Annotated in this window: 51 protein-coding genes and 2 pseudogenes; 28 read left to right on the top strand and 25 right to left on the bottom strand. The window is 72.1% G+C overall.

The annotated features are described in order from the left end of the window. Nucleotides 1-196: 196 nt before the first annotated feature. A complete protein-coding gene (locus tag AB0H83_RS33190; protein ID WP_360101959.1) occupies nt 197-775 on the bottom strand; it encodes a CBS domain-containing protein in 579 nt (192 codons plus the stop codon). Nucleotides 776-1,372: 597 nt separating this feature from the next. Between AB0H83_RS33190 and AB0H83_RS33185 the strand changes: the two genes are divergently transcribed. Further along, the gene (locus AB0H83_RS33185; RefSeq protein ID WP_360101957.1) at nt 1,373-1,846 is read left to right on the top strand and encodes a hypothetical protein; all 474 of its coding nucleotides are present in this window, start codon (nt 1,373-1,375) and stop codon (nt 1,844-1,846) included. A gap of 116 nt (nt 1,847-1,962) precedes the next feature. Here the strand turns inward: AB0H83_RS33185 and AB0H83_RS33180 are convergent. The 4 genes and pseudogenes from AB0H83_RS33180 to AB0H83_RS33165 form a co-directional block, all read right to left on the bottom strand. After that, nucleotides 1,963-2,259 (bottom strand): annotated as a pseudogene (locus AB0H83_RS33180) (DsrE/DsrF/DrsH-like family protein); the annotation flags it as partial. A 76-nt stretch (nt 2,260-2,335) separates the two neighbouring features. Beyond that, nucleotides 2,336-3,319, bottom strand: a pseudogene (locus AB0H83_RS33175) (FAD/NAD(P)-binding oxidoreductase); the annotation flags it as partial. Nucleotides 3,320-3,514: 195 nt separating this feature from the next. Beyond that, nucleotides 3,515-4,999, bottom strand: a complete 1,485-nt coding sequence (locus tag AB0H83_RS33170; RefSeq protein ID WP_360101955.1) for a wax ester/triacylglycerol synthase family O-acyltransferase — start codon at nt 4,997-4,999, stop codon at nt 3,515-3,517. Between the two features lie 219 nt (nt 5,000-5,218). Continuing rightward, nucleotides 5,219-6,154 (bottom strand): MBL fold metallo-hydrolase, encoded by a 936-nt coding sequence (locus AB0H83_RS33165; RefSeq protein ID WP_360101953.1) that lies wholly within the window; start codon nt 6,152-6,154, stop codon nt 5,219-5,221. Nucleotides 6,155-6,318: 164 nt separating this feature from the next. On the opposite strand from AB0H83_RS33165, the gene AB0H83_RS33160 reads away from it, so the two are divergent. Next, nucleotides 6,319-6,615 carry an antibiotic biosynthesis monooxygenase gene (locus tag AB0H83_RS33160; protein ID WP_360101951.1) on the top strand — a complete coding sequence of 99 codons (297 nt, stop codon included), beginning with the start codon at nt 6,319-6,321 and terminating at the stop codon, nt 6,613-6,615. Between the two features lie 55 nt (nt 6,616-6,670). Beyond that, entirely contained in the window at nt 6,671-7,615 is a 945-nt protein-coding gene (locus AB0H83_RS33155) for an alpha/beta hydrolase (RefSeq protein WP_360101949.1), read from the top strand. Between the two features lie 6 nt (nt 7,616-7,621). On the opposite strand, the gene AB0H83_RS33150 is transcribed toward AB0H83_RS33155, so the two are convergent. Further along, entirely contained in the window at nt 7,622-8,239 is a 618-nt protein-coding gene (locus AB0H83_RS33150; RefSeq protein WP_360101947.1) for a TetR family transcriptional regulator, read from the bottom strand. 162 nt (nt 8,240-8,401) lie between these two features. Between AB0H83_RS33150 and AB0H83_RS33145 the strand changes: the two genes are divergently transcribed. From AB0H83_RS33145 to AB0H83_RS33125, 5 genes are read left to right on the top strand one after another with little or no spacing between them, the layout of a single operon-like run. After that, nucleotides 8,402-8,953, top strand: a complete 552-nt coding sequence (locus tag AB0H83_RS33145; protein WP_360101945.1) for a sigma-70 family RNA polymerase sigma factor — start codon at nt 8,402-8,404, stop codon at nt 8,951-8,953. Further along, nucleotides 8,950-9,753, top strand: coding sequence for a hypothetical protein (locus AB0H83_RS33140; protein ID WP_360101943.1), 804 nt, complete (start codon nt 8,950-8,952; stop codon nt 9,751-9,753). The genes AB0H83_RS33145 and AB0H83_RS33140 overlap by 4 nt, the downstream gene beginning before the upstream one ends. Nucleotides 9,754-9,782: 29 nt before the next feature. After that, complete coding sequence (locus tag AB0H83_RS33135; RefSeq protein WP_360101941.1) at nt 9,783-10,583, top strand: ATP-binding cassette domain-containing protein; 801 nt, start codon at nt 9,783-9,785, stop codon at nt 10,581-10,583. Further along, the gene (locus AB0H83_RS33130) at nt 10,580-11,893 is read left to right on the top strand and encodes a hypothetical protein (RefSeq protein ID WP_360101939.1); all 1,314 of its coding nucleotides are present in this window, start codon (nt 10,580-10,582) and stop codon (nt 11,891-11,893) included. The genes AB0H83_RS33135 and AB0H83_RS33130 overlap by 4 nt, the downstream gene beginning before the upstream one ends. Continuing rightward, nucleotides 11,890-12,492 (top strand): hypothetical protein, encoded by a 603-nt coding sequence (locus AB0H83_RS33125; RefSeq protein ID WP_360101937.1) that lies wholly within the window; start codon nt 11,890-11,892, stop codon nt 12,490-12,492. Before AB0H83_RS33130 ends, AB0H83_RS33125 begins: the two co-directional genes overlap by 4 nt. 56 nt (nt 12,493-12,548) lie before the next feature. Here the strand turns inward: AB0H83_RS33125 and AB0H83_RS33120 are convergent, their stop codons facing one another. From AB0H83_RS33120 to AB0H83_RS33100, 5 genes are all read right to left on the bottom strand, one after another. Next, nucleotides 12,549-13,340 carry an SMI1/KNR4 family protein gene (locus AB0H83_RS33120; RefSeq protein ID WP_360101935.1) on the bottom strand — a complete coding sequence of 264 codons (792 nt, stop codon included), beginning with the start codon at nt 13,338-13,340 and terminating at the stop codon, nt 12,549-12,551. A gap of 105 nt (nt 13,341-13,445) precedes the next feature. Next, nucleotides 13,446-18,362, bottom strand: coding sequence for a DNA repair ATPase (locus tag AB0H83_RS33115; RefSeq protein ID WP_360101933.1), 4,917 nt, complete (start codon nt 18,360-18,362; stop codon nt 13,446-13,448). Nucleotides 18,363-18,364: 2 nt separating this feature from the next. After that, complete coding sequence (locus AB0H83_RS33110; protein ID WP_360101931.1) at nt 18,365-20,428, bottom strand: flotillin family protein; 2,064 nt, start codon at nt 20,426-20,428, stop codon at nt 18,365-18,367. Between the two features lie 122 nt (nt 20,429-20,550). Beyond that, a complete protein-coding gene (locus AB0H83_RS33105) occupies nt 20,551-21,141 on the bottom strand; it encodes a hypothetical protein (protein ID WP_360101929.1) in 591 nt (196 codons plus the stop codon). A 289-nt stretch (nt 21,142-21,430) separates the two neighbouring features. Then, on the bottom strand, nt 21,431-22,747 hold the full coding sequence (locus AB0H83_RS33100; protein ID WP_360101927.1) for an acyl-CoA thioesterase/bile acid-CoA:amino acid N-acyltransferase family protein: 1,317 nt from the start codon (nt 22,745-22,747) through the stop codon (nt 21,431-21,433). A gap of 510 nt (nt 22,748-23,257) precedes the next feature. On the opposite strand from AB0H83_RS33100, the gene nhaA (AB0H83_RS33095) reads away from it, so the two are divergent. Then, complete coding sequence (nhaA, locus tag AB0H83_RS33095; protein WP_360101925.1) at nt 23,258-24,556, top strand: Na+/H+ antiporter NhaA; 1,299 nt, start codon at nt 23,258-23,260, stop codon at nt 24,554-24,556. 145 nt (nt 24,557-24,701) lie between these two features. On the opposite strand, the gene nhaA (AB0H83_RS33090) is transcribed toward nhaA (AB0H83_RS33095), so the two are convergent. Beyond that, on the bottom strand, nt 24,702-26,006 hold the full coding sequence (nhaA, locus tag AB0H83_RS33090) for a Na+/H+ antiporter NhaA (RefSeq protein WP_360101923.1): 1,305 nt from the start codon (nt 26,004-26,006) through the stop codon (nt 24,702-24,704). 214 nt (nt 26,007-26,220) lie between these two features. Between nhaA (AB0H83_RS33090) and AB0H83_RS33085 the strand changes: the two genes are divergently transcribed. The 8 genes from AB0H83_RS33085 (at nt 26,221) to AB0H83_RS33050 (ending at nt 36,567) form a co-directional block, all read left to right on the top strand. Then, a complete protein-coding gene (locus AB0H83_RS33085) occupies nt 26,221-27,435 on the top strand; it encodes a cation:proton antiporter (protein ID WP_360101921.1) in 1,215 nt (404 codons plus the stop codon). Between the two features lie 443 nt (nt 27,436-27,878). Continuing rightward, nucleotides 27,879-29,060, top strand: coding sequence for a CapA family protein (locus AB0H83_RS33080; protein WP_360101919.1), 1,182 nt, complete (start codon nt 27,879-27,881; stop codon nt 29,058-29,060). 217 nt (nt 29,061-29,277) lie between these two features. Next, complete coding sequence (locus AB0H83_RS33075; RefSeq protein ID WP_360101917.1) at nt 29,278-29,880, top strand: V-type ATP synthase subunit D; 603 nt, start codon at nt 29,278-29,280, stop codon at nt 29,878-29,880. 91 nt (nt 29,881-29,971) lie between these two features. Then, on the top strand, nt 29,972-30,616 hold the full coding sequence (locus AB0H83_RS33070) for a hypothetical protein (RefSeq protein WP_360101915.1): 645 nt from the start codon (nt 29,972-29,974) through the stop codon (nt 30,614-30,616). 20 nt (nt 30,617-30,636) lie between these two features. Beyond that, nucleotides 30,637-34,242 carry a hydantoinase B/oxoprolinase family protein gene (locus tag AB0H83_RS33065; RefSeq protein ID WP_360101913.1) on the top strand — a complete coding sequence of 1,202 codons (3,606 nt, stop codon included), beginning with the start codon at nt 30,637-30,639 and terminating at the stop codon, nt 34,240-34,242. 183 nt (nt 34,243-34,425) lie between these two features. Next, on the top strand, nt 34,426-34,710 hold the full coding sequence (locus tag AB0H83_RS33060) for an SHOCT domain-containing protein (RefSeq protein WP_360101911.1): 285 nt from the start codon (nt 34,426-34,428) through the stop codon (nt 34,708-34,710). A 144-nt stretch (nt 34,711-34,854) separates the two neighbouring features. Next, nucleotides 34,855-35,724, top strand: coding sequence for a universal stress protein (locus tag AB0H83_RS33055; RefSeq protein ID WP_360101909.1), 870 nt, complete (start codon nt 34,855-34,857; stop codon nt 35,722-35,724). A gap of 201 nt (nt 35,725-35,925) precedes the next feature. Next, complete coding sequence (locus tag AB0H83_RS33050; protein ID WP_360101907.1) at nt 35,926-36,567, top strand: dsRBD fold-containing protein; 642 nt, start codon at nt 35,926-35,928, stop codon at nt 36,565-36,567. Between the two features lie 54 nt (nt 36,568-36,621). On the opposite strand, the gene AB0H83_RS33045 is transcribed toward AB0H83_RS33050, so the two are convergent. Beyond that, nucleotides 36,622-37,224 carry a TetR/AcrR family transcriptional regulator gene (locus AB0H83_RS33045; RefSeq protein WP_360101905.1) on the bottom strand — a complete coding sequence of 201 codons (603 nt, stop codon included), beginning with the start codon at nt 37,222-37,224 and terminating at the stop codon, nt 36,622-36,624. Between the two features lie 92 nt (nt 37,225-37,316). On the opposite strand from AB0H83_RS33045, the gene AB0H83_RS33040 reads away from it, so the two are divergent. Continuing rightward, nucleotides 37,317-37,613 carry a hypothetical protein gene (locus AB0H83_RS33040; RefSeq protein ID WP_360101903.1) on the top strand — a complete coding sequence of 99 codons (297 nt, stop codon included), beginning with the start codon at nt 37,317-37,319 and terminating at the stop codon, nt 37,611-37,613. Between the two features lie 56 nt (nt 37,614-37,669). Here AB0H83_RS33040 and AB0H83_RS33035 read toward each other — a convergent pair whose 3' ends face one another. Then, nucleotides 37,670-38,083 (bottom strand): helix-turn-helix domain-containing protein, encoded by a 414-nt coding sequence (locus AB0H83_RS33035; protein WP_360101901.1) that lies wholly within the window; start codon nt 38,081-38,083, stop codon nt 37,670-37,672. A gap of 48 nt (nt 38,084-38,131) precedes the next feature. Between AB0H83_RS33035 and AB0H83_RS33030 the strand changes: the two genes are divergently transcribed. After that, nucleotides 38,132-39,025, top strand: a complete 894-nt coding sequence (locus AB0H83_RS33030) for an NAD(P)H-binding protein (RefSeq protein ID WP_360101899.1) — start codon at nt 38,132-38,134, stop codon at nt 39,023-39,025. Between the two features lie 45 nt (nt 39,026-39,070). Here AB0H83_RS33030 and AB0H83_RS33025 read toward each other — a convergent pair whose 3' ends face one another. From AB0H83_RS33025 to AB0H83_RS33000, 6 genes are all read right to left on the bottom strand, one after another. Next, nucleotides 39,071-40,723, bottom strand: a complete 1,653-nt coding sequence (locus AB0H83_RS33025) for a DUF885 domain-containing protein (RefSeq protein WP_360101897.1) — start codon at nt 40,721-40,723, stop codon at nt 39,071-39,073. A gap of 40 nt (nt 40,724-40,763) precedes the next feature. Next, complete coding sequence (locus tag AB0H83_RS33020; RefSeq protein ID WP_360101895.1) at nt 40,764-41,522, bottom strand: hypothetical protein; 759 nt, start codon at nt 41,520-41,522, stop codon at nt 40,764-40,766. Nucleotides 41,523-41,600: 78 nt separating this feature from the next. Beyond that, nucleotides 41,601-41,975: a YbaB/EbfC family nucleoid-associated protein gene (locus tag AB0H83_RS33015; protein WP_360102019.1), complete on the bottom strand. Its 375-nt coding sequence runs from the start codon at nt 41,973-41,975 to the stop codon at nt 41,601-41,603. Between the two features lie 336 nt (nt 41,976-42,311). Continuing rightward, complete coding sequence (locus AB0H83_RS33010) at nt 42,312-42,656, bottom strand: hypothetical protein (protein ID WP_360101893.1); 345 nt, start codon at nt 42,654-42,656, stop codon at nt 42,312-42,314. A gap of 29 nt (nt 42,657-42,685) precedes the next feature. Then, complete coding sequence (locus AB0H83_RS33005; RefSeq protein WP_360101891.1) at nt 42,686-43,537, bottom strand: septum formation family protein; 852 nt, start codon at nt 43,535-43,537, stop codon at nt 42,686-42,688. A gap of 67 nt (nt 43,538-43,604) precedes the next feature. Continuing rightward, a complete protein-coding gene (locus AB0H83_RS33000; RefSeq protein ID WP_360101889.1) occupies nt 43,605-44,177 on the bottom strand; it encodes a TetR/AcrR family transcriptional regulator in 573 nt (190 codons plus the stop codon). 76 nt (nt 44,178-44,253) lie between these two features. Between AB0H83_RS33000 and AB0H83_RS32995 the strand changes: the two genes are divergently transcribed. Together AB0H83_RS32995 and AB0H83_RS32990 are read left to right on the top strand one after the other, a co-directional pair. After that, nucleotides 44,254-45,108 carry a hypothetical protein gene (locus tag AB0H83_RS32995; protein WP_360101887.1) on the top strand — a complete coding sequence of 285 codons (855 nt, stop codon included), beginning with the start codon at nt 44,254-44,256 and terminating at the stop codon, nt 45,106-45,108. Between the two features lie 97 nt (nt 45,109-45,205). Further along, on the top strand, nt 45,206-45,478 hold the full coding sequence (locus AB0H83_RS32990; RefSeq protein ID WP_360102017.1) for a cellulose binding domain-containing protein: 273 nt from the start codon (nt 45,206-45,208) through the stop codon (nt 45,476-45,478). 55 nt (nt 45,479-45,533) lie between these two features. Here the strand turns inward: AB0H83_RS32990 and AB0H83_RS32985 are convergent, their stop codons facing one another. Continuing rightward, nucleotides 45,534-46,712 carry a TetR/AcrR family transcriptional regulator gene (locus AB0H83_RS32985; RefSeq protein WP_360101885.1) on the bottom strand — a complete coding sequence of 393 codons (1,179 nt, stop codon included), beginning with the start codon at nt 46,710-46,712 and terminating at the stop codon, nt 45,534-45,536. A 302-nt stretch (nt 46,713-47,014) separates the two neighbouring features. Here AB0H83_RS32985 and AB0H83_RS32980 point away from each other — a divergent pair, with 302 nt between their 5' ends. Further along, nucleotides 47,015-48,211: an oxygenase MpaB family protein gene (locus tag AB0H83_RS32980; protein WP_360101883.1), complete on the top strand. Its 1,197-nt coding sequence runs from the start codon at nt 47,015-47,017 to the stop codon at nt 48,209-48,211. Nucleotides 48,212-48,328: 117 nt separating this feature from the next. Here the strand turns inward: AB0H83_RS32980 and AB0H83_RS32975 are convergent, their stop codons facing one another. Continuing rightward, nucleotides 48,329-48,604, bottom strand: a complete 276-nt coding sequence (locus tag AB0H83_RS32975; RefSeq protein WP_360101881.1) for an ankyrin repeat domain-containing protein — start codon at nt 48,602-48,604, stop codon at nt 48,329-48,331. Between the two features lie 74 nt (nt 48,605-48,678). Here AB0H83_RS32975 and AB0H83_RS32970 point away from each other — a divergent pair, with 74 nt between their 5' ends. Both AB0H83_RS32970 and AB0H83_RS32965 read left to right on the top strand, forming a co-directional pair. Then, nucleotides 48,679-48,864, top strand: coding sequence for a hypothetical protein (locus AB0H83_RS32970; RefSeq protein WP_360101879.1), 186 nt, complete (start codon nt 48,679-48,681; stop codon nt 48,862-48,864). A gap of 70 nt (nt 48,865-48,934) precedes the next feature. Continuing rightward, nucleotides 48,935-49,678, top strand: coding sequence for an SGNH/GDSL hydrolase family protein (locus tag AB0H83_RS32965; RefSeq protein WP_360101877.1), 744 nt, complete (start codon nt 48,935-48,937; stop codon nt 49,676-49,678). A gap of 117 nt (nt 49,679-49,795) precedes the next feature. Here the strand turns inward: AB0H83_RS32965 and AB0H83_RS32960 are convergent, their stop codons facing one another. Beyond that, on the bottom strand, nt 49,796-50,419 hold the full coding sequence (locus AB0H83_RS32960; RefSeq protein ID WP_360102015.1) for a DUF305 domain-containing protein: 624 nt from the start codon (nt 50,417-50,419) through the stop codon (nt 49,796-49,798). Nucleotides 50,420-50,538: 119 nt separating this feature from the next. Further along, nucleotides 50,539-50,862 (bottom strand): hypothetical protein, encoded by a 324-nt coding sequence (locus AB0H83_RS32955; protein ID WP_360102013.1) that lies wholly within the window; start codon nt 50,860-50,862, stop codon nt 50,539-50,541. A gap of 192 nt (nt 50,863-51,054) precedes the next feature. Between AB0H83_RS32955 and AB0H83_RS32950 the strand changes: the two genes are divergently transcribed. Beyond that, complete coding sequence (locus AB0H83_RS32950; RefSeq protein WP_360101875.1) at nt 51,055-53,256, top strand: copper-translocating P-type ATPase; 2,202 nt, start codon at nt 51,055-51,057, stop codon at nt 53,254-53,256. Nucleotides 53,257-53,299: 43 nt separating this feature from the next. Here AB0H83_RS32950 and AB0H83_RS32945 read toward each other — a convergent pair whose 3' ends face one another. Further along, complete coding sequence (locus AB0H83_RS32945; protein WP_360101873.1) at nt 53,300-54,280, bottom strand: NlpC/P60 family protein; 981 nt, start codon at nt 54,278-54,280, stop codon at nt 53,300-53,302. 301 nt (nt 54,281-54,581) lie between these two features. On the opposite strand from AB0H83_RS32945, the gene AB0H83_RS32940 reads away from it, so the two are divergent. The 3 genes from AB0H83_RS32940 (at nt 54,582) to AB0H83_RS32930 (ending at nt 56,402) form a co-directional block, all read left to right on the top strand. Beyond that, a complete protein-coding gene (locus AB0H83_RS32940) occupies nt 54,582-54,941 on the top strand; it encodes a hypothetical protein (protein ID WP_360101871.1) in 360 nt (119 codons plus the stop codon). Nucleotides 54,942-55,097: 156 nt separating this feature from the next. Beyond that, nucleotides 55,098-55,466 (top strand): BlaI/MecI/CopY family transcriptional regulator, encoded by a 369-nt coding sequence (locus AB0H83_RS32935; RefSeq protein WP_360101869.1) that lies wholly within the window; start codon nt 55,098-55,100, stop codon nt 55,464-55,466. After that, complete coding sequence (locus AB0H83_RS32930; RefSeq protein ID WP_360101867.1) at nt 55,467-56,402, top strand: M56 family metallopeptidase; 936 nt, start codon at nt 55,467-55,469, stop codon at nt 56,400-56,402. The last annotated feature ends 262 nt before the right edge of the window (nt 56,403-56,664 follow it).

Below are 56,664 nucleotides of genomic sequence, written 5' to 3'. Positions count from 1 at the left end.
CGCCGCGTCCGCTGCCGCGCTCCGCGCCGGGTTCGCCCACGCCGCGACCCACCACCTCCCGCTCGTCGCGGTCGAGGTCGACGAACGCCGGCGGGACGACGACTTCCGGTTCGACGACCGGTTCCTCGAGACACGCTCCGCCTACCGGCCGGCACCGCTGGAGGCGCTGGCCGTCCAGGTGGAGTCGCTCATCGCCCTAGGGTGTGGTGGCACGAACCGAGGTGACACCGGCGGCGGTTCGCACCAGCGCCTCCACGACCACCCGCTCCGTGTCGTCGTCGAACCCGCCGTCGACGGTTGCGACCGCGCTGTCGACGGTCACCCGCCACCGGCGTTGCCCGTTCGCGTACACGTCCAGCCGGTGCTGGGCCTCACGTTGTGCGGCGGCATCGGTCGGCAGCAGCGTCCGCAGCACGTCGCAGCGGCTGACGACACCCACGACGTGGTGATCTTCCACGACCGGGATGGTGTGCGCATCCTGCCTGACCATGACGGCCGCCAGGTCGCTGACGTCCGCGTCCGGCCACGCCGACACCGGCAAGCCTGACATCACATCGCGTACCCGGCGCAGTGCCGCGCCCGGCGCCGTGTCGCTGCCGGCTGCCGCCTGCCGCAGGAGGTCCCGCTCGGTGACCAGCCCGACGAGCACGTCGCGGTCATCGACGACAGGGGCCGCGGTGATCGACTGCCGTTCGAGCAGTTCGACCGCCGCCGCGACCGGCGCATCGGCGCGCACTGTGTGTGCCGGGGTACTCATGATGTCCTTGGCGTGCATTGCCCCTCCTCAGTCGAGCCCTGTCGTGCCGGGCAGCGGGATGACCGGCAGACGTCATGACATGCCGCGCGGGCGAGCTCCGCGGCACGCTGCCGCGTCGGGGTGGTGGCCTGGTCGAGGTGCCGCACGATCGCGGCCGCCAACGCCGCGTCGCGCCGCTCCGTGCGCCCCGTCCGCGACGTCCTGTCCGCGGGACCCGTGATCGGGCCGGGGTGAGGGCGTCGCAGCAGCCGGCCCTTCAGGGCTCACCCGTGCCGCCATGACCGCCACTCGTTTTCGCCTCGCTCGTACGGTCCCGGCATCGACTGTTCGCCGGCGACGCGCAATTGCGCAGGGCCGAAGGTCCCAGCTCGACCCGCGGACGCACCCGACATCGGCGACGCGCACGCTGCCGGGCCGGTCGCTCCTCCAGGTGGAGCGTGGCAGGCTTGCCGTGCACGCCGACGTTGGCGATCCGCCCGCCGGGGCGCACCAGCGTCGTGCACAGTTCGAACGTCGCCGCAGTACCGGAACGGGTCAACCGGCCCTGGCACCGGCAGACCGCCGGAGCGACGCTCAATACACCCCGTCACAACCATGAGTGAGAGGAGTGCCGCCATGGCCTCCGCCCAAGGGGACCGCCGGCCAGGCGTCGCCGCGCGACGGTTCGGCTACGCCGTATCGGTGTCCGTCAACCTCGTCATCATGTACGTGCTCAACGTCAGCCCAGGATGGCAGGCCGCTTCGATCCTCACCGGCACGACCACGCAGGTGCTCGGCATGGTGAACCTGTCCCTGCTGGCCGGGGTCGTCGTCAACGTCGTGTACGTCGTGGCGGACGGCCCGCTGGTGAGGCGGCTCGGCGACCTGGCCACGACGGCGATCAGCATGGTCGCGCTCGTGCGGGTCTGGCAGGTGTTCCCGTTCGACTTCGCCGGCTCGGCGGTCGACTGGGGCATCGTCACGCGAAGCGTGCTGGTCGCGGCGCTGGCCGGCACCGGCATCGCTGTGCTCGTGCACGTCGTGGCATTGACGTTACTCATGATCGAACGACTCGCTCATGTGGGCACAGATCGTCACGCGCTGCGGTGACTGACCGCGACCCTCGCCCCTGGCATCCGCCCCGCGGCGGGCGCGACGAGCCGGTGGATCCGGGCGCGCCTCCACCGGCTGCCCCGCAGATACGCGCAGAACTTCCGAGGACCTGCTTAGATGAAGAGCAGCTGGGCGCCGTCGGTCTTTTCGATGAAGTCGGCTGCGTTGATGATGCCCTCGACCGCGCCGTACAGGTCGTCCTGTGTCACGCGCATCATGTCGGCGGACATCCGGCAGGCCCACAGGTGTCCGCCGGAGGCGACGATCTGGTCGAGGAACTCGGGGATCTCGGGCACGCCGACATCGCCGATCTGCTTGCGCATCATGTGCGTGGCGACAGCGGTCATCCCGGGAACGCCACCGAGGCCCTGCGGGATGTGTGTGGCGGTGTTGCCCAGCGGAGTGAACTTGGCGGTGAGGAAACCTTCGGCGTCCACGTGGATGTCACGGCCGGCGATGGTGGTGTGGGGCATGATGTCCTCGCTTTCACACGGTGGGCTGGTGCTTGCCGGCCATCGACAGGTGCACCGGCAACGGGACGGGGCGGCCGGGCAGCAGCATGTTCCAGTACATCCAGCGGAACGCGAGCTTGCCCCAGTGGTTGGCCGCGGTCTCGTGCAGGAGCCGGAACGGGCCGACGGCCGGCAACGGGTACCGTCCCGGTAGCGGTTCGGTGTCGTAGTTGAAGTCGATGAGCAGGGCCTTGCCGCCCCCCGACTCGACGAAGCAGTTGGCGTGCCCGTCGAAGCGGCCGGTCATTGGCGCGCCGTTGACGTGTTGCACGAAGTTGCCGGCGAACACCTCGACCGAGAAGTGCGCCACCGACCCGGCTTTCGAGGTCGGGGCGTCGTTGGCGTCGCCGATCGCGAAGATGTTCGTGTGCGTCTTGGCCAGCAGGGTGTGCCTGTCGACCGGCACCAGGTTGAGCTCGTTGCCCAGGCCCGAGCGGGCGACGTACTCGGCGCCCATGTTCAGGGGCACGGTGACGAGCAGGTCGAACGGTATCTCGCGCTCGTCGTAGGAGATGAGCGTGGTGCCCTCGACCCGCTCGAGCAGGAAGTCCGGCTCCACAACGATGTTACGGTCGTCCAGCATCGATCCGAGCCGGGCCGACGCGATCGGTTTGGTGAACGCACCCGACAGCGGCGTGGCATAGACGAGCTCGACCCGTCTCCGGATGCCGCGGCGGCGGAGGTACTCGTCGACCAGGAAGGTGAACTCCAGCGGCGCGACCGGGCATTTGATCGGCATGTCGGTGACGTGCACGACGAGCCGGCCGCCGTCAAAGGCGTCGAGGGCGTCGGCGAGGGCGAGCGCGCCGTCGAAGGTGTAGAAGTCGAAGATCCGTCTGCGCCATTGGCCGCCGTCGAGCATTCCCGGCGTCTGGTCCGGGCGCGGGGTGACACCGGTGGCGATGACGAGGAAGTCGTACGGCAGGCGCCGCCCGTCGGTGAGCAGCACGGTGTTGTCCTTGGCGATCACCTGGCACCCAGTACGAGCAGCCGCTGCATCGCGTCCACCTCCCGCGAGATCGCCGATACCCCCCACGGTATTTGCCACGTGGTCAGCTCCGTAGGGCACGAAGGCCCGGTCAGAACGGGACGATCGGTCCGGGCGGAGCGCAGTGCCCCGGGTTTCGGCAGGCCGGCCGCGCGGCCGCGTTGTTCATGGGCTTCGGCGCGCCGCCGCGGGTGACGTGGCGCGTTTGCCGGCGCGGCCACGTCGGGGTGTTGCGACGGTCTTCGGCGACCGTGCTGTGGCGTCCGCCGCTCGGGCGGCCTCGACCAGCTTGGCGATCTCATCGCCGAGCGCGTCGATGATCAGGTCGGCGTCCGGGCCGGTGTCATAGTCCGTGGTGACGCCGAAGGACATCTGCCCGTGGTACGTCAGGGCAGCTACGCCGGTGCGCAGGCGGACGGCGATCGGCACGTAGGGCAGGATCTCGACGATCTGCCGGCCCAGGACGTACAGGGGACGGCGCGGGCCCGGCACGTTCGTGGTCACCGCAACGATGTGACGCTGCGGCAGCCGGGCAGCCAGGCGGATGCCGTATGCGAGCGGCGGGAAGGGCTCGTGCTTGGCCAGTTCGGTCATCGCCTCGCCGGCTTCCGCCTCTTTGCTCTCCTTCAGCGCGCTGAGCCGCCGGTGCACCTCGCGCAGGCGGCCGACCGGATCGGTGTGCTCGACGGGAAGTAACGGCAGCAGCACAGAGATGCGGTTGTCCACGACGCCCTCGTCCCCGGGGGTGCGCATCGACACCGGCACCAGCGTCCGGACCGCGTCGGGGTCGGGTGTCGCGCCGTCGTTGAGCAGGTGCGTCCGGAAGGCGCCGGTGACGGCGGCCAGAACGACGTCGTTCACCGTGACCTGGAAGGTCTTGGCGACGTGGACCACATCCTGCAGTGCGGCCCGGCCCACGGCGTACCGGCGCTGCTGACCGATCGGGCCGGCCAGTGGGGACCTGGACACCGGCATCAGGACGCCGGTCAGCTCGATCAGTCCCCGGGCGGTGTCGGCGACGTGCCGCACGAGCGCCTGGGGGGCGTGCAGCGCGTGCATGAGGGAGCGGATCTGCTGCAGCGGGTTGCCGACGAGGTCGGCCACTGCGTCGGCGGTGAGCCGCAGGGTGCTCGGCTCGGGCGTGTGGCACCGCGTGTCGGGCACCGCGTCACGTGGTACCGGCGACTCGTCGAACACGATGCGGTACAGCGCATTGCCGGAGACGCCGTCCGCCATGCAGTGGTGCACCTTCGTCAGTACCGCCCAACGGTTGCCGGCCAGTCCTTCGATCACCCAGCATTCCCAGAGCGGGCGATCGCGGTCGAGGCGCTGCGCCATGAGCCGCGCGACGAGCCGGCACAACGCGGCGTCGTCGCCTGGGGCCGGCAGACCTGTGCGCCGGATGTGGTACGTCAGGTCGAAGGCGGGGTCCTCCACCCATACCGGCGGACCGACGTCCAGCGGCAGCTGGCGGACTTTCTGCCGGTACCGCGCGATGAGTGGTAACCGCCCTCGCACGGATTCGACGAACTCGCTCTGACTGGGCGGCGGGCCCTCGACAACCGCGATCGACGCGATCGCCAGCGAAGCATGCCGATCGGCGTCCTCGAAGTCGAGAAACGCGGAGTCCAGGGGACTCAGATGCTCCATCGGGTCCTCCAAGGCGACGGGTCCACCACAACCATCGCCCCGAAGCGGCCTGTCAGCCAGGGCCGAACGCCCCGTTGGCCCCGGCTCACCGCGTCGCTGCGGCAGGGTGGGCAAAGCCGGCGCAGTCGGCAGCCACCGGTGCCGTCGCATGCCATCCTCGTGGCCACCGCGTCGACGTCGCTCGCAACAGCAACAGCGCCGCCGTGCATCCGCTGCGCCCTACCCGCCGCCGGTCGGCAGACCGTGCCAGGGGTCCTCGCGCCGCCACACCGTCGGCAAGTGCAGCTGCACCCCGTCCGCCGCGGCGAGCCCGTCGAGGACCCGCATGCTGACGTCGAGGTCGTCGCCGAGGTACGGCAGGGCTCGCAGCGGCCGGTCGAGGGGGCGGAAGAAGTCGTCCCAGTGGGTCAGCACGACCCGCCGGGCGCCCACGGCACGCACCGTCTCGTCCCAGTAGGCCCGGATGTACGCCTCGGGCCGCACGCCGAGCTGGCCGACACCGAGGTACACGACGTCGGCCCGGCAGCCCCGCAGCAGTCCGGGGACGAAGCCGGCGCTGCCCTGCACGAGCGCGGTCCGGCCGCCGGCGTGCCGGAGCAGGATGGACCACGCTTCGCCGCACCGGTAGGCGCCCACCCGCACCGGCGGCACCACCGGCTCGGTGATCGTGCCCGGGAACCGGTCCGGCGGGCAGTGCTCGGAGACCAGGTGGGTCACCGTGAACGCGCCGTACGTGTCGGGCCGGCCTGGCGTCACCACCCGGATCCGGTCCGCGGCCAGGCCGTGACCCCGTCCGACGTTCGCCGTCGACTCCCCTCCGACCAGCAGGGCACCGGCACGGTCGGCGACCAGCGCGGCGTCGAGCGCGTGGTCGAAGTGCGTGTGCACCGGCAGGACGGCCGCCAGCCGGTCCACCCCGGCGCGGGCGAGGGCCGCATCGACCAACGCTGCCGAAGGCCGGACTCTGCCGAACAGGAGCCGGCGCAGCGGGTACCGGCTGAAGAACCCATCCGTCATCACCGCCGTCGACCCGTCATCGATCAGCAGCGTGGAAACGCCGAGGAACGTCACGCTCAGCCCGGACCCGGCCGCGGGCGGCACGTCGAAGCGGTCCCGATACCGGTCGATGTCTGGGCGTCCGAGCTTCCACCGCATGCGCCGACGCTACCGCCCGCCGGGCTGCCGAGCCTACGGCGATGACCGGCCACGCGAGGATCAGGCAAGTGCAGGCGAGCATCGTTCTAACATTTCCCGAGGTCGTGATGCTTTGCTTGGTGGGCAGACGTACCGCGTCGGCACGCCAACAAGGAGGAATCACCATGCACGGCTTCCACGCCACGATGACCGCCCACCCCGGCAAGGGCGACGAACTGGTCGAACTGCTGCTGGCCGCGCCGTCGCTGCCGCACGAGGACTGCGTGGTCTTCCTGGTCACCCGCTCGGCGAGCAACAGCGACGTGGTCTCGGTCACCGAGGGCTGGACCAGCCGCGAGGCCCACGCCGAGTTCTTCGCGACGCAGGCCGCGCAGACGTTGGTCGCGCGGTTGCAGCCGCTGCTGGCGGGCGAGTCGCAGTACAGCGACCAGGTCCCCGTCGGCGGCAAGGCCACCTTCTGATCCTCCGACAACCTCTCCCCCGGACTCAGCCCTCAGGACGATTGGACCCCGCATCATGATCACCACCGACCCCGAGCTCGCCGCCCTCCTCGCCGGCATCCCGCTCGTCACGGCGCTCGACGCCGAGTCGCTCACCCAGATCCGCCCGTACTCCTCCGGCCCGCTGGAGCCGCTGCTGGACAACCGCGCCGTCGACCGCCGCGAGGTCACCGTCCCGGCCCAGGACGGCACCGAGATCCCGCTGACGATCCTCAGCCCGAAGGGCCTGACCGCCCCGGCGCCCTGCGTCTACTGGATCCACGGCGGCGGGATGGTCATGGGCGACCGCTTCGCACAGCTCGACATCCCACTGGAGTGGCTGGACCGCTTCGGCGCGGTCGTGGTCACGGTCGACTACCGCCTGGCCCCGGAGTTCACCGGCACGACGCTGGTCGACGACTGCTACACGGCCCTGCACTGGACCGCCACGAACGCCGCCGAGCTGGGCATCGACCCGGCCCGCATCGTGGTGGCCGGCACCAGCGCCGGCGGCGGCCTGGCCGCGGGCGTCACGCTGATGTCCCGTGACCGCGGCACCCCGTCGATCGCCGCCCAGGTCCTCATCTGCCCGATGCTCGACCACCGCAACACGACCGTCTCCAGCCACCAGTTCGCCGGCACCCCGGGCGTCTGGACCCGCGAAACGAACGAGTTCGCCTGGCGCTCACTGCTGCCCGACGCCACCGACGTGTCGCAGTACGTGTCCCCGTCCCTCGCCACCGACCTGTCCGGCCTGCCACCCACGTACATCGACGCCGGCACCGCCGAGGTCTTCCGCGACGAGGACGTCGCCTACGCCACCGCGATCTGGGCCTGCGGCGGCCAGGCCGAGCTGCACGTGTGGGCGGGCGGTTTCCACGGCTTCGACGCCCTCTTCCCCCACGCCAAGATCTCCGCCGCGGCCCGCCGGACCCGCACCGACTGGCTCGCCCGCGTCCTGCAGTCAACGGCGACGAGCTGAAGGCGCTCAGCTGAGCCGGTTGCCGTCCTCAGGCGCAGGATGATACCGGCTCCAGCCCTGATCGAGGATCCGGAATCCCGCGTCGAGCATCGGATCGGTGTCGCTCGTCACGAGCAGCTGGATCTGGAGTGCGAAGCGGGCGTAGACGCGGATCTCGTCGCTCGGCTGCGGCAGGCCGAACTCCTCGGTGATGGCCGCGGCGAGTGCGTCCTCGTGGCGGAGCCACATCCGGGAGGCGTAGTCCTGGAGCGTGGGGGTCGCCTCCATGAGCGACATGATGCGGCGGCGGACCTCCCCGTCCTCGCCGGACCACATGGCGACGAACTCGGCGCGGTAGTGGGCCTTCAGCGCTTCCGAGATCGACAGGCCGTCCGGTCGTTCGCGCACGGCGGCGACGAGCCGCTCGCGCTGCGCGTCCTCCTCGGCGAAGAGCAGTGCCTCCTTCTGGGGGAAGTGCGCGAAGACGGTGGTCGGGGAGACGTCCGCCCGGTCGGCGATCTCGCGCACGCTCACCGCGTCGAAGCCGCGCTCGAGGAACAGCTCCTGCGCCGCTTGCAGGATCAAGGCCCGGGTCGCGGCCTTCTTCCGCTCCCGCCGCCCGGCCTGGTTCCGCTCCGCTCCCATGCCCGACAGCGTACAGCTCATGATTGGCTTGACACCAAAAGTGGTCTCGATACACCTTCCCGCCGGCTCCCGCGCCCCCGAACGACCCGCACCGCACGAGCGCAGTGACGCATGTCACTCTGAATTGAAATCCGCCGGACGATCCGCGTCGTCTCTCTGGGTGTGAGACGAAGTCTGGATGCGGTCGACGAGGAGGAACTCGTCCGCCGCATCGCCACCGGTGACCGGCTGGCGTTCGACGAGCTGTACCGGCGGACGTCGCCGTGGCTGGCCGTGCGGCTGGCCCGCCGCTGCGCCGACCCGGACGTGGTCGTCGACGTGCTGCAGGAGACCTACCTGGCGGTGTGGCGGGCGGCGGGCAGCTTCGCCGGGTCGGCCACGAACGGCAGCGCGGTCGGCTGGTTGTGGACGATCGCGGCCAACCGCCTCGTCGACGCGTTCCGGCGGCGGGCCCGGCAGGCACAGGTGCCGGCCGTGCCGCTGGCGCCGGCGGTGGCGCCGGCCGCGGAGGACGAGGTCCTGGCCGGCCGGGTCGGCCAGGACCTGGAGCAGGCGCTGCTCGTCCTGCCGGTGGAGCTGCGGCAGGTCCTGCGGGCGATGGTGCTCGACGGGCTGACCGTCCGGGAGACCTCGCTGCTGTTGGGGGTGCCGGAAGGCACGGTGAAGACCCACGCCCGGCGGGCCCGGCTGATGCTGCGGGAGGCACTGTCTTGACCACGCACCCGACACTCGACGCGATCGCCCGGTACGCCGGCGACGGGCCCGGCCTCGACGACGCCGCCGTGTGGTCGATCGAGGTGCACCTCGAGAACTGCGCCGACTGCCGGGCCCGGCTGGCCGGCAGCACGACCGACGCCACCCGGACGCTGCTGGACCGGGTCGCCGCCGAGCTCGACCGCGGCGTGGCGGCGGGGCCCGCCCCGGCCCGGCTGCGGCGGCCGTGGTCGGTGCTGCACCAGCGCTGGCTGGTGTGGGCGCTGCTGCCGTGGCTGACGATGACGGCCGGCGTGCTGGGCTGCGCGATGCTGCTGCAGGAGGTCAACCCGCAGTGGCCGTCGCTGGTGCTGCTGCTGGCACCACTGGCACCGCTGCCGGGGGTCGCGGTCGCCTGGAGCCGGCGCGCCGACCCGGCCTGGGAGCTCATCGCGGGCACGCCCTCAGCCGGACTGACGATGCTGCTGCGGCGGACCGCGGCCGCGCTGGCCGTCGTCGTGCCGCTGCTCGCCCTCATCGGCATCCGCACCGGCGACTCCCTGGCGCTGCTGCTCCTGCCCTGTTTCGCCTGCACCGCCGCCACCGTCGCCATCGGCGGCCTGGTCGGGGTGGTCCGCGCCGCCGCCGGGATCGGCGTGGTGTGGGCCGCCGCCGTGGTACTGCCGAGCGTCGGCACCGGGCACATGTCCGTCGTCCTCCGGCCGGGCAGCGTCCCGGTCTGGGCCCTCGCCGCCGTGGCGCTGGCCGCGTTCACCGTCACCCAAGCCGACAACTACCGACGGCTGTCCAGCCGTTCCTGAAGACTTTCGAGAAAGCGGAGGACCATGACATGCGTTCGGTGAGCGCGGCCGAGACCGCCCCGACCATCTCGCCGTGGGCCGTCCAGGCCGAAGGACTGCGGGTCCGCGTCGGCCGGCACCTGGCCGTCGACGGGCTCGACCTCTCCCTCGGTACCGGCGTGCACGGGCTGCTCGGCCCGAACGGGGCCGGCAAGACCACGTTGATGCGCGCCCTGGCCACGGTCGTCAAACCGGCCGACGGGCGGCTGCAGCTGCTCGGGCAGCCGGTCGACGGCCGCGGCAACCTGCGGCTGGTCCGCCGCGGCCTCGGGTACCTGCCGCAGCAGTTCGGTTTCTACCCCCGGTTCACCGTACGCGAGTTCGTGGAGTACCTGGCCTGGCTCAAGGAGATGCCCGGGCCGGCCATCCCCGACGCGGTGCAGCGGGCGATCGACCGGGTCGGTCTCACCGAGAAGGCCGATGCCCGGATGAAGACCCTGTCCGGCGGCATGCTGCGCCGGGCCGGCATCGCCCAGGCGATCGTGAACAGCCCGGAGGTCGTGCTGCTCGACGAGCCCACCGTCGGCCTCGACCCCGAGCAGCGGCTGGACTTCCGGACCCTGCTACGGGAACTGGGCGTCGACAGCTGCGTCCTGGTCTCCACACATCTGGTGGAGGATGTGGTGGCCGCGTGTACCGACGTCATCCTGATCAACCGCGGGAAGCTGGTGTACCAGGGCACCCCCGACGGTCTCGTCGCCGAGGGCGGGCCGGACGACGCCGGGGACAGCCCGGCCGAGCGGGGCTACTCCGCACTGCTGCGCCGGCACCGGGCCGAGGAGGTCCGGTGACCCGCGTGCTGCGCACCGAGCTACGCCGCTCCTCCGCCGGCGCGTTGTTCCTGGTCCTTCTCGTCGCCGGCGTCGGCCTGCTGTACTCGGCCCCGGACGTGTGGGCGTACGGGTGGATGCCGGTGGCCATGGCCGAGCGGCAGTACCTGATCCTGCTGTGGCCACTGGCCCTCGCGGCCGGCGCCTGGCAGTCCCGCCGCGAGCAGCGGTCAAACGTGGCGGAGCTGTTCGCCAGCACCAGCCGGCCGCTCCCCCAGCGGGTGGCGCCGACCCTGGCCGTCATGGCGGTCGCCGCGGCGAGCGGCTACCTGGTGGTGGCCGCGACGACGGTGCCGTGGATCGCCCATTCGGCCCGGTACCTTCCGACCGCCGTCTTCGCCGTCGTGGCCGTGGGGGCGCTGTCGCTGGTCGCGGCCGCCTGGCTGGGCATGGCGATCGGCCGGTTGGTGCCGTCGCCGGCGACCGCCCCGGTGGTGGCGGTGGCGGGCATCGCGGTGCTGCTCATCCTCACCCCGCCGGTGCTGGGTGGCCGGACGTGGCTGGCCGCCATGCTCTCACCCACGCGCGGCATCGGGCTCTTCAGTGACTTCCGCACCGTGTCCGGCCGGGTCAGCGCCGCGCAGGCGCTCTGGCTGGCCGGCGTCGCGGTGACCGGCACGGTGCTGCTCGCCGCCGGCAAGCGGCTCACCCGGGTCGCGGCGTTGATCCCGCTGCTGCTGGGTGCGGGCGCCGCCCTCGCGGTCATCCCGCAGGGCAGCGCCTACGTCGACTCACCGATCGACCGGGTCGCGCAGCAACTGGTCTGTGCCGAGGGCAGCCCCCGGGTCTGTGTGAGCCGGGCGCACGCCGGGCTGCTGGACGTGGTGACCCCACGGGCCCGGGAGGCCCTCCGCCTGCTGGCCAGGCTGCCGGATCCGCCCACCTCCGCCGTCGAGGACGTCAACACGTTCCTCGATGAGCACGTGCAGCCGTACCGGGCCGACACCGTCATGTTCCGCATCGAGATCGGCGGCGACGGCCGGCTGCTCAACCCCGACTCCTTCGCGATGCGCATGCTGTACGCGGGCGGCATGAGTGAGGCCCCCTGCCCGGACGGCCTCGACCCGGCCGTGAGCATCGCCGTGGCGCACTGGCTGATGGGTGAGGAACCACCGGCCGCGGCGGCCGAGCCGGACGCGGACATCCACAGCGTGTGGGCGGGCCTGCACGCCCTGCCTGAACAGGCGGCGATCGACCGGGTCGCGGCGGTGCGCAAGGCCGCCCTGGCCTGCGGGGACCTCGCCGAGGCGCTGGCCGGGGGCACCGCATGAGGTGGCTGACGCTCTACCTGCGCTCCCGCCAGGCACCGCTGGCGCTGATCCTGGCCGCCGGCTGCGTCGCACTGCTGTGGGCGCTGTGGTCGGCCTTCTCCGACGACCGGGACGTGGACGTGCCGATGGTGATCCTGACCGTACTGCTGACCGTCGCCACGTTGACCGCCACCCTCGGCGGCCCGGACGACGCGCTGGAACGCACCGGCTCGCTGCCGTGGCTCCCCCGGCGGGCCGCGCACGTGCTGGTCGCCTTCGCTGTCGTCGTCCTGCTGGTCCTGGTCACGCAGGCGACCGGGGCCCGCTTCGGCCCGGCCTGGCTGGTGGTCCGGGACGCGGCCGGCCTCTCCGGGCTGACCGCCCTCGGCGCCGCGACGGTCGGCGTGGCCCGGTCCTGGTTCCCGCCGATCGCCTGGACGCTGGCCAGCATCACCGTCGCCCTGCCCGACAAGACCTGGGCGGACGTCGCCACCTGGCAGGTACAGCCGCCGGGCAACCGGCCGGCCGCGATCACCGCGGGTGTGCTCGCGGCCGGCGGGCTTCTCGTGTACGCGGTGCTGGGCCCGACCCGGCGCGCTCCGGCCGAGGCCGCCCAGTGACCCGGGTTTCGCTCAGCGGTGGTGGTGGTGCCCCGGGTGATCGGCGGCCACGCGGTTCAGGCTTCCAGGCGATGGCCGATGCGGTCGAGGGCCTCCTTGCCCCAGTGCGGGCTGACCTGCATCGCCAGGCCGCTGGACGCCCGCACGGTGGTGACGAGGTCGACGAGCAGGTCGTCGCTGGCCGCCCACAGGTAACACTGGCCGGTGGTGCCCCACGCGTCCTTCTCCAGCAGGACCCGCTGGTCGTCGGCGCTGCCGGCGAACCGGTGCCGCTGGCCGTCGCTGTCCGCCGGCCGCTGCTCCAACTGCGAGCCGAGGCCCGCCCAGGTCGCCGGGTCGAAGCTCGCGACCGGGGCCCGGAGCGTCCTGGCGCCACACATCGCCTGGTGGTCCCAGATCCGGCTGTACACCAGATCCGAGAACGAAGCCGTGAGCCTCGTCCACTCGTCGGTGGGTTCCAGATCGTCGAACGAGATCATCACCGGCGGGTCGTCGCTGCCGTCGAGCAGGACCGCCCAATAGCAGACTCCCTGGTTCTCGATCATGAACGGCAGCAGCTGCCGCTCGGCGACCGGATCCCAGTCGCGTTCCTGGTCGGGCTCGCCGCCGGGCCAGTAGCGCTCCGGCCGGCCCAGCTCGTGGGCCGCGTACACGCGGTCCTCGTTGCTGAACCTGCGCAGCGTCTCGTGTCCGGCGGCGAGTGAATACCATTCCCGCACCGACGCGGGCAACGGGAAGCCGCGCACAGCGGCGAACCGGTCGATCGCCGCGACGGCATCGGGTGAAGTCTCCGCGGTCCGCCCGGCCAGGGCCAGCGAACGCGCGTGGTACTGCGGCTGGGACGTCATATGTGCAGCGCTCCTGATCAGCTTGTACGGTGACGCAACGCGATCTTGAATCGCGTGGGCGATCGTACCGGGGCGGTTCAAGCCCCCCGACCTTGCCGGCGACGATCAGCGCGAGGCTGCGGCACGGTCGATCGCCGACTCCACGCCGCCGATCCGGTCGGCCAGGACGCCGACGGCCGCCACCGCCCGGGTCAACGAATCGTCTTCGCTCCCGCCCAGCGCCAGCCGGCGCACGTAGCCGGCCTTCACCTCGGCCCAGCGAAGGACCTGAGCCTCGCTCTGCCGGCCGCGCAGTTCGGCGAGCTTCAGCAGGTTCGCCTCGGCGCCGTCGGTCAGCGTCTGCGCCTCGCCGGCGTAGTGGTCGTCGATCGCCGCCTCCAGTTCGGCGTCGTTCATGACGGGCACGATCCGCTCGGCGAGCTTGTTCATGTTGCGGTAGGAGCCCTGCAGCCGGAACGGCGGCTCGGTGCGTGAGGAGTCCGCCTGCGCGGCCGAGGCCATGTAGGCGCGGTTGACGGTCAGCACCACCTGCTGGACGTGGAGCAGCTTGCGCAGTACCGCCAGGATCTGGTCGAGCTCGATCTGCCCGTACGGGTGCCCGAGCTGATCGGTGCGCACCCGTTCGTCGCCGCGGGCCAGCCGCACCAGCAGCTCGACGTCGCCCGGGGCGCGGGTCGACAGCGGGGCCAGCACGGGGTTGGCGGTGAGTGCGTTCTCGATGTAGCTCAGCGCGAACAGTTCGTCCTGGCCGGACAGGACGTCGCCGAGGTTCCACACGTCGGCGCGGTTGGCGAGCATGTCCGGCACCTGGAAGCGCTGCCCGGACTCGGTGTACGGGTTGCCGGCCATGCACATCGCGAAGCGTTTGCCCCGCAGGTCGTAGGTGCGGGTGCGGCCGTTCCACACCCCTTCCATGCGGCGCTGCCCGTCGCAGAGCGAGATGAACTTCTGCAGCAGCTCCGGCGAGGTGTGCTGGATGTCGTCGAGGTACAGCAGCACGTTGTTGCCCATCTGCAGCGCGAAGGAGATCTTCTCGACCTCCTGCCGGGCCGTCGCATTGGGCGCCTCCGCGGGGTCGACCGAGGTGACGTCGTGGCCGAGCGCCGGGCCGTTGACCTTGACGAACACGAGGCCGAGGCGGTTGGCGACGTACTCCATGAGGGTCGTCTTGCCGTACCCGGGTGGCGAGATGAGCAGCAGCAGGCCCATCTGGTCGCTGCGCTTGCCGTCGCCGGACGCGCCCAGCTGGCGGGCGAGGTTGTCGCCGATCAGCGGCAGGTAGACCTGGTCGAGCAGCCGGTTGCGGACGAATCCGCTCATCACCTTCGGCGCGTATTCCGTCAGCCGCAGCCGCTCCCGTTCGGCGGTCACCAGTTCGGCACGGCGCCGCTGGTACGCCCGGAACGCGGGCATCCGTTCGGTGCGCAGCGCCCGGGTCCGCGACAGCAGGTCGTCGAGGCGCACGGCCAGGGTCCGGGCCTCGATCCGCGGGTGCGTGCCGAGCAGCCCCGGCACCTCGCCGGTCAGCGACGCGGAGGAGTCGTAGCGCGGCAGCCGTGACCCGCACACCTGCACGGCCACGGCCTCGGGCAGGTCGGCGGCGTCGAACGACGTCCCCGCGGCGAATGACGTCAGCCACGCCTCGACCAGCTGGTGCCGGGCCGCGAGGGTGGCCGGGTCGTCGCCGAGCGCTCGCAGATCATCCTCGAAGTCCCGTCGCGCCCCCGCCAGCGCGGCACGGAACGCGGCGACGATGCTCCGCGCGGCGGCACTGGTGACGAACCCGGCGGGCGCGCTGCCCAGCTCCTCGAACAGGTACTCCCCGGCGAGTGCGGCGTCACCGGCGGACAGGGGCAGGCCGTGCGCGGCGTGGAACCGCGCGATCGACGCGGTCAGCTCGCCGCACAGGTCGTCGATCGCGGCCGGCCGGCCGAACAGCGCGCGGGCGCGGGCGAGCGAAGCGGCCCGCCGTACCAGGGCAGCGTCCTCAGACCACGACAGCTGCGCCGCGGCCCGCGCCGCCGGTGGATACCGCAGCAGCCCGGCGCCGGTGTGCAGCCGCAGCAGCAGCTCGAGGATCAGGGCAGCGTCGTGGTCGTGCACGCCGCGCTCGTACCCCTCGTCGAAACGCTGCTCCGCGGCACGGCGGACGAGCTCGAGCAAGCCGCCGCCGGTCGCCGCGGCGCGGTGCAGCGCCTGCGGGTCGGCGCCGGCGAGCAGGGCGGAGGCCAGGTGCTCGGCGCGGTACACCTCGGGCGACTCCGACGGCAGCGGCTGCTCCCAGAACGGCCTGGCCGCCTCGATGATCTCGTCGTGGACCGGGTCCCGGTAGTCGGTCGCGGTGATGGCGAAGCTCAACCGGTCGCCGTGCGGGACGAGCGTGAGCTGCACGGGCTGGGTGTTGACCGCGAACCGGTGCCGTCCGAGCCTGATCGCGTCGCCGCCGTCGGTGAACAGGTCGAGCCGGTCGCGCAGGGCCCGGCCGGCCTCCATGCGGGCCGCCTTGATGCGGCCTTCGAGCTCCTCGGCGCGCACGTGGTCGTCCAGGGCCCGCAGGGCGCCGGTGATGTCGTGCAGCTTCGTCGCCATCGGGTCGGCGGCGAAGTACGTGTTGACCGCTTCGAGGGTACCGAGGGTCGCGGCCTGACGGCTCACACTGCCCAGAATGCGTTCGGCCGAGTCGACCAGCCGGTCGGCCCGCCGGGACCGCTCGTCCAGCAGCGCCTGCTTGCGCGCCGTGAACGCCTCGTACACCTCGGCCCGCTGCGATCCCAGCTGGGCGAGGAAGTCGTCGAACGCACCGAACCTCGACTCCAGCTGCTCGAGTCGCAGCAGCAACCGGCCGAGCTGTTCGTCGCAGCGGTGCGGGCTGTCGGCGACGGCGAGCGCACCGGTGATCGCCTGACCGAGCAGGCTGAACTCGGCCGCGAACTCGCCGCGGCCCTCCCGGTCCTGTAGCTCACGTCTGCGGCTGTCGAGGGTGGCCCGGGCCCGGTTCACGCCGCCGAGCACCGCACCGACGCGTTCGAGGATGCCGATCCGCACCGTGGTGTCCGCGATGTTCAGCGAGCCGACCACCTCGGTGATCACCTGCAGGCCGTCGGCCTGCTCGGCGAGGCGCCGCGCCACCGGCGCCGCCGCCGCGACCGTCGCGATGGCCGCCGCGTCGCCGGCGAGCCGCTCGATCTCGGTGTGGTAGCCGTCCAGCGCGTCCTCGCGCCGCAGGTAATCGACGGCCCGGTGGGCTGCGGCGTCGAGCTCGGTGGTGAGCTGCCCGGTCAGCTCGTCGACGTGAGCGGTGTCGACGTAGCGCAGCTCGCGCAGCGTCACCAGGCGCCCCTGGGCGTGGTGCAGCTCGGTGAGCCGGCGCACCCAGGCGTCGGCGTCGGCCGGGGCCTCGCCACGTGAGCGGCGCACCAGCGACCCGACGCTGTCCGCGGCCACCCGCAGTGCCGCGGCGGCGCGCCCGGTGAGGTCGCGGACCTTCTCGTGTTCCTCGAGGACCGTGGCGGCGGTCGCCCGGACCTCGCTCAACCGTCCGAGCAGGTCGCCGGCCTCCGGCTCGCTGAGCCAGTGGTGCTCGTCGGCGATGCGCACACACGCGGCGATGATCGCCTCGAACCCGGCGCCGGTCGGGGTCATCTCCTCGACCATGCGGGCCACCGACAGGCAGTCCGACACCCCACGCACGAGGTCGGCGTTGCCGATGCGCTCCAGCGTCCCGCTGCCGGCGGGCTGCGTCGCGGCGTACGCGTCGGCGCTGTACGGCGTGTGCCAGACCTGCATCGTGTGGACCCGCGCCGGCACGTCGGACAACGCGCGGAACACCACGAGGGTGCCGTCGTCGAACAGCGAATAGCCGTGGCACGACATGGGGGTGGCGACCGTTTTGCGGATCACGTTGTACGGCAGCAGCAGCGAGCGCCCCTCCTGCCGGGCGTGGAAGACGAACAGCACGTCCTCCCCGTTCGCCGACCGGATCACCCGCTCGAACTCCAGGCCCGACACCTCGGTGTCGAACGTCTTCGTCACGCCGGTGTCCAGGTGGTAGCCGCCCGGGAAGATGATCCCGTGGTCCTCCGGCAGGCGCTGGCACGCCTGGCCGATGCCGTCGAGGCGGACGACGCCCCGGGTTCGCGTGTTGAACACCAGGTACCGGGTGACCGTCTCCTTGTACGGCAGGATCCGCAGCAGGATCAGCACGCCGACGCGGGCGTAGGCGATGTCGGCGTCGGCGAGGCTCTGCAGCGGCTCGTCGACCGGCTCGGCGTAGATCCCCTCACCGGTCTCGGTGTTGTTCTCGACCTTGACGGTGAGGTTGCCGCCGACCGTCTCGACGAACACCTCGTCCTCAATGGAGATGTGCGGGTGCCGGCCGAGGACGTGCTGGTCCCGGGTGGTCGGCACCCACTCGAAGTCGTGGGCGGCGGGGAACGTGTGGTCGCGCTCGCCCCGGTTGTCCAGGTAGGTGACCGTGCCGTCGGCGGCGACCCGCCAGCGCAGCACCCGCAGGTCGTCCACCCGCGGCCCGGTCTGGAACACCGCGAGGAGCCGGCCGTCGAACCGGCGCAGCTGCATCAGCCGGGTCTGCTTGTAGTAGCGGTACAGCTCGCTGAAGTCGCGCTGGAACTGCGGATCGCGCAGCAGGCCGGGCAGCTCGTCGCGGGCCGGCTCGTCGAACCGGAACCCGTCACCGTCACGGGCGAAGCCGTGCAGGGCGAACACGTCCTCGACGGTGGTCTCCGGTTTGAGGCCGACGAACACGTTGTACCCGAACAGCATCAGCCCGCCGACCGGCACGATGTCGCGGGGCACGCAGTGGTTGCCGGTGCGGATCCGCTCGGTGCCCAGCAGTCGCAGCTCGACGCTGCCGAACACCTCGACCCGGCGGTCGTTGAGCGTCTCCGCCCGCCGGGCCAGCTCCGCCGCCTGCCCGGCCAGCCGGGCGCGGAGCACCTCGTAGGTGCCCGCGTCCAGGCCGGGCTGCGGCACCGCCGCCGGCGTGCTCGTCTGCAGTGCCACGGTCAACGCTTCCCCGCCGCCAGGGACGCCATCGGCGCGTCGGCGACACCGAGGTCCCGCGCGGCGGTGAGGAGCTCCGTGAGCTTCGCCGAGTCGGACCCGCCGGCCTTGATCTGCTGCAGCAGGAACGCCGAGAGCGTCAGGTTGCCCACGTCGGCCGTGCTCATCGAACCCAGCAGCCGCGCCAGGTCATGGCCGAGGCTGGCCCCGCCGTTGAGGTACGGCTCGGCGATGGCGCCCGCGACGTCGGAGTGCTGCACGAAACGGTCAATGCTCTTGCCCATCGTGATGGAGCCCAGCAGCCGGTCGAAGAACATGCTTTCGCCGCCGACGATGTCGATGTCGGCCTTCTCCAGCCCGGTCGCGAGCACCCGCGCCTGCGACTCGGCGACCTGCCGAGACGCGTCGATGCCGGCGAGCCGGATCTCCTTCTCCATCTCCAGCCGCAGCCGGTACTCCTCGTGCTGACGGGTCGCGTCGTCCAGGCGCGCCATGGCCGCGGCCTTGTCGGTGAGGCCCTCCGCCTCACCCTTGAGCTTCTCGCGGATCGCCTCGGCCGCCACCAGGGCCAGCTCACGCTCCACGGCCGCGTTCGCCCGGCCCACCTCCGCGGCGGCAAGGGCCTTGTCGCGCTCGACCGCGACCTCGGCCCGGCCGACCTTCTCGATGGCCTCCGCGCTGCGCTCCCGCACCTGCACATCGGCCAGCCCCGCGGCGGCGGACTCCGCCTGCACACCCTCGGCGAGCCGGATCTTCGCCCGGGCGTCGAGCTCGGCGGTCTGCTGGCGCGCCTCGGCCAGCACCAGCTCCTCGCGGGCCTTGAACTTCGCCGACGCCTCCGCCGCCTCGGCGGCCTTGATGTCCTTGACGAGACCCTCCTGCGCCTCCGCCTCGGCCTGGATGATGACCGCCTGGCGGGTGCGCTCGGCCTCCTCGACCACCCGCAGCCGCTTGATCTGCTCCTCCTGCTCGGCGACGGTCTTCTCCACCGCGATCCGCTCGCGGACGACCTCGGCGATGCCGCGCTTCTCGACCTCGACCTCCTTGTCCTTCGCGATCGTGGACAGCTCCGTCTCCCGCTGCCGGGCGATGACCTCCAGCATGCGGTCCTTCTCGATCCGTTCGGTCTCGATGGCGATGACCCGCTCCCGATTCTTCTCCGCCACGGCGATCTCACGGGCCTGGTTCTCCCGCTGGATCCCGAGCTGCTCGTCGGTGCGCAGGTCCGCGCCGCGGGCCTTGAGCCGCTCCTCCGCCTGAACCTTCACGACCTCGGCGTCCTCGCGGGCACGCAGCGTCGCCACCTCCCGGGCCTGGCGGATTTCCGCCTCGGCCTGCCGCCGCTCCAACTCCAGGATCGCCTCACGCGCGTCCACGTCCTGCCGCTTGATCTCCTTCTGCTCACTGCGCTGGAACTCGTTGGTCCGCACATGCTCGATCGCCGTGAGCTCGGTGATCTTCCGGATGCCCTGGGCGTCCAGGATGTTCGCCGGGTCCAACCGGCTCATCGGGGTCTGCTCCAGGAAGTCGATGGCGGCGTCCTCGAGGCTGTAACCGTTGAGGTCGGTGCCGATGACCCGGATGATCTGGTCGCGGAACTCGTCGCGCTTGGTGTAGAGGTCCACGAAGTCCAGCTGCTTGCCGACCGTCTTGAGCGCCTCGGAGAACTTCGCGTTGAACAGTTCCTGCAGCGTCGACTGATCGCTCGCCCGGGTCGTGCCGATCGCCTGGGCGACCTTGACGACGTCCTCGGCCGTCTTGTTGACCCGCACGAAGAACGTGATGCGGATGTCGGCGCGGATGTTGTCGCGGCAGATCAGACCCTCGTGCCCGGAGCGCTCGATCTCGATGGTCTTCACCGAGATGTCCATGACCTCGGCCTTGTGCAGCACCGGCAGCACCACGGCACCGGTGAAGGTGACGTCGACCCGCCGCACCTTGGAAATGATCAGAGCCTTTCCTTGGTCGATCTTGCGGAACAGCCGGGCGACCATCAACACGACGCCGAGCAGGACGAGCACGATCACGGCGACGAAGACGGCAAGCCCCGTGGTGATGACGTCCATCGATGACTCCTTTGCATGCGGCAGCACAGACGGGCGGTGGGAAAGCTTTCACGGCAACGCCGAGCGGCACCGAGCAGCGCGAAGCGCCTCGGACAGCGGTGAACGGCGTGGATGGATCGCGATCAGGCGAGGGTGCGCGGGTCTTCCACGACCCAGAAGAACTCGCCGGTATCGTCATAGCCGTAGATGTACGCGGGGCTGCCGGCGCGCAGCCGGTCGTCACCGGCCTGGCGCACCTGGACGAGCGCCGAGGAACCGTCCTCAGCCGTCACCTCGGCCTGGCCGAACGTCGCGGTGACCGACCCGGTGCGGATGACGCAGGGCCGGCCGACGAAATCGGCGCGGGACGGGGCCGGCGCCGCGGTGAACCACCGGCTCAGCACGCGCACGGCCAACCGGGTCACGAGCCAGGCAACGCCGAGCGCCGCGATCAGGACGGCGGCCGGGGCGTAGGCGCCGCGCACCAGCGCGCCGGCGCTGAGACTGGTGAACCATGCGACCGCAACCAGCAGTGAGACAGCGACGGTGATCGGCACACCACCGAGCCCGACCGCGCTCAGCACGCCGCCATCACCGGAATCGCCGCCGCCGCCGGACGACTCGACGTCCAGCGCGCCGACCATCACCACCACCCAGTAGCCGACAACGGCGAGCAGCAGCACACTGAACATGACGGTCGGAAACGCCAGCGCGGCATCCACGAATGCCGTCATGGAGCCGCGCCGTCAGTTGCGTCCGTGCGGATGGCCGCGAGGGCTGTCGTCGCTCGGCGCTGGACGGACGCGGCCGCCTGGGAGGATGCCCCGGCAACGAGCACGGCGCAGGCCCGGTCGGGGACGGTCAGAAGCTGTGCGTGGGTCACAGGAACATCCACGATCGTGGGCCTCTCTGGTCGACGGCAATCACCATTGCCGACCAGACTTCCCGGCGCACCAGAACTCATCTTACGGTGATCTCCGCGGCTGCGGAAGACCCATCGACCGCGTTGAACGGACGGCCCGTTCAGGCGGCGGCGAGAAAGGCGAGGACTTTCGGCCAACCGTCGCTGCGCGCGGCGGCGTCGGCGGCGCGGGTGCCGCCGAGCGACCTGGCAAAGTCGCTGCCGGGGTGCGACTGCGCCACACCGGCAGGCAGGTACGGGAAGCTGCCGACGCCGTGGCCCGCGTCCGGATAGACCAGCACCTGATGCGGGGCGGTCACCTTGGCGTCATCGAGACGCTGCATGATCCGCTGGGCTTGCGCCGCCGATCGCCACACCCGGTCCTCACCACCGGCGACGGCCAGGACCGGACCAGAGACCCGGTCGACGGCGATCGCGGTCCGCGGCACCGGCTCTCCACCGATCGTCCACGCATTGCCGCCCTCCGGGAAGCCCGGCACGACGGTGTCATTGGGCGCATACAGCACGGTGCCGCGCACGAGACCGGGGTACTTCCCGGCCAGCAGCAGCGCCGCCTCGGCACCGCGTGAATAGCCGTTGACCACCACCCGACCCGGGTCGGCTCCCGGCTGCGCGCGCAGCAGCTCCGCCGCCGTCACGAAGTACTCCAGCGGTACGTCGCGCAACGCGGCAGGCAGGCCGGGCACGCCGAAGTAGCCCAAGGCAAGGCTCGGATACCCGTGCGAGGCCAGCAGCGCCGCATCGTACCGGCGCCCGACGCCGCCCTCCGATCCACCGAGCAGCAGGACGCCGGGCCGGCGCACGGCACCGGCCGGTGGTGAGAACAGCTCGCCCGCCATGCCGTCGACGTCGGGCGTCAGCGTGCGGTGGGTCACCCCGGCCGCAGTCCACTGCCGGGTCACGGTCCGAGCACCGATCTCCCGGCCGTCTGCGGCCACCGTCAGCCGGACCTCGAACGCGCCGCGCGAAGCAGGATAGCCCGGACTGAACCACGCCGTGTCAGGATCACCGGTGGCCGGGCGCATCGACCAGAACACACCCATGCCGTCGGTGCCACTGTACGTGCCCGTGGTAGGGCTGGACCGATCCAAATCGACCGCACCGTCGTGGTCCGCCACGAAGGTCGCCTCGCCACGCCAGCCCTTTCCCTGGGCATCGGAGGCCTGCGCGGCAACGACGACGCGCTGCCGTGGCCGCAGCCCCGACACCCGCACATGAACGGGTTGATCGGCCAACGCGACCGCAGCGTCCACGTCGATCGTGGCATGAGTCGAGGACCGCGCCGAGCACCCCACGACGCCACCACTCAAGGCCACGACGGCGATCAGGCCGACGATGCGCCTCCGGACGCCCGCGGCTTGCCTGACATGCGGCACCCGCCCACGGCGCGCAGTGCAGATCTCGACGGCAGGCTTCATCCCCGCGGGTGTCAATCGGGTCAGGGTCCGCATGGCTCGCTTCGAGCCGCCCCGGTCTTCCGGATGCGCGCCGTCTCGTCCGCAGCGGCCAAGCTCCGCGCCGCCAGCCGTTCGAGATGTCGGTCCGCCGGTCGATGTCGTCTGCAACCGCCGCGGCGTCTGCGGCCCGGGCAGGCGCAGTCGGCCCGGGCAGGCGCAGTCGGGCCGGACCAAGGACCTGGATCGGACCGCAGTGTCCACGACGAAAGCCTTTCTGACCGACGACGATCCCACTGCCGACCAGACTTCCCGGCGCACCTGCGCACAGGGTACGCCAACGGCACAATATCCGGGGCGAGGAACCTCGCAGCCTGCGCCCGCAACCGCGCGGCGGTGATGGTCGCGGTCGTACGTGGGCACGCCGCGCGATGATCGGATAGTGTGGCGGGTAGGTGCGCCGGGAAGTCTGGTCGGCTGTGGCTGACCCGACCCGTGATTGCGAGCACCGACTTGACTGACGACCCCCGCCGCGTGGCGACCCTGTTCGGACGCGGCACCTGGCCGGAGGTCCGCCGGATCGGCGCGATCCTGCGTCAGGAGACCATCGGCGGCGCGCTGCTCCTCGCCGGGGCGGTGATCGCCCTGGTGTGGGCGAATTCTCCGTGGTCATCGGCGTACGAGTCGCTGCGTGAGCTGCGGGTCGGCCCGGCGGCCTGGCATCTGGACCTGCCACTGGCCGGCTGGGCCGCGGACGGCCTGCTGGCGATCTTCTTCTTCGTCGCCGGTCTGGAGCTCAAACGTGAATTCGTCGCCGGTGACCTCCGCGACCCACGCCGTGCGGTCGTGCCGGTCGCCGCCGCCGTGGGCGGGGTCGTCGTGCCGGCGCTGCTGTACACCGCGGTCAATTTCGGCACCGGCGGCGGAGCACGCGGTTGGGCGATCCCGACGGCCACGGACATCGCCTTCGCCCTTGCCGTGCTGGCGGTGATCGGCAGGCACCTGCCGACGTCGCTGCGCACGTTCCTGCTGACCCTCGCAGTGGTCGACGATCTGCTGGCGATCGTCATCATCGCGGTCTTCTACACCTCCAGCCTGTCGGTGCTGCCGCTGCTGGGGGCACTGCTGCCCCTGGCGGCGTTCGCGGTACTGGTGCAGCGCCGGATCCGGTCGTGGTGGCTGCTGCTGCCGCTCGCCGCGGCGACGTGGGTGCTGGTCCACGAGTCCGGCGTGCACGCCACCGTCGCCGGTGTCCTGCTGGCGCTGACCGTGCCGGTCGTGCGCAGTGAGCACGCCGGCGGTCCCGGCGCCGGTCCCGGCCTCGCCGAACACTTCGAGCACCGGTTCCGGCCCCTGTCCGCGGGGTTCGCGGTGCCGGTTTTCGCCTTGCTGTCCGCCGGTGTGACCATCGGCGGGGTCGGCGGCCTGATGACCGCGCTGACCGACCGGGTCGCCGTCGGCATCGTCGCCGGCCTGATCCTCGGCAAGGTCGTCGGCATCACCCTGGCCACCTGGCTGGTCGCCCGGTTCACCCGTGCCGACCTCGACGAGGGGCTCGCCTGGACCGACGTGTTCGGGCTGGCCCTGCTCGGCGGCATCGGCTTCACCGTCTCGCTGCTCATCGGCGAGCTGGCCTTCGGCGTCGGCACCGAACGGGACGACCGCGTGAAGGTCGCGGTCCTGACCGGTTCGCTGGTCGCCGCGCTGCTGGCCACCGTGGTGCTGCGGCTGCGGAACAGGACCTACCGTCGCATCGAGGAGGCCGAGTCCGTCGACGCCGACGACAACGGCATTCCCGACGTGTACGAAACGGCCGAGGACGACCGCCGCTGAGCCGTGCCGGCACGGTCAGAACCGGAACGTGCCGACCAGCGTGAACAGTTCGCGGGACATGCGAGCCAGGCCGAGGCGCACCGGGTCGATGCCGAAGATCGTAGGCACCCGCGTCAGGCGGCGTGCCCGGCAGGCGCGTGCGGCGTCATCGGCCCTCTTCCTGGTACACGTCGGGGATACCGTCGGCGTCCAGGTCGAGCTCCTCGATTTTGATCAGGCGGCGGTAGTGGGCGTTACGGACGCGCAACGCGACCCCTGCGAGCACTGCGGCGATCAGCGACCCGACCAGAATCCCGATCTTGGCGTCGGCGTCGCGTTGCGTACCTGCGCCGAACGCGAGCTCGCCGATGAGCAGCGACACGGTGAAGCCCATCCCGGCGAGGATCGACACCCCGAGCATGTCCCACCAGCTCAGTTCGGCCGCCAGCCGGGCGCGCGTGAACCGCTGCACCAGCCACGTCGAGCCCAGCACGCCGACCGTCTTACCCACCACCAGCGCAACGACGACGCCGATCGTGACCGAGTTGACCAGCCGGGCGCCGAGCGGACCCTGCCCGACGACGGTCACCCCGGCAGCGAAGAACGCGAACACCGGCACAGCGACACCGGCCGAGACCGGCCGCCACCGCCGCTCGAAGTGCTGCGCCAGTTCGCAGCCTGACCCGTCCGGTCGGCGACGCACCGGGACCGCGAAGCCGAGCAGGACCCCGGCGATCGTGGCATGCACCCCGGACGCATGCATGAGCACCCATGTCGCCCCGGCAAGGGGCAGCAGCACCCACCAGGCCCGCACCTGCCGGTGCGTGAGCAGGCCGAACAGCCCGAGCGGGACCAGCACCAACGCCAGCGGCACGACCCGAAGGTCGTCGGTGTAGAACACGCCGATGACCGTGATGCCGAGCAGATCGTCGACCACGGCGAGGGTCAGCAGGAACGTACGCAGTGCCGCCGGTAGATGCGTGCTGAGAACCCCGAGCACGGCCAGGGCGAAGGCGACGTCCGTCGCGGTCGGCACCGCCCACCCGGCAAGCGCCTCACCCGAACCCCAGTTGACCGCCACATAGATCACCGCCGGGCCGATCATGCCGCCGACCGCGGCGAGGATCGGCAGCACCGCGCGCCGCGGATCCCGGAGATCCCCGGCCACGAACTCCCGCTTCAGCTCCAGACCGGCCACGAAGAAGAACACCGCCAGCAGCCCGTCGGCCGCCCACTGCGCCAGCGACAGGTCCAGGTGCAGGGCGTGCGGCCCGACCCGGACGGCACCCAGCTCATGGTATGCGCCCCGCCAGGGCGAATTCGACCACACCAGCGCGGTCACCGCGGCAACCAGCAGCAACACACCGCCGACGGTCTCCGTGCGCAGGATGTCGCCGATCCGGCTGACCTCGCTCCAGCTGCCCCGCCCGAGCAGCGGACGCTGACGAGGCTGATCAGGCGTGGTCCCCATGCGGCTCCTGCAGGAAGGGTCGGCAACGACATCGCCGACCAGACTTCCCGGCACACCTGCCAATCAGGCTACTCGATCATTGCCGGCTGCGGCACTGCGTCCCACGACACCATGATCCTTCCTGGCGTTGGCCGTGATGGTGTACGGTCCCGTGCGGAGCGCCGGGAAGTCTGGTCGGCAACGCCACAGTCGTGCCCACCGACAGGACCCGCCGATGACGCTGCTGCTCGTGTTCGCCGTCGTGCTGCTGATCGCGGTGCTGGTGTCTGCCCTCGCCAACCGCACCGTACTGTCCACCGCCGTACTGTTCCTCGCCGCCGGTTTCCTGGCCGGCGACGGCGTCCTCGGCCTCGTCCACGTCACGCCGGCCTCGCCCATCGTCGCCACGCTCGCCGAACTCGCCCTGTTCGTGGTGCTGTTCACCGACGGCATGCGCGTCGGCTGGACCGACCTGCGCACCGCGTGGCGGCTGCCCGGCCGGGCACTCGGCTGGGGGCTGCCGCTCACCCTGCTCGTCACCGCCGTCATCGCCCACTACATCGCCGGCCTCGACTGGCCCGAAGCCCTGCTCATCGGCGCGATCCTCGCCCCCACCGACCCCGTCTTCGCCGCCGCCCTCGTCGGCAACGACAAGGTCCCCGCCCGGCTGCGACACCTGCTCAACGTCGAGTCTGGCGTCAACGACGGCCTCGCCCTGCCGTTCGTCGTCGTCCTGCTCGCCGTCGCCGCGGACTCCAGCGACCTGCACCTGCTCGACCTCGGCACGGAACTGCTCCTCGGCGTGGCCATCGGCGTCGCCGTGCCGTGGCTGGCGATCCGCCTGGAACGCACCCGCTGGTTCGCCGTCTCCGAACAGTACCTACCGCTCAACGCCGTCGCCATCGGCCTGCTCGTTCTCGCCCTCGGCAAAGCCACCCACGCCAACCTGTTCCTCGCCGCGTTCGCCGCCGGCATCACGGTGGCGACCGTCGGCCGCCGCGAACGCGAGGCCTTCGAACACTTCGGCGAGCTCCTCGCCGAAATCTTCAAACTCGTCGCGCTGCTGGTCTTCGGTGCTCTGCTCACCCCGGCGTTCTTCGGCGACATCGCCTGGACCGGCTGGATCTTCGCCATCCTCGCCCTCGTCGTCGCCCGTCCCGCCGCGCTGTGGATCTCGTTCCTCGGCTCGCGCCTGGGGCTGCGTGAGCAGCTGGCCGCGATGTGGTTCGGACCGAAGGGCTTCGCCTCCGTCGTCTACGGCCTGCTCGTCCTCGCGGCCGGCATCGCCGCCGCCCAGGAGGTGTTCACTCTCGTCGCGCTCACCATCGTGCTCAGCATCGTGCTGCACTCGTCCACCGACGTCCTCGTCGCCCGCGGCTTCGACCCCACCCTGATGCCCACCTGGCAGCAACGCCTCGAACATCGCGGCCGCAAACTCCTGCGCCGCTGACCCTGCCCCAACGTGAGGCGTCGGTGCCGGTCGAGCGCCTGGACCACCGGGCAGGCCAGCTCCGACGTGAGCTGCCGCGCGGACGCGGACCGGATGCGACCGACCCCGCGCTCCCCGTGGATCCCCACGCCGAATTCGACCTCCCCGTCCGCGAGCTCGAACGACGGCCGCTGCTGGCCCAGCGAACTGGTGGCGGCCGTCTATCACCAGCACTACAAACCGAAGGCCGACCAGGGAGCCCAGCCGGGCCCGTACGGCTGGTACCTGGACCAGAACGTCGCCCCCACCCGGTGATCCCGCGCCCACCTCGGGCGGAAGCCCTGAGCCCCTGCGGCATCCCCTGATCAGCCGTACGCCGCGGACAGGACGCAGTCGGGTGGTTCACCGAGTGGATTCGGGCCGAGACGGGCCGCCGAGCGGCCGGCTTCGGTCACAGTCTCGCCATGCGGAGAACGCTCGCTGCCCTGCTCTGCCTCGCCATGATCGTCGCGACGGCAGGCGTGTCCATCGACCCCGGTCGGCAGGTTCCCGACGCGGGCTGGGCGGCTCCCGCAGATCAGTCGGTGGTGGCGCTCATCGCGCCCCCGGCCCGCCCGGCCCGCCCGACCACCCTCAGCGTCGTAGCGGCCGGGGACCTGTTCGTGCAGCCCGCCCTGACCGCTCAGGCCGCCGCCGACGCGCGCGCCGCCGGCAAGTCCGGCCATGACTTCACACAGATCCTCGCCCCGCTCACCCCGATGGTTCGGGACGCGGATCTCGCGGTCTGTCACATCGAGCAGCCCCTCGCCCGGCCAGAGGGCCCGTTCACCGGATGGCCGATCTTCAGCGCGCCGCCGCAGCTCGCCGACGCCGCGGCCGACAGCGGCTTCGACACCTGCTCCACCGCCTCGAACCACACGCTGGACTACGGCGAGGAGGGCGTGCATCGCACGCTCGACAACCTCGATCGGGTAGGACTGCGGCACACCGGATCGGCGCGCTCGGCGCAGGAGGCCGCCACGCCCAACGTCTTCGACGTGCACGGTGTGAAGATCGCCCAGCTGGCATACACCTTCAGCTTCAACGGCATCCCACGGCCGGCGGGCAAGCCGTGGATCGCCAACCTCATCGACGTTGCGAAGATCCGCGCCGAGGCGCACGCCGCCAAGCAGGCCGGCGCTGAGATCGTCATCCTGTCGATGCACTGGGGGACGGAGTACCAGAACCAGGCCGACCAAGGGCAGACCGGCCTCGCCGCAGACCTGCTCGCCAGTGCCGACATCGATCTGATCATCGGCATGCACGTGCACGTCGTGCAGCCCTTCGAGAAGTTCGGCGACAAGTGGGTGGCCTACGGCCTGGGCAACCTGCTCGTCCGTTTCGCGGACGGGTCACGGGAGAACACCCAGGACTCGGTCGTCCCCCGGTTCACGTTCACCGAGGTCGCACCCGGCACGTGGCGGGTCACCGACGTCGCCGTGCACGCCTTCTTCATGCGGTACTACCCGCAGCCTCGCCTGGTCGACGTCGCGGCGGCGACGAGGAGCGCCACGCCCGGCGCCGACTACGCCGGCATCTTCCGGCGCATCACCGGCTACGTGAACATGCGGGGCGCCGAGGCCGACGGGCTGCGAATGGTGCGCTGAGTGCAACCCGGGCAGGACCGCCGCGACGTCGGCGGTCGTACGGGGTGCGGGGCGGCCCGACAGCTGCCGTGCTGCGGGAGCCGCGACAGCGCGGCGTGGTTGAGTGCGTACCGGGCGAGGGGCCGGCGAGGTACCTGCCGGCAAGCGAGCTTGTCATGCTGCCCGGGACGCTCCGTGCCGCCCACGCAGCGCACCCGGACGGTGCCGAGGTGACCGGATGACCGCCCTGCGCCATGTCCCGGTGGGCCGGTCGGGCCTGCTGTGGCTGCGACACCGGGCCGAGGTCTGCCGGCATGCCAGCAGCGTCCTGCGCCGCAAGCTCACCCTGCTCGCCGCCGAACGCGACCGCCTCCGGCAGCGCCGCGCCGGGACCGCCGGAGCGTGGACTGCCGCCGACGCCACGGCCCGCGGCCGGCTCGAACGGGCGACGCTGCTCGACGGCCTGGAGGCGGTCGAAGCCGCGGCCGAGGTGCCACCCGCCGAGGTCACCGTGCCATGGACCACGGTGATGGGCGTCCACTGCCCGGCGGAGCCGTCGCTGGCGGCTCCGCCGCGCCCCGCGCATCTTCCGGCGCCGGGCGGCGCCGCCCTCCTGCAGGCCGAGGCCGCATGCCGCACCGCGGCGATGGCCGCGGCCCGGCACGCGGCCGCCGACGCCGCACTCGCCACCGTCGAGGCCGAGATGGCCGCCACCCGGCGGCGGGTGCGCGCACTGGACCGCCACTGGATCCCTGCCCTGGAGGCCGCGCGCGCCGCCCGCGCCCTGCAGCTGGCGGAACTAAAGGCGGCCGACCTCACCCGCCGGCGCGCGGCCGAGTGATTCGGGCCCGGCGCCCGGGGTAGCTCACCGCGAGAGACGCCCAGGGCCGGCGCCGGCGCGATGCGCCGCGACGGTCCAGCAGGAGGCTGGAGTGTGGCATCATCAGCAGTCCCGCGGGCTGCACGGTCACCTGGTCGAGGTGATCGAGCGCTCGCGAAACGCGTTGGAGCACGTCACCGAGGCGCTGTGCGACCCCGGTCCGGGCGCCGCGAGCGCGCTGCCGGACGCCGGCAAGGCCCTGCACGAACTGCGCCGGGCCGTCGAGGGTCAGGCGCTGGCGATCACGGAGACCCGGTTCGCGTCGGCTGCGGTCACGGTGCGTACGGTCGTCGTCGCCGCGCAGGTCAACGCCGACGCGGAGGGCGTCGAAGGACTGGCGAGGCGGCTGGCTGAGATCGCCGGGTCGCGGCCGGGGCGGCCGGCGGCACCGGCCGGCGTGCAGGCCGTCGTGTGCCGCATGGGCCGGATCTGCACCGACATGATGGCCACGGCGGGCAGCGCCGCAAGGTCTCCCGGGACCGGCACGCAGGTGCGGATCGAAGCGGCCGGTGCCGAGGTGCGACGGCTGCGACAGCAGCTGTACCGCGTGCTGCTGCACGACCGGGCTGCGGTCGATGTGGACGCCGCACTGGACGCCGCGCTGGCCTGCCGGTACTACGCACGCTGTGCCGAGCTCGCGGGGTCCATGGCCCGGCACGCGATCCTGGGCGCAACGTCACGAAAGGCCCGCCAGTGAGATCCGGCCGAGAATCCGCGGTGGCAGGGGGACGGTGGCAGTTCTGGGTCGACCGCGGTGGCACGTTCACGGACATCGTCGCCAGGCGGCCGGACGACGGCCGGCTGGTGACCCGCAAGCTGTTGTCGGACAACCCGGCACGCTACGCGGACGCGGCGGTCGCCGGGATCCGGGCACTGCTCGGTGTCGCCGAAGGGGCGCCGATCCCCGTCGACCGGATCGAGGCGGTGCGGATGGGCACCACGGTCGCCACGAACGCGCTGCTGGAGCGGCGGGGCGAGCGCACCGTGCTGGTCATCACCGAGGGCTTCGGCGACGCGCTGCGGATCGGCTACCAGAACCGGCCACGCATCTTCGACCGGCACATCGTGCCACCGCAGGTGCTGTACGAGCACGTGATCGAGGTGGATGAACGGATGTCGGCCGACGGCACCGTACTGCGCGAGCCGGATGTCGACCGGCTGGCCGCCGACCTGCGGCGGGCGTATGACCGCGGCATCCGCGCGGCCGCGGTGGTCTGCCTGCACAGCCACCTGTACCCGGCGCACGAACGGCAGATCGGGATGCTGGCGGAGCGGATCGGCTTCGGCCAGGTCTCGTGCTCCAGTGAGGTGAGCCCGCTGATGAAACTGGTGTCGCGGGGCGACACCACGGTCGTCGACGCGTACCTGTCGCCCGTGCTGCGCCGGTACGTCGCGGTGGTGGCCGAGCAGCTGCACGGGGTACGGCTGATGTTCATGCAGTCCAACGGAGGCCTGGCCGAGGCCGGGCACTTCCGCGGCAAGGACGCGATCCTGTCCGGCCCGGCGGGCGGCATCGTCGGCATGGCGCGCATGTCCCAGCTGGCCGGCTTCGACAAGGTGATCGGCTTCGACATGGGCGGCACGTCCACCGACGTGTCGCACTACGCCGGCGAGTACGAGCGGGTCTTCCACACCCAGATCGCCGGGGTACGGCTGCGCGCCCCCATGATCGACATTCACACCGTCGCGGCGGGTGGCGGGTCGGTGCTGCACTTCGACGGCACCCGCTACCGCGTCGGGCCGGACTCCGCCGGCGCCGACCCGGGACCGGCCTGTTACCGCAACGGCGGGCCGCTCACCGTCACCGACGCCAACGTGATGCTCGGCAGGGTCCAGCCGGCAACGTTTCCCCAGGTCTTCGGCCCGGACGGGGACCAGCCGCTGGATGCCGGCGTGGTGCGGCAGCGGTTCGCCGACCTGACCGCGGCCATCGCTGAACAGACCGGCGACGAACGCACACCGGAACAGGTCGCCGAGGGGTACCGGCAGATCGCGGTCGTGAACATGGCCAACGCGGTGAAACGGATCTCCGTGCAGCAGGGCCGTGACGTCACCGGTTACGTGCTCACGACCTTCGGCGGCGCCGGCGGGCAGCACGCGTGCTCGGTGGCCGAGTCGCTGGGTATCCGCACCGTCCTCGTGCCGCCGATGGCCGGTGTACTGTCCGCGCTCGGCATCGGCCTCGCCGACACCACCGCGATCCGTGAACAGTCGGTGGAGCGCCGCCTGGAGCCCGCGACGATGCACCGGCTGAACGACGTCGCGGACGCGCTGGAGGCCGCGACGCGCTCGCAGCTGCTGGACGAGGACGTGCCGGCCGACCGGATCCGGGTACACCGGCGGGCGCACCTGCGCTTCGACGGCACCGACACCCCGCTGCCGGTCGAGCTCGCCGACCTGGACACGATGGTGGCGTCGTTCCGGACGGCGCACCGGCGCATGTACGCATTCCTCATGGACCGGCCGCTGATCGCCGAGGCGGTCTCGGTCGAGGCCGTCGGGCTGACCGAACCACCGGACCTCTCCCGGCTGGGTGACCCCGGCGCACCGGAACGCGCCGCCGCCCGGACGGCCACCACGACGCGCCTGTACACCGGCGGAGCCTGGCGCGAGGTGCCGCTGCACGACCGGCACCGCCTGCACCCCGGCGACACCGTCGCCGGCCCGGCCATCGTGGCCGAGGCGGACGCGACCACGGTGGTCGACGACGGCTGGCGGGCGTCGGTGACGACGGCCGGCCACCTGATCCTGCAGCGGCTGCGGCCGAACGCGCAGGCATCCGAGGCGACCACCCGGGTCGATCCGGTACAACTGGAAATCTTCAACAACCTCTTCATGTCGATCGCCGAGCAGATGGGCGCCCGGCTGGAGTCGACCGCGCAGTCGGTGAACATCCGGGAGCGGCTCGACTTCTCGTGCGCGCTGTTCGACCCGGACGGCAACCTCATCGCCAACGCGCCGCACATCCCCGTCCACCTCGGCTCGATGAGCGCCAGCGTCAAAGAGGTCATCCGCCGCCGCCCCGGCCTGCGCCCCGGCGACGTGTACGCGATCAACGACCCGTACCACGGCGGCACCCACCTGCCCGACATCACCGTCGTCACCCCGGTCTTCGGCGCCGACCGGGCCGGGGTGCTGTTCTACGTGGCCTCCCGGGGCCACCACGCGGAGATCGGCGGACTCACCCCCGGCTCCATGCCCGCGACCAGCCGCGACGTCCACGAGGAGGGTGTGCTGTTCGACACCTGGCCGCTGGTCGAGGACGGCCGGTTCCGCGAGCAGGAGACGCTGCAGTTGCTGACGCAGGCGCCGTACCCGTCCCGCAACCCCGCGACCAACCTCGCCGACCTGCGCGCCCAGATCGCCGCGAACGCCAGGGGTGTCGAAGAGGTGGCACGGATGATCGACCATTTCGGCCTCGACGTGGTGCAGGCGTACATGCGGCACGTCCAGGACAACGCCGAGGAGGCGGTACGGCGCGTCATCGACGCCCTCCGCGACGGCGAGTACCGCTACGAGATGGACTCGGGGGCGACGATCGCGGTCCGGATCACGGTGGACCACGCCGGCCGCGGCGCGACGATCGACTTCACCGGCACGTCACCGCAGCTGGCGACGAACTTCAACGCACCGTCGGCGGTCGTCACCGCGGCGGTGCTGTACGTCTTCCGGACACTGGTCACCGACGAGATCCCGCTCAACGACGGCTGCCTGCGCCCGCTGCGCATCGTGGTGCCCGCCGGTTCGATGCTCGCGCCCACCTACCCCGCGGCCGTGGTCGCCGGAAACGTGGAGACGTCACAGGCGCTTGTCGGCGCGCTCTACGCCGCGCTCGGCGTCCAGGCCGAAGGGTCCGGCACGATGAACAACGTCAGCTTCGGCAACGAGCGGCACCAGTACTACGAGACCGTCGGCTCCGGCTCCGGCGCCGGTGACGGGTTCGACGGGGCCTCGGCGGTGCAGACCCACATGACCAACTCCCGGCTGACCGACCCCGAGGTGCTCGAATGGCGCTTCCCGGTGCTCCTGGACGAGTTCGCCGTCCGGCACGGCAGCGGCGGCGACGGCCGGTGGCGCGGCGGCGACGGCGCCGTGCGCCGCATCCGCTTCCGCGAACCGATGACCGTCAGCACCCTGTCGGGTCACCGGCGCGTGCCGCCGTACGGCCTCGCCGGCGGCTCACCCGGCGCGCTCGGCGCCAACCGGATGGAACGCGCCGGCGGCGATGTCGTCCACCTCGCCGGCTGCGGCTCCGTCGACGTCGAGCCAGGCGACGTGCTGGTCGTCGAGACACCCGGCGGCGGCGGATACGGCAGCTCGTGAGCACGCCCGGCCGGACGCACGAATGCTGCCCGGGCCGGGTGATCCGGGACCTCCGGCCCTGGACGGGATGACGTTGCGCCGTACCGGTCGGCGGCACACCGCGGGAAGATTGAGGGGTCCCGGCACGAACGGAACTGGTCGCGACCCGGGCACCGGGTGCTACGGCCTGGAACGGAGCGAGTGATGATGTACTGGGGCTACGGCATGGGCGCGTGGCCCATGGCGTTCATGACCTTGCTGAACCTGCTGTTCTGGGCGCTGGTGATCGTCGGCGTCGTGATGTTGGTGCGCCACTTCGACCGGCGCACGCCGCCGAGCGACGCGGCAGGCCCCGGCCCGGGCGGCGGCCGCCCGCTGCCACACCAGATCCTCGACGAACGGTTCGCCCGCGGCGAGATCGAGGAAGACGAGTACCTGCGCCGCCGGCAGGTACTTGACGGGCAACCCGCCTACCCGTCCCGTCGGTGACGCCCGGCCGGTTGGCCGGCCCCGCCGCCACGCGGCCAAGGTCCGGCCATGGGCAGACGGCACACCGCGGGCACAGCCCCGGGTAGCGCGTGCCCGCGGCTTGCGGCGGCATCGAGGCCTCGACCCTGAGGGGAGGCACCTGGCATGCGTACCGACACCGCGGTGGTCGTCGGCGTCGACGGCTCACCGGACAGTCTCGACGCCGTCGAGTGGGCCGCAGCCGACGCGACGCGCCGGCAACGCCCGCTTCGCGTCGTGCACGCGTTCCCCTGGCCCGCGGCGTTCCCCCCGGTGCCGCGGCACCTGTACGAGCAGGCCATGCGGGACAACGCCGAGCATATTCTCCGCGCGGCGGTCGCCCGGGCCCGTGCGGTCGCCCCAGAGGTGGCCATCAGCGCCGACACGCCCGTCCAGCAGGCGGCCGCCGCGCTCGTGGCCGCGTCCCAGCACGCCTCCACCGTCGTCGTGGGCAACCGCGGCCTCGGCGGCTTCACCGGCCTGCTCGCCGGCTCCGTCGGTGTCGAACTCGCCGCCCACGCCGCCTGCCCGGTCGTCGTCGTGCGCCACGCCGATCGGCCGCCCGGACCCGAGGCCGGCCGCGTCATCGCCGGCGTCGACGGATCCCAGGACGCCGAGCGTGCGCTGCGGTTCGCGTTCGAACAGGCGTCGTTCCGCGGCGTCGGGCTCACCGCCGTCCTGGCATACCTGTGGCCGGACTCCACCGGGCCGGGCGAGATGCTGCCGCTGGTCTACGACCAGGACAACCTGCGCGACGACGAACGCCGCGCGCTGGTCGAGTCGCTCGCCGGCTGGGCGGAGCGGTACCCCGACGTGGACCTGCGCACCGCCGCCGTCCGGGGCCGCCCCGCGGCCGTGCTCACCGAACGGTCCGCCGGCGCGGAACTGCTCGTCGTCGGCTCCCGCGGGCGTGGCGGCTTCACCGGGCTGCTACTGGGATCCGTCAGCCAGGCCGTCATCAGACACGCCGCCTGCCCGGTGGCCGTCGTCCGCTGACGGACCGTGCAGGCTGCCCCCGGTTTCCTGCCTCCGGTCGGGGGGTAGCCCGCCAGTCTGGGCTTCAACAGCATGCGCCTGCCGTGCAGCAACGAGCTGTTCCGGCCGGAGAGCCACCCGCACGGCATCACCAACTCCGGCGAAGCGTGCTGCGGCGATGCGGCGAGGTTTCGCCGGTGCCCGCGCGGGAAGCGAACGACGATGGCGTACGGACCGATCGTCGCGCCGGCCTTCCACCACGCCGACACCCTCGACCTCGACCAGCTGATGGCCCGGCTGCGCGACCTCGCCGCCCGCGCCAGGGCCAGCACCGCCCTGCACGAGGTGGCGCCCGACGCCGACCTCGACACCCTGCACTCGGGCGACGACCTTCGCGAGACCCTGCACCTGGACTCGCTCGACTTCCTCCAACTCGTCGAACTGCTCAGCGAACGCACCGGGCACCGCATCGAGGAGGAGGACTGTCCGCGGCTGGCGACGCCGGCCAGCACATTGGCGTTCCTCGGCGCAACGGAAACCCGGGGCGGCCCTGGACAACCGGCCTCGAGGCCGACAAGCAGAAAGGAGCCTGTCATGGGCACGGCCAAACATTGGACCATCGACGTGTACATCGGCGAGGACGACCACAGCACCCATGCGGAGGCGCGCCTGCACAGCGACGCCGGCACCGACCTCACTGGTACCGGAGACGCCCGGCTGCACCCGGCCGACAGCAACGTTCCGGAGATCGGTGACGAGCTCGCCGTGGCGCGGGCCCTGTCCGACCTGGGCCACCGGCTCCTCGCGACGGCAGCGAACGACATCGGCGCCGTCGCAGGCGGCCCGGTGAAGCTCAACCGGTAGTCGGCGGCCTGGCCGGGCCGGCGCCGACCGGAACCCGGGCCTCTGCCCGCCGGCTCAGTCGCCGGTGCCGGCGGGCCAGGCCCGCATCGCGAGCGCGGCGACCTTCTCCAGGGTGGCCCGGTCGGCACCGTCACGGGCCTGCTGCGCGATGCCCTGCAGGGTCGCCGAGACGTAGTGGGCCAGTCCGTGCGCGTCGGTGCCGGCGGGCAACTCGCCGGCGGCGACGGCCCGTGCGATCAACGCCTCCAGGGTGGCGGTCCCGTCGACGCGCAGCTTGCGCAGCAACTGCTCGACCTCCGGCGCGGTGGTGTTGACGGCGGCGCTGACGATCAGGTCGCCGCGGGGCAGGCCCGGGCGGGTGCTGGCCGCGGCGGCCTCGAGCAGCAACCGTCGCACGGCGCCGGTCAGAGTCGGCTCCTGGTCGATTGCGGTCTGCAGTGACGCCGCGTGCCGGCGGGTGTACTCGGCGACGACCTCCTCGAACAGCGCCCGCTTGCTGCCGAACGCCGCATACAGGCTGGGCACGCCGATGCCTATGGCGGTGGCGAGGTCGTTGATGGACGTCGCCTCGTAACCCCGCGCCCAGAACACCTCCACGGCGATGCCGAGCGCCACGTCCCGGTCGAACTGGCGGGGCCGTCCCCGCGGTGAGGTCACGCTCACATTGTAGAGCGCCCGCTACAGATGCCGTCCACGGTCCTTATTATATAGCGACCACTACAGAATCAGCGAGGAATGGGAGCACCACCATGTCCAGCACGCCTGAGCGGGCCGCCTGGCCCTCCGTCGTGGCACTGATCGGCCTCGCCGTCGGCGGTCTCCTGCTGTGCGGCGGGCTGTTCCGCGCGCCGTGGAGCGACGAGGTCGACTGCGGCGGGCGCAGCATGAAACCCGGGGACCGCTGCATCTCCTCCAACAATTCGTCCACGTACGAGGAGCGCCGCGAGGTCCGGGACAACGGCGTGTGGTTCCTGGTCGCCGGCGGGATCGCGGTGGCCGGCAGCCTCGTGACCCTGGCCGCGCGGCGCCGCCCCGGGCAGGGCTGACGGTCAGGCAAAGGGTGATCCCGCCGGCCGTGAGTCCACCCGGCGGGACCGCTGCGCTACACCGGTGGCGCGGTGGCGTCCCAGCGGGCGCGGGCCGCGCCGATCGCCGCCATGTTGTCGCGCGACCAGTCCGCCAGGGCGGTCATGATGCCCGCCATGCTCTGCCCCATCGGGGTCAGCCGGTAGTCGACCTGCGGCGGGATCGTCGCGTACGCGGTCCGCTCCACCAGGCCGTCGCGGCACAGCCGCTTCGTGGTGACCGTCAGCATCCGCTGCGAAATGCCCGGGATCGCCCGCTCCAGCTCCCGGAACCGGCGTACCCCGTGGGACAGCTCGACCAGCACGAGCATCGTCCACCGGTCGCCGAGCCGGGCCAGCAGGTCCCGGATGCCGCAGTCGTCATCGCCACACGGCCCGGCGGGCTCATCTGCGTTGACCTGCGCGCTTACCGCGGTGTTCGCCACCGACACGGAAGTGCCTCCTTCTGTTATCGGCGTACCGCGTCGATGCTCGTGACCATGATCCTGATCAGTGGCGTCTCGGGTGCGCTCGGCGGATCGATTTTCGACAGCCTCGCAAGCCGGTCGGGCACCCCCGTGCGCGCCGGCAGCCGTTCCGGCGATGGTACGGCGGTGCGCCGCGTCGACTTCGACACGCCGTCCACTCTCGCATCCGCCTTCCGCGGCGTCGACGTGCTGGTGTTCGTCTCCGCCGGCCCAGCCGCGCACGACGTGGCCGTGGCCCGCCACGGCGCGGTCGTCGAGGCGGCCGCCGCGGCCGGTGTCCGGCACGTCGTCTACACGAGCGTCACCGGGTCCGGCGACCGGCTGCCGGGCACGTCGGCGCACCGCTGGACCGAGGCCCGGCTCGCCGCGGTGCCGTTCAGCACGACGGTCCTGCGCAACGGCCCGTACGCCGAGACGGCCGCCGCCCTGGCCGCGGCCGGCACCCGCGCCGCCGCCAGGACCGGCGTGTTCACCGCCGCGCTCGGCCACGGCCCCCTGCCGCTGGTGGCCCGCCGCGACCTGGCCGACGTGGCCGCCCGCGTGGCGGCGGAGTCGGCCGCGGACCTTGCCGCCGGCCGCCGCAGCCGGCACGCCGGCGCCACCTACGACCTCGCCGGCGTGCCGGCGATCGGCGGCGACGACATCGCCGGAGTGCTCGCCTGGGTCCTCGGCCGCCCGGTGCGCTACCGGGCGGCGCCGGCGGCCCGGACAGCGCCGTCGCCGGCGCCCGGCACGGTGTCGTGGCGGATGCGGCCACGCCGCGCTGGTCAGGCGGTGCAGGGGCGCGCCGGCCGCGACCTGATCGCCCTGCTGCCGACCACGCCCCGCCCGGCCCTGGACATCGTCGAACGGGCCGTCACGGCGGTGGCCGGCGCCCGGTGCCAGGACCCCGCATCGCATCATTGACCCAGCACCATCGAGCCCGTCGCCTCACACGACCTTAGCGCCCGCTCACGCAGCCCAGCGCCGGACGCGCTCGGCGAGGGTGCCCAGGGGCAGCGGGCCGGAGGTGAGGACGGTGTCGTGGAAGGCGCGGATGTCGAACCGGTCCCCCATCGCGGCACGGGCCTGCTCGCGGAGCCGCTGGATCTCCAGGCGGCCCACCATGTACGCGAGGGCCTGGCCGGGGTCGGCGATGTACCGGTCGGTCTCGGACTGGATCTCGACCTCCGCCATCGCGGTGTTGGCCCGCAGGTAGTCCACGACCTGCTGGCGGCTCCAGCCCTTCGCGTGGATGCCGGTGTCCACGACCAGACGGGCGGCGCGCATCGAGTCGGTGGCGAGCATGCCGAGCCGGGCGATCGGGCCGGAGTAGAGGCCCATCTCGTCGGCGAGGCGCTCCGCGTACAGGCCCCAGCCCTCGCCGTAGGCGGTGAACTGCGCGATGCGGCGCAGCAGCGGCAGCCCGGTCAGCTCCTGCGCGAGGCTGATCTGCAGGTGGTGGCCGGGGACGGCCTCGTGGAAGGCGGTCGCCTCGGCGACCGTGCGGTCGCGGTCGCCGGGCTGGGAGGTGTTGGCGAAGTAGATGCCGGGGCGGCTGCCGTCGATCGCCGGGGCCAGGTAGTAGGCGGCGGGGGCGCCGGGCGCCTCGTCGGCGGGGACCGGCGCGACCGTGCACCGCTGCGCCGGCAGCGTGCCGAACCACTCGGGTGCGGCCTTCTCGGCGCGCTCGATCGCGTCGCGTGCCGCGTCGAGGATCTCCTCGCCGTCACCCCAGCGCAGCGCCGGGTCGGTGCGCAGGCGGTGCAGGACGGCCGCGGTGTCGGAGGTGCCGAACGCCTCCGCGCCGATCTCCGCGAACTCCTCGGCGAGCCCGGCGATCAGGTCGAGGCCGATGCGGTGCAGCTCGTCCGGGGTGCGGTCGGTGGTGGTGTGCAGGCGCACCTGACGCCGGTACAGTTCGTCGCCGCCGGGCAGGAAACACAGGCCGGCCTCCTCCAGGCCGCGGGAGGCGGGGGCGATCTCGGTGGCGAGCACGTCGCGGTAGACGGCGACGGCGGGCCGGACGACCTCGTCGATCAGCCGGTCACGCTCGGCGGCGAACCCGTTGTCCTCGGCCGGCGCGGGCTTGCGCAGCGGGTCACCGCCGGCGTTGGCCAGGTAGCGGTCGAGGTGCGCGACGGCACCTTCGACAAGGTGCCGGACCGGCCGCCGCCCCGCGGCGACGCCGTCGCGGTGGCGCTGGGCGATCTGCGCGAACGCCTCCGGCAGCTTCGCCAGCCGGGCGAGATAGCCGTCGGCGCGGGTGGCGTCGGTCAGCCCGACCATCGGCAGCTGGACCAGCAGCGCCGCGGCCGGTGCGGTCCAGGTGTCGGTGATCGCATACTCGGTGGAGCGCAGCTCCACGGTGTCCACGACGGACTGTGCCTGCTGCAGGACGACGCCGAGGGTGAGCTGGTCGTCGTCGCTGAGACCGGCGGGGTCCAGCGCCCGGGCGCGGGCGACGATCGCGAGCGCGCGGTCCCTGATCGCGGCGTCGCCGGCCTCGCTGTAGTCGCGCATCTGGTCGTCGCGGCCGGGTAGGCCGAGCAGGGAGGCGCCGACGGGGAACACGTCGAGCATCACGTCGAGCAGGTCGTCAGCGAGCTGGTTGGCAGTGGACACGTCGTCTCCCTGTCGCCGCGCATCGATCGGTGCGCCGATGCTACTGGCTGCGCGGCACCGGCGACACCACGCGCGGCGCGCCGGCCCGCCGGACGCGCGGGGCGACGATGCCGTGCGCGATGAGACTCTCCGCCATGTCCACAATGGACTCGTCGGCGGGGCGGGCGGTCCAGCCCAGCTCGCGGGCGGCCTTATCGGCGCTGACGAGGGCCGGGCGGCCGACATAGGCCAGCGCCAGCCGCAGGGTCCGGTCGAAGCGCGCCGCCGTCCACATGAGCGGGCGCGGCATGCGGCGGGTCGGCACGCGGTAGCCGAGCGGCCGGAACCGCTCGGCCAGCACCGCCGCGATCTCCCCCAGCCACCGGTGCTCGCCGGCGAGGATGTACCGGTTGCCGGCCGCCGCGGCGGACTCCGTCGCCAGCCGGTGCGCCCGCGCCACGTCCCGCACGTCGACGACGGCGAAGCCCAGGTGGGGCACGGCCGGCACGCCACGGCTGAGCAGCAGCCGGACCGGCTCGGCGGAGGTCGTGCGCGCGGCCCGCTGCAGCGGGCCCAGCACCAGCCCCGGGTGCACGGCCACCAGCTCCAGGGCGGTGCCGCGCACGAACTGCCAGGCGGCCCGTTCGGCCAGGACCTTGCTCTTGGGGTACGGGTCGGCGCGCGTCACGTCGGACCAGTCGTCCTCGGTGAAGGTGCGGGTGCCGACGGTGCCGGTGGAGTCGTGGCCGAGACGGATCGCGTCGATCGACGAGGTGAGCACGACGCGCCGCACGCTGCCCGACGCGGCCGCGGTTGGCACCGGCGTCGCCCAGCCGCTCCATGAGCTGCGCCGTCGCGCCGGTGTCCATGTCGATGAACCCGTCACCGTTGCGGTCGCTCACCGCTGCGCACCTCGCGCGGTGTCCTCGTCGAGCTCGTGCAGCAGCGGATCGAACCGCAGATCGGCGGAGCCGGGGGTGGCCTCCTCGGGCAGGAGGACGCGCACGATGGCGAACGCCTCGTCCTCGGCGACCCGGACGGCGCGGCGGACGGTGGCGATGATCGCCTTCGCCAGCGCGGCCGAGTCGGGGGCCCGGTAGATGCGCGGGTCCAGCCGCAGCTCGACGATGTCGTGCGTGGCGTCGACCGTCACGCTGATCAGCCCGTCGTCGGACTCGGCGGTGGCCCTGATCTCCAGCATGCGCTGCCGCACCGCCCGGATGTCCTCGGCCATCTTCTTGTGCTGGGCAAACAGGTCCACCCGCAGGGACATGTCCACAGCGCCTCCCTTGATCGCTTCCGGGCCAGTCTCACGCGGGCATCGGCACGGTGCGGCCGCCTGGCCTGTTGCGGCTACGCGCGAACACCGGCAGACGACCTGCCGCGACGATCCGGGACCGGGACGACGCCGAGTGCGCGCTGCCACCACCGTGCTGGTGCGACGGCGCCGCAACTCGCCGGTCATGATGCATGAGCAATTGGCGAGGAGCCGGTTCACGGGCAATCGCGGCTCGCCGAATGCAGGATCACGTGCGCTGGCACGCCGCACGGCGCGGCGCTGGCGCCCGCTTCAGTCCGGCGTCTGTCGACCTGGGCACGGCCTCAGGCGTCACGCGGCCAGGATAGCGACAAGTTCGTTGAGCTGGAGCCCGCGGGACGGATGACGGCACAGGTAGTCGGCGATGACCAGGTCTCGCACAGCCGGGCGTTCCTCGATGAGCGCCAGACATGCGGCGTTCTCGCGCAGGGCGCCGCTGCGAGCCTCGTCGTGCAGCCACATCAGGACGTCGTCGTCGGACCGACGCTGCATGCTGCGGACCGTGCGCCGGGCGTTACCCAGGCGCTGCACAACGAGGCCGCGGTCCGGCAGACCCTCCAGGCCCACCCAGGCGAACGCACCGATGGCGGCCGAGCGTTGCCGCTCCTCCGGCTCAGCAGTCGGGCGCTCTTCCACGGCGCCAGTCTGGCACCGTTCGTATGGCGTCATGAGCCGGCTTTGAGCGATTGCGTCACGCGGTTGTCGGGGCGGGTCACGATGTAGCAGCGGACCGTGTGATCGCCGAGGGCCCACCGCTCCGGGTTGCCGCCCGTGGGGATGACGATGATGTCGGTACGGTTGGCGAACTTCGACGGTGACTGGCCCAGGAATGTCGCGGCCTTGGCGTTGCACGCCTGCGTCGCCTCGCGGGTCAGCTTGGTCATGCCCGGGTGCGGGACGTCCGGGCTGGCGTACAGGCCGACGTACTCGCCGTTGTGGGGCTGGGCGCAGTCGATCGGGACCAGCCGGTCGATGGACTGGTACCAGCCTTGCCCGTCCGGGATGGCGAGGACGTCCACGCAGGTCAGCGCGAGCGGGCGGGGGCCGCGCAGGCCGTCTTTCAGGCTGCCCGTCCGCAGCCGGGACGTGAAGCCGTCGGCGGAGAACTCCAGCAGGGCGCAGCGGTACTCGTGAACGCCCGCGATCCACTCCTCCGTCGACGGGACGATGACCGCCAGGCCCAGCCGGCCTTCGTGCCAGTCGCCGCCGACGTACTCGCGGGCGGCCGTGTCGCAGTCGGTGTAGACCTCGCGGGTCTTGTTCTCCGGCGGTGTCGTGAGCTGGCCGACGCGGACGATCTCGGCCTGGTGCTCGGCGGCGCAGTCGACGGCGTTGAGGGTGGCGGGGCGGTAGTCGTCCGGGCGCAGTGACTGGCCCGCGTGGCACCCTCCGGCAGCCGGCAGCGCCTTCGCGGAGGGTGAAGCCGCGGCGCTGGCGGTCGGGCCGCCGCCGGGCTGTGTCCCGTCGCATCCGGCCAGGCTCAGCAGTACCACTGCCGCAATCATCCTCAGACGCATCCGATCATGATGCCGCCCGGAAGCTTCTTGGTCTCCGGCGGGGAGGCGTGCGCTGTGGCGGCTCAGGCTAGCGGGTCTTCAGGCCGTCCAGCAGGACGGTGAGGTAGCGGCGTGCGGTGGCCGCGCGGTCCTGGCCGGTCGCGGCCGGGTGGGCGTTCGCCGCGAACATCACCCCGCACATCAGTGGCACCATGTCGTCCTGGGTCACGCCCGGGTCGGCGACGCCGGCCGCGTGTGCACGGTCGAGCAGCCGGCCGAACATCTCGGTGAGCCGCCGCTTCAGCTCGATGGTGTGCGGCAGCGCGTTCGTCCGCGCGGCGAACACCGGGGGCAGTGAGGCGTCGGCGATCTGGGCGTCGGTGGCGACGAACAGGAAGTCGCGAAGCGTCGCCCAGGGGTCGCTGCCGGCCAGCGCGCGCTCCGCGTGGGCGACGAGGTCCTCGAGTCCCGGGGTGGCGACGGTCTCCAGCAGTGCCTCCGGGGTGGGGAAGTGCCGGTACACCGTGGCCACCCCGACGGCCGCGGTCCGTGCGACGTCGTTGAGCTGGACGGGCGTGCCCTCGTCCACGAGCCGGCGACCCACCTCGACGATGCGGTGCCAGTTGCGGGCGGCGTCCTTGCGCTGCGGGACCGTGGTCATGGTCACCAGGGTAACCGGATGCGCTATCCGTTCTGCTACGGTGAAGCGGATGACCAATCCGTTTTTGGGAGATTCCATGACACCACTGCGTGACAGCGTCGACGTGAACGGCAGGACGAGGACCTACACCGTTGCCGGCCCGGCGGACGGCAGGCCCGCGCGGGACCTGGTGCTGATCTTCCACGGATCGCGACAGACCGGTGCGAAGCACCGCGACTTCACCGGCAAGGCCTTCGACACCCTCACGGCCGGCGGCACGGCGGTCGTCGCCTACTTGGACGGCCACAAGGGCAACTGGAACGACGCGCGCCGGGAGAGCAGGTTCCCGGCCCGCCGCGAGAACATCGACGACGTCGGCTTCACGCGCGCGGTCATCGAGAAGCTGACGCAGACCCACCGGATCGACCCCCGCCGGGTGTTCGCGGTCGGCTACTCCAACGGCGGCCAGATGGTGATGCGCCTGGTCCACGAGGCACCCGGCCTGCTCGCCGGCGCCACGGTGATCGCCGCGACGATGCCGGCCCCCGAGAACTTCCTGGCGGCGGACGCTCCGCCCGCCCCGATGCCGGTACTGCTGATCCACGGCACGAAGGATCCGATCATCAGCTACCTGGGCGGCGAGATGCCGTGGTGGGCACGCACCCTGTTCAAGGTCGGTGGCCGGGCGTTGTCGATGCCGGAGACGGCCGCCTACTTCGCCTCGCGCAACGGCATCACCGGCGCGCCGGCCGTCCGGACGCTGCCGGCCTCGGCCGCGGGCACGTCGGTCGAGCTCACCGAGTTCCGGCACGACGACCGGCCCGCGGTGACGCTGTACACCGTGCACGGCGGCGGCCACACCATCCCCGGCCCGCGCAGGGCCCCGGCCGTCCTCGGCAGGACCAACCAGGACGTCAGCACGGCCGACCTGATCGGGAGTTCTTCGGCCTGACGCGGTAGGCGCCCCCGTATCGTTACCCCCCGGCGGCACCTCGCAGCCGCCGAGCTCGCCGCCCCCGGCGGGTGGGGCCTGCTCGGCGACGTACGCGATCACCAGTTCGTGGCAGGGCGGATTCCAGGGCTCGGTCACGGTACGCGCCGGGACCGCCGCCATCTCACGGTGGACGGTCAAGTGGACGTTCGCCAACGGTCAGACGATCAACCAGCTGTGGAACGGCACGCTGAGTACGTCCGGCTCGGCGATCACCGTGACGAACGCGCCGTACAACGGCACCGTCCCGGCCAACGGCACGACATCGTTCGGCTTCACCGGTACCTCGAACGGCACCAACGCCATACCCGCACTGACCTGCACCGTGTAGCCCGGCCGATCCCGCCCTGGGAACGTTCCAGGGCGGGATCACCCTGGACCGCCGGTCAGCCGCCGGGTTGACGGAAGCCCAGGGCACTCATGAGCAGCGCGGCGACGGCGTCGCGGTGTTGCGGGGTGTCCTGCCACCGCAGCCTGCGTCCGGCCTCGACCACCACGCCGAAGCCGGCGTGGATCAGCACCCGGGCCTGACGGGAGTCCAGCCCCGGACGCGCCGAGCGCAGTTGCTGCTCCCAGACGGCGATGTGTTCGCGCTGCGCGACGATCAACGGCCGCTGCAGGTCGGCGGGCAGGCCGGCGACCTCGGCGTTGGCGACGCTGGTGAGCGCGGTGTGCTCGAAGCTGTACGCCACGTAGGTCGCCGCCAGCGCGAGCACCGCATCGTGCGGGTCGGCCGTCCCCCGGAGGTTCTGCTCCACCGCCTGCGCCAGCAGTCCCGCCGCCTGCAGACAGGCTGCCGCCAGAATATCCGCTTTGCCGGGAAAGTAGCGATAGATCGCGGACGGGACCAGCCCGACGGCCTCGGCGATCCTGCCGTTCGTGACGTTGACGAACCCGTCGCGTTCGAAGAGCGGGACGGCGGCCGCGATGATCTCCGAGCGCCGGGTGCGCGCCACGGGCTGGGCGGGCAGGTCGACGAGATGCGCGATGCCGGTGGCCGCCGTGGGGTCGGTCGCGACCACCCGCAGGGCGGACGCGACCAGCAGCTCTTCGACCCGGCGCTGCGCGATCGAGGTGTGATGCATCGTGATCGACCCGATCGCGCCGAGGGCCGCCACCGCTCGCAGGTGCTCGTCGGGCAGCGGATGCTCCCGCTGTACCGCGGCCACCACCCGGCCGATGACGTGCGCGAACTTCGTCCGGAGCGCGTGCCGGTCGCCGCGGTCGAGGTAGCGGGCCTCCCACCGGTAGACGCCGCCCGACGCACGATGGGCGACGGTGACCCGGGCGGCGGCGGTGAGCACGTCCGCCAGGGGGGCCTCGGCAGGCACCTCGTCGAGCGCGGCGACGAGCCCGTCCACCATGACGTTCACACACTCGACGAACAGCGCGTACTTGTTCGGGAAGTGCCGGTAGAGGGCCGCCGCGGTGATGCCCAGGCTGGCGGCGATCTCCTCCATGGACGCCGCGTGGTAGCCCCGCTCGCTGAACATCCGGCCGGCCGCTTCGACGATGAGCTGCTTGCGGTTGCGCGGCCGGACGGCCGCGGTCGACTCGGTGGTCACCGCGGCAACCGACCCGGCGTGTGCGGAGATCCGCCGGACGCACCGGTCCGGAATCCACACCTCAACTGCGCGGCGACTTCCCATGGCATGTCGCCGATCCTGACACATGACGGGCGGCGGCCACGACGACCGCCGCCCCGCGGTGGCACAGATTCACCGTGGTGACGCCCTTGCCGACCGGCCGATTGTTTCGTATGTTAACGGAGAATCTCACATTGACCCACGTGAGACGGTCGCAGTCCGCCACTGCTTGACCCCCTGCGAGAGCAGCACCCATGCCTCCAAGGAAGCGGGGTAAGTTAATGAGTAATCTCAACCGACGGAGCGTCCTGTCCCTCGGCGTCGCGCTCGGCCTGGTGAGCGCGGTCGGCACGGTGGGCGCCGGCCCGGCCGCGGCAGCCCCCGCCGTCGCCGGCACCGACCCGTGGTGGGTCTGGGACGACGAAGTAGACCAGCTGCTCGCCGGTCTGCTCACCAGCGGCCAGATCCCAGCGGTCAACACCGCGATGCGGTCCTGGGTGAACAACGGCGACGCGGTGCCCAGCGGCCTGCCCGCCAACCTGCGCACCTACCTGCAGCGGGTCAACACGCTGCCGTCCTGGGCCGACCGCACCAAGCTGCGTCTCGCCGCCGACTTCAACCGGCGCAAGGACACCTACCTGTTCATGCTGTACGGCCTCGGCAGCGGCATCATGAGCACGGTGATCCCGCGTGAGGCCAAGTCGGTCTACTGGTCCGCGGGCGGGGCCAACATGCAGGACCGCGCGGCCAAGACGTTCACCTTCGGCTACGACCTGAGCGAGCTGAACGCGTTCGAGCCCAACGGCCAGTTCGTGGTCACCGCCAACAAGACGCGACTGGTGCACGCCGCGGTGCGTCACCTGCTGCCGCAGTCGCCGCACTGGCGGGCGGTCGCGAACGAGCCGGGCCTGATCCCGATCAGCAACGGCGACATCCTCGTCACCTTCCACAGCCTCGGCACCTTCGTACACAAGAAGCTGAAGGAGTGGAAGGTCCCGATGACGGCCGCGGAAGAGGCCGCCTTCCTGCACCAGTGGCAGGTCGCCATGTACCTGCTCGGCGTGCGCCAGGAGTTCATCCCGCAGACCTGGTCGGCCGCGTACGCGCAGTCGGCGACGGCGCTCACCCCGATCCTCGCCCCCTCCACGGAGGGCAAGGAGCTGGCCGAGGACCTGCTCGGGCTGACCGCGCAGATCGACCTGGGCATCACCCGCGGCTTCCTCAACGAGTTCGTCCGCTACGTGCTCAGCAACGAGATCGGTGACTGGCTGCGACTGCCACGCGACTACGCGGCGGCGACCCTCATCCGCACCGCGTGGCCGACGTACATCGCGTTCCGGGAAGGGCTGATCCCGATCATGCCCGTCACCTTCTACATGTTCGACCAGTTCATCCGGGCGCTGGCGATGCTGTTCCTCAACAAGGGCGACTCGGGCACGACCACGCCCATCACGATCCCCACGGGGAACCGGGCCTGATCCGAGGAGCCGGGAAGGGGGCCGGGAAGGGCTCCCCTCCCGGCTCCCGCATCAGGGCGTCACCACGGTCGTGCGCACCGACAGCCTCCGCGCCGCGCGGCGCGGAGGCTGCTGGCATCAGTCGTTGTGCGGGCCGGTCCGCAGCGCCTCGATGACCGGGGCCGGCGCGCCGGCCGTCTGCGCCGCCCGCACCGCGCTCCAGCCGAGGCTGTCCGGCGCCAGCGGGTCGACGCCGGCCGACCGCAGGCGCCGGATCAGGGTGATGTCGCCGGCGCGGTGAGCGACGTGCAGCAGCGACTGGCCCTGCGGGCCGCGGACTCCGCGGGGGTCGACGCCGGCGTCGAGCAGCCGGTGGACCTCGGGGGTGTCGCCGTGGGCGGCCGCGAGGAACATGTGGTGGGCGACCGTGCGGATCTGTCGCGGCAGCCGACCGGTCCGGCCGCGGCGACGAGTGGCAGGATGGACGGATGAAGCGGTTGGCCGGCGCCCGGTGGTTCCCGCTGGCCTGCCTGTTCGCGGCGGTCGGGATCATCGTGGTCGTCCTTGCGCTGGCCGGCGCGGTCACCGGACCGGTCGAGTCGCTCACCGCCGCCGCGGCGCTGCTCGCCGGGCTCGGCACGGTCTTCCTCGCCACGACCCGCCGCCGCGGCTGACCGCACCGCACCGGCGCGAGCGGCGGGGGGATGATCCTCGGCAGGTCCGCCGCTCAGTATCGTCGGGCTCATGCGGTACGTGGCGATCGGGGACAGCTTCAGCGAGGGCATGGGTGACGAGCGGGCGGACGGCACCCCGCGCGGGTGGGCCGACCTGGTCGCGGCCGCGCTCGGCGCCGCGGATCCGCGCTGGCAGTACGCCAACCTCGCGATCCGGGGCAGGCTGCTGGAGCCGATCGTGACCACGCAGCTGGAGGCCGCGCTGGCGTTGTCGCCGCCGCCGACGCTGATCTCGCTCAACGGCGGCGGCAACGACATGATGCGCCGGGGCGCGGACGTCGCGCACCTGGTCCGGCTCATCGAAGGGGCGATCGAGCGCTGCGACGCGGCCGGGGTGCGCCTCATGGTCCTCAGCGGCGCCGACCCGTCGGACCACCTGCCGCTCGGGCGGGTGCTGCGCCGCCGCGCCGAGCAGCTCACCGCGGCGGTGCGGGAGCTGACCGCCCGCCACGGCGTGCTGTTCGTCGACTGCTTCGGCGACCAGGAGCTGCGCCGGTCCGGGTACTGGTCGGCGGACCGGCTGCACCTCAACGCCGCCGGTCACCGCCGGGTCGCCGGGCTCGTCCTGGCCGCCCTGAGTGTCGCCGACGCCGAGCACCGGCTCGACGACGGCCTGGCCGTGTCGCGGGGGCTGCTCGTCCAGGCGCGGTACTACCGCCAGCACGTCCTGCCGTGGGTGCTGCGCCGGGTCCGTGGCCGCTCGTCCGGCGACGGCCGCGCCGCGAAGTACCCGGCGTGGACCAGCGTCTCCTGAAGCCGCCCCGCCGCCGCGCCGCGGCTGACGACCCGCGCCGCGCCCCGAGCGGACAGCGGGAACGCGACGCTGAACGAACCGCGGGCGGCGCCCCACCCGCGGTTCGACGCCGAGCGCCTACAGCTTGGCCAGCATTCCCTGCATCTCGGTGATCTCCGCGGTCTGGTCAGCGGCGATCTTGGCGGCGAGCTGCTTGGCCGCCGGGTCCTGACCCTGGGCCTGTTCGGTCTTGGCCATCTCGACCGCACCCTGATGGTGCTTGATCATCATCCGCAGGAACATCGTGTCGAAGTCCTTGCCCATGGCCTTGGACAGGTCGTGCATTTCCTGGTCGGTCATCATGCCGGGCATCTGTCCCATGTCGCCCATGTCGTGGTGCATGGCGCCGGGACTGGGGACCGGCTCGCCCCAGGCGGTCAGCCAGCCGGACATGGTGGCGATCTCCGGCTCCTGCGCCTTGGCGATCCTGCCGGCCAGGGCCTTGACCTCGGGTGTGACGGCCTTCGACTGGGCGGCCTCGGCCATGTCGAGCGCTTGCCGGTGGTGCGGGATCATATCGGTGGCGAACATGACGTCGGTGGCGTTGAAGGTCGACGTCGACGTCGACGTCGCGGCGGGCGTGGGGCTGCCGTTGCCCATGGCGCCGTGGTCCATCCCACTGTTGCCGCAGCCGCCGGCGAGCAGGGCGAGGCTGAGCACGCCGGTGGCCACGGCGGCCCGGCGAAGGTTGATCGTACGCATGGCGAATCGAGCTCCTGGAGATTCGAAACGGTGACGCAGACGCGTCGGGACGTCGCCGCGGGCACCCTCCGCAACGCGTGCGGGCAGGGCCGGCGGCGTCATTCGACTCCGGAGCCGGCCTACGTCCGCCAGATGGACAGCATGCTGCGCTGCGGTGGTCCGCAGCCGCTGCCGTCGGCCGCCTCGGCCGCGGCGGTGACGCTCGACGCCCGCCCCGGCGAGGTGGGCAAGGCCGCCTGCGAGACGGTGAAGGTGGGGGCCGGAGCGCCGATGGCGGGCGGAAGGGCGGACTGACACATCGCCGCGGCGTGACCGCCGTCATGCGGGGTGCCCGGACAAGGATCGTGGTGACCGCCCGGCGTGCACTGTGGCATTACCTGGGCAGCCGTCGCCGCGCCGGCGTGCGCGGCCGGCGGGAGCGGGGCACCGGCGAGCGTGTGCATCCACGCGACTCCGAGCACGAGCAGCACTGCGGTCAGCAGCCCGGCGCGCGACCACACGCCGGCAGGTCGTGTGCGGCTGTGCACCACTCCCCGATCACCTCCTACGCATCATCGTAGACCGTGTGCCCGGCCACCAACGCTTGCCCGCGATACCCCCTGGGGGTATGTTGGCCGGGACGGAAGGAGGCGGCCATGACGCAGCCGCACCGCACAGCCACCCCCCGCAACGACGGATCCCACGACCAGGCCCACGACCAGGATCCCGGCCACGACCACCACCGGGCCCGCGGTCACCCGCACGATCGCCCTCAGGCCGGCGACGCCCGGCATGAGGGCCCGGTCGCGGGTCACGGCCACGGAGCCGAGCACGGTGGCGGCCATGCCGGCGGCCACGACAAGCACGCCGGGCACGACCCCGAGGTGTTCCGCCGCAAGTTCTGGCTGAGCCTCGCGCTGACCGTCCCGATCGTCGCGACCAGCGACATGGTGATGGGCTGGCTGGGCTACCGGCTCGACTTCCCCGGCATGGCCCTCGTCGGGCCGCTGCTGGGCACGGCGGTGTTCCTCTACGGCGGCTGGCCGTTCCTTGCCGGCGCGGTGGCCGAGGTCCGCGACCGCGCTCCGGGCATGATGCTGCTCATCTCGATGGCGATCACCGTCGCGTACACCGCGTCCCTGGCCACCAGCTTCGGCTGGTTCGACCTGGAGTTCTGGTGGGAGCTCGCCGCCCTGGTCACCATCATGCTGCTCGGGCACTGGCAGGAGATGAAAGCGATCGGCCAGGCCAGCGGCGCCCTCGCCGCCCTCGCCGCGCTGCTGCCCGACGACGCCGAACGCCTCGACGCCGACGGCCGGCCACAGCCGGTGCGGGTCAGCGACCTGCGCGTGGGTGACATGGTGCTGGTCCGCTCCGGTGGCAGGGTGCCCGCCGACGGCCGCATCGTCGACGGCCGCGCCGAGATCGACGAGTCGATGGTGACCGGCGAGTCCCGCCCCGTCACCCGCACCGCCGGCGACCGGGTCGTGGCCGGCACCGTCGCCACCGACTCCGCGCTGCGCATCGAGGTCGACGCCGTCGGCGACGACACCGCCCTCGCCGGCATCCAGCGCCTCGTCGGGCAGGCACAGCAGTCCCGCGGCCGGGCGCAGGTCCTCGCCGACCGGTTCGCCGCCTGGCTGTTCGCCATCGCCGCCGGCGCCGGCCTGGTCACCTTCGCCGCCTGGTGGGCGATCGGCGACCTGGACGCATCCGTGGTGCGGACCGTCACGGTGCTGGTCATCGCCTGCCCGCACGCGCTCGGCCTGGCCATCCCGCTGGTGATCTCCCTGTCCACCGCGGTGGCCGCCCGCGCCGGGATCCTGGTCAAGGACCGCCTCGCCCTGGAGCGGATGCGGACCGTCGACGCCGTGCTGTTCGACAAGACCGGCACCCTGACCAAGGGCGCGCACACCGTCACCGGCGTCACCGCCGCCGTCGGGCTCACCGACCAGCAGGTGCTGCACACCGCGGCCGCCGTCGAGGCCGACAGCGAACACCCCCTGGCCCGGGCCATCGTCACCGCCGCCGGGCGAGACGGTGCCACCGACCTGCGCGCCGAGGGATTCCAGTCGCTCACCGGCCGCGGCGTGCAGGCCACCGTCAACGGGATCCGCTACGCCGTCGGCGGCCCCGCCCTGCTGCGGGAACTGCACGTCAGCCCACCCGACGAGATCGCCGGCGCGGCCGCGGCGTGGGCCGGACGCGGCGCCGCCGTGCTGCACCTCGTCCGCCTCGACGACGACGCAACCCACGTCGTCGGCGCGCTCGCACTCGAGGACGAGGTCAGGCCCGAGGCGAAGGAGGCCATCGCGCAACTGCGGCACCTCGGCGTCGGCAAAATCGTCATGATCACCGGTGACGCCCGGCAGGTCGCCGAAGCCGTCGCCGAAGACCTCGGCCTCCAAGAAGGCGTCGACGAGGTCTTCGCCGAGGTCCTCCCGGCCGACAAGGACCGCACCGTCGCCGAACTGCAGCAGCGCGGGCTGCGGGTGGCGATGGTCGGCGACGGCGTCAACGACGCCCCGGCCCTGGCCCGCGCCGACGTCGGCATCGCCATCGGCGCCGGCACCGACGTCGCCATCGAATCCGCCGGTGTCGTCCTCGCCTCCTCCGACCCGCGTGGCGTCACCGGCGTCATCCGGCTGTCCAAGGCCAGCTACCGCAAGATGATCCAGAACCTGGCCTGGGCCGCCGGATACAACATCGTCGCGATCCCGCTCGCCGCCGGCGTCCTGGCCTGGGCCGGGGTCACCCTCAGCCCGGCCGTCGGGGCCGTGCTGATGTCCGCCTCGACGATCGTCGTGGCGCTCAACGCGCAGCTCCTGCGCCGGGTCCAGCTCACCCCGAACCGGTGAGCCGGCCCGGCCACCACGGGCGCCGCCCCGGCACACCAGCAGGTCAGCCGGGGCGGCGGGCACCCATGTACGGCATGGTGTCGATGCGGGACATCCGGACGGGCACTCCGGCACGGGAGGCGTGGACCATCAGGTTGTTGCCGACGTACATGCCGACGTGGTGCAGGTCGCTGTAGAAGAAGACCAGATCACCGGGGCGCAGGTCGGCCTTGCTCACGGCGCTGCCCTGTTTCCACTGCGCACCGGTGTAGTGCGTCAACGACACGCCCGCGGCCTTCCAGGCGTACTGGGTGAGGCCGGAGCAGTCGAAGGTGCTGGGGCCGACGGTGCCGAACACGTACGGCTTGCCGATCTGCGCGCAGGCGGTCTTCACGGCGGTGCCTGCCGCGCCGCCGATGTACACGGCTGGGCACTGGCCGATGTAGAGCGCGCTCTTGGGCACGTCGGTCGCGCCGAGCTGCCGCCGCAGCGCCTGCAGCCGGTCGACCTCGGCCTGGATCGACTTCTTGCGGGCGGCCAGGTCGGCCTCCTGCGCCTGCTGCTGCGCGACGAGAGCGTCGATCTTCTGCTTGTCGGCGGCATACCCGTCGCGCAGCTGCGCCACCGAGGCGATCTGGTCGGAGCTGTTCTTCGCCAGGCGGTTCAGGGTCGCCAGTTGTTCGGCGAACGTCTGCGGCGAGTCGGTCGACAGCAGCACGCTGAGCACCGACGCGCCGCCGTACTTGTACTGCCGCGCCGCCATCACCCCGACCTCCTGCATCGCGGCGTCCACCTGCTGCTGCAGCGGTGCGAGCGTGTCGGTGAGCGTCTTGGCCTTGGCCTGGTTCGCCAGGAGTTGGCTGTGCAGGTCGTTGTACTGCTCGATGACCGGCTCCAGCTTCTCCCACGCCTCGTCGAGCTGCCGCTCGATCTCCGGCAGCGACGGCTCGGCGTGCGCCGAGACGGAAGGCACCAGTCCGGTGAGGGCGACGGCGGCCACGACCAGCGATCTGCGGACGATCGAGAACGTGCGGTAACGGTCCACCGGGGAGACGCCCTTCCGCCATAGGCCCGCCGCAGGGTCTCGAGGGGGAGACCGACGGCCGAGGCCGACCGTGGCCAACCGTAGAGAGGTCAGCGACCGCAATCAACCCGGCCACCGACATCCTTCGCTGCGCAGCCGGACCGTCACGTGGTGTGCATTCCTATCATTGTTAGGACACCGGACGATGCTTGACCTGCCTGCGCGAGCGCGTGCCGGCACGCCGGCACCGATCCAGCAGGCATGATCCGGTTTCGCTTGCTGCCTGTACACTCGCTGTCCTATGGGCAATAGGAGATGGCCGGTGACCCGTCGCGGCGGCGGCAGAGCACCGGTGGCGGCCGGCACGATGTTCGTCGCGCTCCTCATCGCGGGCTGCGCGGCGCCGGCACCACCCTCCCTGTCGGCGCCTGCCACCCTGAGCCCGGATGTGATCCCGACGGGACGCCATCTGGTCGGCACGGTCAACCAGGTCACCGACACCGAACTCGTGCTCGACGTGTATGGAGGGCCTCCCCCGCTGACCTTCGTGATCCGCCCGCAGGACCGGCCCGCCATCGACGTCCCCGCCCTGCGCGCACTGGCCGGCGGTCGTGAACGGGTCCGGGTCTTCTACGAGTCGACCGGCGGCAAGGACTATGCCCTGCGCGTCGAACGCACCTGACTCCCCGCCCCGCTCGGCCACACGTCCGCCAGCTCCGGCTCGGCGCTCACCGCACCATCCCGGGATGGCAAGTTCCCGCCGGAGCCGTAGCATCGGAAGACCGAGCCGGACCGCTCCCGACTCGACCGATCGGACGGCCGTGGACGAGGAGGCGTAGTGCGGGGACTCGGTGACCTGGAGGCTGCGATCATGGAGCGGCTCTGGGCCCGGCCGGCGCCCGCGACGGTGCGCGAGGTACACACCGACCTCACCCGGGACCGGGACCTCGCCTACACCACCGTGCTGACCGTCATGGAGAAGCTGTTCCGCAAGAACTATCTGCGCCGCGCTCCCCATGGGCGGGCGCACACCTACGAGCCGGTGCTCAGCAGGGAACAGTACGTGGCGAGGCTGATGCGCGAGGCGCTGACCGACAGCGACGACCGGGCGCTGGCGCTGCTGCACTTCGTCGGGCAGATGACCCTCGACGAGGCGGCTGCCCTCCGCCAGGCGCTGCGCAGCTACGAGCAGAGGATCACCGGATAGATGAGTGCCGTGCTGCTCGGCGCGTTCGTCACCGGTCTCGCCCTGATCGCGGCTCCGCGGCTCGCCCGGGCCCGCTGGGTGCTGCGCTCCCCCAGCCTGGCGATCTTCGCCTGGCAGATGACCTGCGCGGCGGCGCTGGTCTCCGCGACGTTGATCGGCCTGACCACGACGCTGCACTGGGACACCACCCACTCGCTGATGTGCCGGGCGTGGCAGCTCTGCCTCGACGCCCTGCAGGGCGCGCACGGCCGTGCGGCACAGCTGGCCGCGGTCCTCGGCGCGGCTCTGCTCGCCGGGCTGACGGCCCGGCTGGCGTTCGGCGCCTGGCAGGTCGCCGGCGCGGAGCGCCGGCGGCGGCGTTCCCTGCAGGCGGTGCTGCGACTGGCCGGCAGCAGAGTGCCTGCACTGGATGCCACCGTCGTCCCGGCCGACCACCCGGCGGCGTTTCTGGTCCCCGGCGGGCACACCGACGTGGTCGTCACCTCCGCCGCGGTCCGGCAACTGGCGCCCGACGAGCTGCAAGCCGTCATGGCGCACGAGCGGGCACACGCGACCGGCCGGCACTACTGGCTGCTGCGCACCGTGCGGCTCGCGCACTCCGCGTTCCCGTGGATACCGATGTTCAGCACCGCCCTGCACCAGGTGCACCGGCTGGTGGAGCTGCGCGCCGACGACGTCGCCGTACGGTCCAGCACACCACTCGCACTGGCCCGCGCGCTGGTCACCCTGGCCGAGGGGGGCGCCAGGCCCGCCACCGGCAACCCGATCCTGCTGGCCGCGGACGGCGGCGACACCGCGGAGCGGCTCGATCGGCTGCTGCGGCCACCGGCTCCGCTGCCTGCCACCGGCGTCCGCGTCGCCGTCGTTGCCGCGGCACTGCTGCCGCTCGTACCAGTCGCCATGGCCGTCGCCGGTCGCTACGCCAGCATCGGCTGACACAGCCTGCCGTCCCCTCCGCCCCGAAGGGATGCCGCAGCAGCGCGGTGAGAAGGTCCACAAGGGGGTCTGGTCAGGGTGTGGCGGCGATATCGTTATGTGGCGCCGTTTCTGGCGCACCCCGCCGTTTCCGCGCAGTGAAAGAGGCACCGCCGATGGCCCGCCTTGCCCAGACGCCCGGTCTGACCGATGTGCAGGAGTCGATCCTGGAGACGGTGCGGGAGTTCGTGGACAAGGAGATCATCCCGCACGCGCAGCACCT

It is taken from the genome of Dactylosporangium sp. NPDC050688 (assembly GCF_040654515.1).
In the GTDB taxonomy this organism is placed as follows: Bacteria; Actinomycetota; Actinomycetes; order Mycobacteriales; family Micromonosporaceae; genus Dactylosporangium.
The sequence above is the reverse complement of the archived record's forward strand: the minus strand, read 5'-3'. Positions and strand labels throughout refer to the sequence as shown.

Bases quoted from the DNA above. Each gene is read 5' to 3' on its own strand.
- nhaA (WP_360101923.1), bottom strand. From the start codon at position 26,006: ATGGGGACCACGCCTGATCAGCCTCGTCAGCGTCCGCTGCTCGGGCGG.
- AB0H83_RS33165 (WP_360101953.1), bottom strand. From the start codon at position 6,154: ATGCGGTGGAAGCTCGGACGCCCAGACATCGACCGGTATCGGGACCGC.
- AB0H83_RS32995 (WP_360101887.1), top strand. From the start codon at position 44,254: ATGACACCACTGCGTGACAGCGTCGACGTGAACGGCAGGACGAGGACC.
- AB0H83_RS33170 (WP_360101955.1), bottom strand. From the start codon at position 4,999: ATGGAGCATCTGAGTCCCCTGGACTCCGCGTTTCTCGACTTCGAGGAC.
- AB0H83_RS33190 (WP_360101959.1), bottom strand. From the start codon at position 775: ATGCACGCCAAGGACATCATGAGTACCCCGGCACACACAGTGCGCGCC.
- AB0H83_RS32980 (WP_360101883.1), top strand. From the start codon at position 47,015: ATGAGTAATCTCAACCGACGGAGCGTCCTGTCCCTCGGCGTCGCGCTC.
- AB0H83_RS33030 (WP_360101899.1), top strand. From the start codon at position 38,132: ATGATCCTGATCAGTGGCGTCTCGGGTGCGCTCGGCGGATCGATTTTC.
- AB0H83_RS33160 (WP_360101951.1), top strand. From the start codon at position 6,319: ATGCACGGCTTCCACGCCACGATGACCGCCCACCCCGGCAAGGGCGAC.
- AB0H83_RS32950 (WP_360101875.1), top strand. From the start codon at position 51,055: ATGACGCAGCCGCACCGCACAGCCACCCCCCGCAACGACGGATCCCAC.
- AB0H83_RS32970 (WP_360101879.1), top strand. From the start codon at position 48,679: ATGAAGCGGTTGGCCGGCGCCCGGTGGTTCCCGCTGGCCTGCCTGTTC.
- AB0H83_RS33120 (WP_360101935.1), bottom strand. From the start codon at position 13,340: ATGACGTCCCAGCCGCAGTACCACGCGCGTTCGCTGGCCCTGGCCGGG.
- AB0H83_RS33005 (WP_360101891.1), bottom strand. From the start codon at position 43,537: ATGCGTCTGAGGATGATTGCGGCAGTGGTACTGCTGAGCCTGGCCGGA.
- AB0H83_RS32955 (WP_360102013.1), bottom strand. From the start codon at position 50,862: ATGCACACGCTCGCCGGTGCCCCGCTCCCGCCGGCCGCGCACGCCGGC.
- AB0H83_RS33080 (WP_360101919.1), top strand. From the start codon at position 27,879: ATGCGGAGAACGCTCGCTGCCCTGCTCTGCCTCGCCATGATCGTCGCG.
- AB0H83_RS33155 (WP_360101949.1), top strand. From the start codon at position 6,671: ATGATCACCACCGACCCCGAGCTCGCCGCCCTCCTCGCCGGCATCCCG.
- AB0H83_RS32975 (WP_360101881.1), bottom strand. From the start codon at position 48,604: ATGTTCCTCGCGGCCGCCCACGGCGACACCCCCGAGGTCCACCGGCTG.
- AB0H83_RS33100 (WP_360101927.1), bottom strand. From the start codon at position 22,747: ATGAAGCCTGCCGTCGAGATCTGCACTGCGCGCCGTGGGCGGGTGCCG.
- AB0H83_RS33110 (WP_360101931.1), bottom strand. From the start codon at position 20,428: ATGGACGTCATCACCACGGGGCTTGCCGTCTTCGTCGCCGTGATCGTG.
- AB0H83_RS33075 (WP_360101917.1), top strand. From the start codon at position 29,278: ATGACCGCCCTGCGCCATGTCCCGGTGGGCCGGTCGGGCCTGCTGTGG.
- AB0H83_RS32965 (WP_360101877.1), top strand. From the start codon at position 48,935: ATGCGGTACGTGGCGATCGGGGACAGCTTCAGCGAGGGCATGGGTGAC.
- AB0H83_RS32930 (WP_360101867.1), top strand. From the start codon at position 55,467: ATGAGTGCCGTGCTGCTCGGCGCGTTCGTCACCGGTCTCGCCCTGATC.
- AB0H83_RS33040 (WP_360101903.1), top strand. From the start codon at position 37,317: ATGTCCAGCACGCCTGAGCGGGCCGCCTGGCCCTCCGTCGTGGCACTG.
- AB0H83_RS33185 (WP_360101957.1), top strand. From the start codon at position 1,373: ATGGCCTCCGCCCAAGGGGACCGCCGGCCAGGCGTCGCCGCGCGACGG.
- AB0H83_RS33050 (WP_360101907.1), top strand. From the start codon at position 35,926: ATGGCGTACGGACCGATCGTCGCGCCGGCCTTCCACCACGCCGACACC.
- AB0H83_RS32960 (WP_360102015.1), bottom strand. From the start codon at position 50,419: ATGCGTACGATCAACCTTCGCCGGGCCGCCGTGGCCACCGGCGTGCTC.
- AB0H83_RS33000 (WP_360101889.1), bottom strand. From the start codon at position 44,177: ATGACCACGGTCCCGCAGCGCAAGGACGCCGCCCGCAACTGGCACCGC.
- AB0H83_RS33135 (WP_360101941.1), top strand. From the start codon at position 9,783: ATGCGTTCGGTGAGCGCGGCCGAGACCGCCCCGACCATCTCGCCGTGG.
- AB0H83_RS33055 (WP_360101909.1), top strand. From the start codon at position 34,855: ATGCGTACCGACACCGCGGTGGTCGTCGGCGTCGACGGCTCACCGGAC.
- AB0H83_RS33105 (WP_360101929.1), bottom strand. From the start codon at position 21,141: ATGACGGCATTCGTGGATGCCGCGCTGGCGTTTCCGACCGTCATGTTC.
- AB0H83_RS33150 (WP_360101947.1), bottom strand. From the start codon at position 8,239: ATGGGAGCGGAGCGGAACCAGGCCGGGCGGCGGGAGCGGAAGAAGGCC.
- AB0H83_RS33085 (WP_360101921.1), top strand. From the start codon at position 26,221: ATGACGCTGCTGCTCGTGTTCGCCGTCGTGCTGCTGATCGCGGTGCTG.
- AB0H83_RS33060 (WP_360101911.1), top strand. From the start codon at position 34,426: ATGATGTACTGGGGCTACGGCATGGGCGCGTGGCCCATGGCGTTCATG.
- AB0H83_RS33015 (WP_360102019.1), bottom strand. From the start codon at position 41,975: ATGTCCCTGCGGGTGGACCTGTTTGCCCAGCACAAGAAGATGGCCGAG.
- AB0H83_RS33125 (WP_360101937.1), top strand. From the start codon at position 11,890: ATGAGGTGGCTGACGCTCTACCTGCGCTCCCGCCAGGCACCGCTGGCG.